General features: G+C 65.9%; 49 protein-coding genes (1 of these 49 only partly in view). 15 read left to right on the top strand and 34 right to left on the bottom strand.

Translation table 11 applies throughout. The features are described from left to right. The 8 genes from JMY28_RS16685 to JMY28_RS16650 all read right to left on the bottom strand — a co-directional run. Positions 1–146: FAD-dependent oxidoreductase (locus JMY28_RS16685; protein WP_201697014.1), on the bottom strand; the 146-nt coding region annotated here is incomplete at its 3' end. Positions 147–189: 43 nt separating this feature from the next. Continuing rightward, positions 190–1980, bottom strand: a complete 1791-nt coding sequence (locus JMY28_RS16680; RefSeq protein WP_201697013.1) for an acyl-CoA dehydrogenase — start codon at positions 1978–1980, stop codon at positions 190–192. A gap of 232 nt (positions 1981–2212) precedes the next feature. Continuing rightward, positions 2213–3217 (bottom strand): AraC family transcriptional regulator, encoded by a 1005-nt coding sequence (locus JMY28_RS16675; protein WP_201697012.1) that lies wholly within the window; start codon positions 3215–3217, stop codon positions 2213–2215. A gap of 121 nt (positions 3218–3338) precedes the next feature. Then, entirely contained in the window at positions 3339–5333 is a 1995-nt protein-coding gene (locus tag JMY28_RS16670) for an acetoacetate--CoA ligase (protein ID WP_201697011.1), read from the bottom strand. Between the two features lie 165 nt (positions 5334–5498). Beyond that, positions 5499–5753 (bottom strand): RNA-binding protein, encoded by a 255-nt coding sequence (locus JMY28_RS16665; protein ID WP_201697010.1) that lies wholly within the window; start codon positions 5751–5753, stop codon positions 5499–5501. 86 nt (positions 5754–5839) lie between these two features. Continuing rightward, positions 5840–6661 (bottom strand): polyphosphate kinase 2, encoded by an 822-nt coding sequence (gene ppk2 / locus JMY28_RS16660; RefSeq protein ID WP_201697009.1) that lies wholly within the window; start codon positions 6659–6661, stop codon positions 5840–5842. A 134-nt stretch (positions 6662–6795) separates the two neighbouring features. Further along, the gene (locus JMY28_RS16655) at positions 6796–7239 is read right to left on the bottom strand and encodes a PRC-barrel domain-containing protein (RefSeq protein ID WP_236596892.1); all 444 of its coding nucleotides are present in this window, start codon (positions 7237–7239) and stop codon (positions 6796–6798) included. A 604-nt stretch (positions 7240–7843) separates the two neighbouring features. Next, entirely contained in the window at positions 7844–8476 is a 633-nt protein-coding gene (locus JMY28_RS16650; protein ID WP_201697034.1) for a GNAT family N-acetyltransferase, read from the bottom strand. A 207-nt stretch (positions 8477–8683) separates the two neighbouring features. Here JMY28_RS16650 and JMY28_RS16645 point away from each other — a divergent pair, with 207 nt between their 5' ends. Further along, on the top strand, positions 8684–9127 hold the full coding sequence (locus tag JMY28_RS16645) for a thioesterase family protein (protein ID WP_201697008.1): 444 nt from the start codon (positions 8684–8686) through the stop codon (positions 9125–9127). A gap of 12 nt (positions 9128–9139) precedes the next feature. On the opposite strand, the gene JMY28_RS16640 is transcribed toward JMY28_RS16645, so the two are convergent. From JMY28_RS16640 to JMY28_RS16630, 3 genes are all read right to left on the bottom strand, one after another. Beyond that, on the bottom strand, positions 9140–9457 hold the full coding sequence (locus tag JMY28_RS16640; RefSeq protein ID WP_201697007.1) for a YnfA family protein: 318 nt from the start codon (positions 9455–9457) through the stop codon (positions 9140–9142). Between the two features lie 77 nt (positions 9458–9534). Next, on the bottom strand, positions 9535–10338 hold the full coding sequence (gene phnX, locus JMY28_RS16635; protein WP_201697006.1) for a phosphonoacetaldehyde hydrolase: 804 nt from the start codon (positions 10336–10338) through the stop codon (positions 9535–9537). Positions 10339–10391: 53 nt separating this feature from the next. After that, entirely contained in the window at positions 10392–11552 is a 1161-nt protein-coding gene (locus JMY28_RS16630; RefSeq protein WP_201697005.1) for a 2-aminoethylphosphonate--pyruvate transaminase, read from the bottom strand. A 133-nt stretch (positions 11553–11685) separates the two neighbouring features. On the opposite strand from JMY28_RS16630, the gene JMY28_RS16625 reads away from it, so the two are divergent. Further along, a complete protein-coding gene (locus JMY28_RS16625; protein ID WP_201697004.1) occupies positions 11686–12543 on the top strand; it encodes a LysR substrate-binding domain-containing protein in 858 nt (285 codons plus the stop codon). A 17-nt stretch (positions 12544–12560) separates the two neighbouring features. On the opposite strand, the gene JMY28_RS16620 is transcribed toward JMY28_RS16625, so the two are convergent. After that, a complete protein-coding gene (locus JMY28_RS16620; RefSeq protein ID WP_201697003.1) occupies positions 12561–12782 on the bottom strand; it encodes a hypothetical protein in 222 nt (73 codons plus the stop codon). Between the two features lie 259 nt (positions 12783–13041). On the opposite strand from JMY28_RS16620, the gene JMY28_RS16615 reads away from it, so the two are divergent. After that, a complete protein-coding gene (locus JMY28_RS16615; RefSeq protein WP_201697002.1) occupies positions 13042–13713 on the top strand; it encodes a phosphoribosyltransferase in 672 nt (223 codons plus the stop codon). Between the two features lie 38 nt (positions 13714–13751). Here JMY28_RS16615 and JMY28_RS16610 read toward each other — a convergent pair whose 3' ends face one another. Next, positions 13752–14048: a YciI-like protein gene (locus JMY28_RS16610; RefSeq protein WP_201697001.1), complete on the bottom strand. Its 297-nt coding sequence runs from the start codon at positions 14046–14048 to the stop codon at positions 13752–13754. Between the two features lie 212 nt (positions 14049–14260). Between JMY28_RS16610 and JMY28_RS16605 the strand changes: the two genes are divergently transcribed. From JMY28_RS16605 to JMY28_RS16595, 3 genes are all read left to right on the top strand, one after another. Next, on the top strand, positions 14261–14569 hold the full coding sequence (locus JMY28_RS16605; RefSeq protein ID WP_201697000.1) for a PsiF family protein: 309 nt from the start codon (positions 14261–14263) through the stop codon (positions 14567–14569). Positions 14570–14899: 330 nt separating this feature from the next. Next, positions 14900–15343, top strand: coding sequence for a hypothetical protein (locus tag JMY28_RS16600; protein WP_201696999.1), 444 nt, complete (start codon positions 14900–14902; stop codon positions 15341–15343). Positions 15344–15471: 128 nt separating this feature from the next. Further along, positions 15472–16059, top strand: coding sequence for a BPSL1445 family SYLF domain-containing lipoprotein (locus JMY28_RS16595; protein ID WP_201696998.1), 588 nt, complete (start codon positions 15472–15474; stop codon positions 16057–16059). Between the two features lie 23 nt (positions 16060–16082). On the opposite strand, the gene JMY28_RS16590 is transcribed toward JMY28_RS16595, so the two are convergent. The 10 genes from JMY28_RS16590 to mltG all read right to left on the bottom strand — a co-directional run bounded on the left by JMY28_RS16590 (position 16083) and on the right by mltG (position 26499). Continuing rightward, positions 16083–17150 carry a glycosyltransferase family 4 protein gene (locus JMY28_RS16590; protein WP_201696997.1) on the bottom strand — a complete coding sequence of 356 codons (1068 nt, stop codon included), beginning with the start codon at positions 17148–17150 and terminating at the stop codon, positions 16083–16085. 263 nt (positions 17151–17413) lie between these two features. After that, on the bottom strand, positions 17414–18580 hold the full coding sequence (locus JMY28_RS16585; RefSeq protein WP_201696996.1) for an AAA family ATPase: 1167 nt from the start codon (positions 18578–18580) through the stop codon (positions 17414–17416). Between the two features lie 112 nt (positions 18581–18692). Next, a complete protein-coding gene (gene otsA, locus JMY28_RS16580) occupies positions 18693–20099 on the bottom strand; it encodes an alpha,alpha-trehalose-phosphate synthase (UDP-forming) (RefSeq protein WP_201696995.1) in 1407 nt (468 codons plus the stop codon). 91 nt (positions 20100–20190) lie between these two features. Then, positions 20191–21477 carry a mechanosensitive ion channel family protein gene (locus tag JMY28_RS16575; protein ID WP_201696994.1) on the bottom strand — a complete coding sequence of 429 codons (1287 nt, stop codon included), beginning with the start codon at positions 21475–21477 and terminating at the stop codon, positions 20191–20193. A gap of 182 nt (positions 21478–21659) precedes the next feature. After that, positions 21660–22022 carry a Rap1a/Tai family immunity protein gene (locus JMY28_RS16570; protein ID WP_028207010.1) on the bottom strand — a complete coding sequence of 121 codons (363 nt, stop codon included), beginning with the start codon at positions 22020–22022 and terminating at the stop codon, positions 21660–21662. Positions 22023–22116: 94 nt separating this feature from the next. Further along, the gene (locus tag JMY28_RS16565) at positions 22117–22842 is read right to left on the bottom strand and encodes an ankyrin repeat domain-containing protein (protein WP_201696993.1); all 726 of its coding nucleotides are present in this window, start codon (positions 22840–22842) and stop codon (positions 22117–22119) included. 67 nt (positions 22843–22909) lie between these two features. After that, positions 22910–23695, bottom strand: a complete 786-nt coding sequence (locus JMY28_RS16560; RefSeq protein ID WP_201696992.1) for a TatD family hydrolase — start codon at positions 23693–23695, stop codon at positions 22910–22912. Between the two features lie 41 nt (positions 23696–23736). Then, positions 23737–24780 carry a DNA polymerase III subunit delta' gene (locus JMY28_RS16555; RefSeq protein ID WP_201696991.1) on the bottom strand — a complete coding sequence of 348 codons (1044 nt, stop codon included), beginning with the start codon at positions 24778–24780 and terminating at the stop codon, positions 23737–23739. 87 nt (positions 24781–24867) lie between these two features. Further along, on the bottom strand, positions 24868–25488 hold the full coding sequence (gene tmk / locus JMY28_RS16550; RefSeq protein WP_201696990.1) for a dTMP kinase: 621 nt from the start codon (positions 25486–25488) through the stop codon (positions 24868–24870). Further along, on the bottom strand, positions 25489–26499 hold the full coding sequence (gene mltG / locus JMY28_RS16545) for an endolytic transglycosylase MltG (protein ID WP_201696989.1): 1011 nt from the start codon (positions 26497–26499) through the stop codon (positions 25489–25491). 77 nt (positions 26500–26576) lie between these two features. Between mltG and ygfZ the strand changes: the two genes are divergently transcribed. After that, positions 26577–27620: a CAF17-like 4Fe-4S cluster assembly/insertion protein YgfZ gene (gene ygfZ / locus JMY28_RS16540; RefSeq protein WP_201696988.1), complete on the top strand. Its 1044-nt coding sequence runs from the start codon at positions 26577–26579 to the stop codon at positions 27618–27620. A 91-nt stretch (positions 27621–27711) separates the two neighbouring features. Further along, positions 27712–28566, top strand: a complete 855-nt coding sequence (locus JMY28_RS16535) for an NRDE family protein (RefSeq protein WP_201696987.1) — start codon at positions 27712–27714, stop codon at positions 28564–28566. A gap of 4 nt (positions 28567–28570) precedes the next feature. Here JMY28_RS16535 and JMY28_RS16530 read toward each other — a convergent pair whose 3' ends face one another. From JMY28_RS16530 to JMY28_RS16490, 9 genes are all read right to left on the bottom strand, one after another. Continuing rightward, positions 28571–29533: an alpha/beta hydrolase gene (locus tag JMY28_RS16530; RefSeq protein WP_201696986.1), complete on the bottom strand. Its 963-nt coding sequence runs from the start codon at positions 29531–29533 to the stop codon at positions 28571–28573. Positions 29534–29556: 23 nt separating this feature from the next. After that, positions 29557–30438 carry an SDR family oxidoreductase gene (locus tag JMY28_RS16525; RefSeq protein ID WP_201696985.1) on the bottom strand — a complete coding sequence of 294 codons (882 nt, stop codon included), beginning with the start codon at positions 30436–30438 and terminating at the stop codon, positions 29557–29559. Positions 30439–30526: 88 nt separating this feature from the next. Beyond that, positions 30527–31525, bottom strand: coding sequence for an NADP-dependent oxidoreductase (locus tag JMY28_RS16520; RefSeq protein ID WP_201697033.1), 999 nt, complete (start codon positions 31523–31525; stop codon positions 30527–30529). A gap of 111 nt (positions 31526–31636) precedes the next feature. Continuing rightward, a complete protein-coding gene (locus tag JMY28_RS16515; protein WP_236596899.1) occupies positions 31637–32083 on the bottom strand; it encodes a PaaI family thioesterase in 447 nt (148 codons plus the stop codon). A gap of 89 nt (positions 32084–32172) precedes the next feature. Then, positions 32173–32475: a Dabb family protein gene (locus tag JMY28_RS16510; RefSeq protein ID WP_201696983.1), complete on the bottom strand. Its 303-nt coding sequence runs from the start codon at positions 32473–32475 to the stop codon at positions 32173–32175. A gap of 154 nt (positions 32476–32629) precedes the next feature. Beyond that, positions 32630–33808: an acetyl-CoA C-acyltransferase gene (locus tag JMY28_RS16505; protein WP_201696982.1), complete on the bottom strand. Its 1179-nt coding sequence runs from the start codon at positions 33806–33808 to the stop codon at positions 32630–32632. A gap of 53 nt (positions 33809–33861) precedes the next feature. After that, complete coding sequence (gene pncA, locus JMY28_RS16500; RefSeq protein WP_201696981.1) at positions 33862–34497, bottom strand: bifunctional nicotinamidase/pyrazinamidase; 636 nt, start codon at positions 34495–34497, stop codon at positions 33862–33864. Between the two features lie 33 nt (positions 34498–34530). Next, complete coding sequence (locus tag JMY28_RS16495; protein ID WP_201696980.1) at positions 34531–36612, bottom strand: 3-hydroxyacyl-CoA dehydrogenase NAD-binding domain-containing protein; 2082 nt, start codon at positions 36610–36612, stop codon at positions 34531–34533. A gap of 226 nt (positions 36613–36838) precedes the next feature. Beyond that, positions 36839–38527, bottom strand: coding sequence for a 3-(methylthio)propionyl-CoA ligase (locus JMY28_RS16490; protein WP_201696979.1), 1689 nt, complete (start codon positions 38525–38527; stop codon positions 36839–36841). 154 nt (positions 38528–38681) lie between these two features. Here JMY28_RS16490 and JMY28_RS16485 point away from each other — a divergent pair, with 154 nt between their 5' ends. The 5 genes from JMY28_RS16485 to JMY28_RS16465 all read left to right on the top strand — a co-directional run bounded on the left by JMY28_RS16485 (position 38682) and on the right by JMY28_RS16465 (position 42553). After that, positions 38682–40280, top strand: a complete 1599-nt coding sequence (locus JMY28_RS16485) for a protein adenylyltransferase SelO (protein WP_456238746.1) — start codon at positions 38682–38684, stop codon at positions 40278–40280. 50 nt (positions 40281–40330) lie between these two features. Then, positions 40331–40750: a peptide-methionine (R)-S-oxide reductase MsrB gene (msrB, locus tag JMY28_RS16480; RefSeq protein WP_201696977.1), complete on the top strand. Its 420-nt coding sequence runs from the start codon at positions 40331–40333 to the stop codon at positions 40748–40750. A gap of 113 nt (positions 40751–40863) precedes the next feature. After that, positions 40864–41397, top strand: a complete 534-nt coding sequence (locus JMY28_RS16475; protein WP_201696976.1) for a septation protein A — start codon at positions 40864–40866, stop codon at positions 41395–41397. Beyond that, the gene (locus JMY28_RS16470; protein ID WP_201696975.1) at positions 41394–41702 is read left to right on the top strand and encodes a BolA family protein; all 309 of its coding nucleotides are present in this window, start codon (positions 41394–41396) and stop codon (positions 41700–41702) included. The genes JMY28_RS16475 and JMY28_RS16470 overlap by 4 nt, the downstream gene beginning before the upstream one ends. Positions 41703–41773: 71 nt before the next feature. Next, positions 41774–42553 (top strand): peptidylprolyl isomerase, encoded by a 780-nt coding sequence (locus JMY28_RS16465; protein WP_201696974.1) that lies wholly within the window; start codon positions 41774–41776, stop codon positions 42551–42553. 69 nt (positions 42554–42622) lie between these two features. Here the strand turns inward: JMY28_RS16465 and JMY28_RS16460 are convergent, their stop codons facing one another. Together JMY28_RS16460 and purL are read right to left on the bottom strand one after the other, a co-directional pair. Beyond that, complete coding sequence (locus JMY28_RS16460) at positions 42623–43738, bottom strand: Fic family protein (protein WP_201696973.1); 1116 nt, start codon at positions 43736–43738, stop codon at positions 42623–42625. A 207-nt stretch (positions 43739–43945) separates the two neighbouring features. Then, entirely contained in the window at positions 43946–48022 is a 4077-nt protein-coding gene (purL, locus tag JMY28_RS16455; RefSeq protein WP_201696972.1) for a phosphoribosylformylglycinamidine synthase, read from the bottom strand. A gap of 503 nt (positions 48023–48525) precedes the next feature. Here purL and JMY28_RS16450 point away from each other — a divergent pair. Together JMY28_RS16450 and JMY28_RS16445 are read left to right on the top strand one after the other, a co-directional pair. Then, positions 48526–49821, top strand: coding sequence for an FAD-dependent oxidoreductase (locus tag JMY28_RS16450; RefSeq protein ID WP_201696971.1), 1296 nt, complete (start codon positions 48526–48528; stop codon positions 49819–49821). Positions 49822–49946: 125 nt separating this feature from the next. Then, a protein-coding gene (locus JMY28_RS16445) for an NAD(P)H-hydrate dehydratase (RefSeq protein WP_201696970.1) crosses the window boundary here: on the top strand, positions 49947–50586 show its 5' portion. Its footprint extends 953 nt past the window's final position; 640 of the gene's 1593 nt are visible here — the first part of the coding sequence; its start codon is at positions 49947–49949; its stop codon lies off the right edge, out of view.

Below are 50586 nucleotides of genomic sequence, written 5' to 3'. Positions count from 1 at the left end.
ACGCCGATTTCAGCGCCTTTCTCCGCGGCCAGCTGCTTCAGGCGGATCGCGGCGGACAGCCCGGCGGGGCCACCACCCACGATCACCACGTCGTATTCCATCGACTCGCGTGGACCGTATTGCGCAATCAGATCACTCGACGACATATCCTCTTCCTTGCTTGCTAACTGAGCGCCCTAAGCCGCCCGATCAAAACTGCACTTCGCTCAGCGCGAGCACGCCAGCATCGCCCTTTGCGGCCAGGATCGACGTCTCGAGGCCGCTTGCCTGCGCGAGAATGTGCTCGGCATAGAACTGCGCGATCGCGATCTTTGCGCCGTGGAACTCGGCGTCGTTCGCGAGTTCGCGTTGCGAGACGAGCAGCGCGCGCGCCATTTGCCAGCCGCACAGCACGATGCCCGCGAGCTTGAGATACGGCACGCTGCCCGCGAACACCGCGTTCGGGTCGCTCTTGACGTTCGCGATCACGTACTCGACGACATTCGCCAGTGCGCGCGCGCCCTTCTCCAGTTGCTCGCGCATCGATGCCGCCGCCGCGCCGCCGGCCTGGCCGAGCTCCTCAGCAGTCCGAGCGATCTCGCCAAGCAGTGCCTTGGCAACCGCGCCACCGTCGCGCACCGTCTTGCGGCCGACCAGGTCGTTCGCCTGAATCGCCGTGGTGCCTTCGTAGATCGAGAGAATGCGCGCGTCGCGGTAGTACTGCGCTGCGCCGGTTTCCTCGATGAAACCCATGCCGCCATGCACCTGGACGCCGAGGCTCGTCACCTCGTTGACCATTTCCGTGCTCCAGCCCTTCACGACCGGCACGAGGTATTCGTAGATCGCGAGATTGCGCGCGCGCACTTCAGCGTCGGGATGGTAGTGAGCATTGTCGCTATAGGCGGCTGCGACATACGCGAGCGCACGGGCGCCTTCGGTCATGGCGCGCATCGAGCCGAGCATGCGTCGCACGTCCGGGTGATGGATGATGGTGGCCGACTCCTTGAGCGAGCCATCGACGGGGCGGCTCTGCACACGCTCCTTCGCGTACGCCACGGCTTTCTGGTAGGCGCTCTCGGCCACGCCGACGCCCTGCATGCCGACGCCAAAGCGCGCCGCGTTCATCATGATGAACATGTATTCGAGGCCGCGATTCTCCTCGCCCACGAGATAGCCAATTGCGCCGCCATGGTCGCCGTATTGCAGCACGGCCGTCGGGCTCGCCTTGATGCCGAGCTTGTGTTCGATCGACACGCAATGGACGTCGTTGCGCGCGCCGAGCGAGCCGTCTTCGTTCACGAAGAACTTCGGCACGACGAAGAGCGAGATGCCTTTCACGCCTTCGGGCGCGTTGGGCGTGCGCGCCAGCACGAGGTGAACGATGTTCTCCGCCATGTCGTGCTCGCCCCACGTGATGAAGATCTTCGTGCCGAAGACCTTGTACGTGCCGTCGCCCTGCGGTTCGGCGCGCGAGCGCACGAGTGCGAGGTCGGAGCCGGCTTGCGGCTCGGTGAGGTTCATCGTGCCGGTCCATTCGCCGGAGATGAGCTTCGGCACGTAACGCGCCTTCAGCTCGTCGCTGCCCGCGGTGAGCAGCGCCTCGATGGCGCCGTCGGTCAGCAGCGGGCACAGCGCGAACGAGAGGTTCGCCGCGTTGAGCATTTCGATGCAGGGCGTGGCGATCAGCTTGGGCAGCGCCTGGCCGCCGAACTCGGACGGATGTTGCAGACCCTGCCAGCCACCCTCGACATACTGGCGGAACGCCCCAGCGAAGCCCGGCGTTGCCGTGACCTCGCCGTCGCGCCAGCTGCTCGGCGTGCGGTCGCCTTCCACGTTCAGCGGCGCGATGACTTCGCCGGAGAGCTTCGCGCACTCGTCGAGCACGGCCTGCGCGGTGTCGAAACCAGCGTCTTCGAAACCCGGCAGGGTCGCGATGGCGTCGATGCCGGCGAGCTCTTTCAGCACGAACAGCATGTCCTTGACGGGGGCGTTGTAGCTCATGATCGGTCTTTCCAGTTACTCAGGGGTCGAATGGATGCGCCGCCGGGCCAGGGTTACCTCTGTGGCCACCTTGCGGCAGTACAGGACGAATCGTAGCGGCAATCGGTCGCCGTACCACTGTCCAAACCGGACCACATGGTGACAATTCTGGCCACGCTGTCGGCTGCTGTGCCCACCCATCATGGGTGGGCGTCCCCGCTTTGTGCCGGGCGACGCTCAGCCGCCCGGTCGCTCAGCCGCGACGGCGGTAGGTGCCGGGCGTGCTGCCCGTCCAGTGGCGAAAGGCACGATGAAAGGCGCTGGGATCGTCGAAACCCAGATCACCACCAATGGCCGCGATCGTGTCCTGGGTGTCAGTGAGGCGCTGGATCGCCACGTCGCGGCGCAGCTCGTCCTTGAGCGCCTGGAAAGTGGTCTCCTCCGCGGCGAGGCGCCGGCAGAGCGTACGCACCGAGCAGTGCAGGCTTTCGGCCGCCGCTTCGATGGTCGGCAGATCGGGCAGTTGCGCGGCGAGGTACTGACGCACGTTGTGGCTCACGAGCTGCTCGCTGAAGGTCTCGAAGATCCAGTCGCCGGGCGAGCGGGCGAGAAACGCGCGCAGGTTGCGCTTGCTCTGCCGGATCGGCATGTCGAGATAGGCCGCGCTAAAGCGCATCAGCGTAGCCTCGCAGCCAAAGCGCACGGGCCCATGGAAGAAGTAGCGGTGATCGAGCGCATGCGGTGGCTGCGCACAGGCGAAATCGACTTGCAGAAGCGGAATGCGCTGGCCGATCAGCCAGGAGCACACGCCGTGCGCGAGTTTGAGCGTCAGTTCCTGCCCGAGCGGCCCGATCGCGCCGTACGCTGAATTGGCACGTAATGCCACCTGGGCCACGAGCCCCTGGCGGCGCGATTCGAGCCGGAAATCGTCGAGCACGATATGGAAGAACTGGTCGAAGCGATGCAGCGCCGTTTCGAGGTTGCGCGCATCGAGCAGGCTCAGGCAGAGAAACTTGAGCGTGCCGCTGCGCAGCGGCCGGCTAAAGAAGCCGGGCATCTCGTCGTCGAGTTCGATGGCGAGCGTCTGGTAGAGCGTGGAGAACTGCTCTTCCGTCACACGGCCACCCGGCTTGGCGAGCAGTTCCAACGCGATGCCCGCCTCGTTGAGATAGCGGCGGATCACGGTGGGCTCGGCACCCGCGCCGGCGAGAAAGCCGTTGACGAGCGAGATGGGAACGGTGGCGCTAGGCGATGGCATGCGTTGACGATGGGAGGCCGCGGAAACGGACAGACATAGGTGTCAGCCCGCGCGCCATTCTAATTCGGCGCGGCTAAAACGGCGCTGCCGCGCCCCGAAGTCCTGGGCAGCCGGAAGCCGCTTACTGCACCCCGCCCCTCGCCCGCGCAAAAGCCGCAAACCACGCGAGACTTTCCGGGTTGACCATGGTGTCCGGATTGGCCACTTTCTCGAGCGGCTGCCCGAGCAGCAGCCGCTTGATCGGCACCTCCATCTTCTTGCCCGAGAGCGTACGCGGAACGGCCTCTACCTGATGAATCTCGTCGGGCACGTGACGCGCCGAGAGCGCCTCGCGCACGCGCGCGCGAATGCGCTGCGCGAGCGCGTCGGTCAGCTCGACGCCAGGGCGCAACACCACGAAGAGCGGCATCGACGAAGCGCGTCCCAGGTACTCCAGATCGACCACGAGGCTGTCCAGCACCTCGGGCACCGACTCCACCGCGCGATAGAGCTCGCTCGTGCCCATGCGAATGCCGTGGCGGTTGATGGTGGCGTCCGAGCGACCGTAGATGATCGCGCCGCCCCTGGGGGTGATGCACAGCCAGTCGCCGTGCCGCCAGATGCCGGGAAACATGTCGAAGTAGCTTTCGCGGTAGCGCCGGTTCGCTTCGTCGCGCCAGAAGTAAAGCGGCATCGAAGGCATGGGCGCGGTGCACACGAGCTCGCCGACTTCGTCGATGCGCGCGTGCCCCGCTTCATCGAACGCCTCGACTCGCGCGCCAAGGCATCGGCACTGCATTTCGCCGAGATAAACCGGCAAGGTCGGCACGCCGGCAAGGAAGCAGCCCGCGAAATCCGTGCCGCCCGAAATCGCGTCGATCCACACCGGTCCCACGTGCTCGAGTATCCATGCATACGCTTCGGGCGGCAGCGGCGAGCCGGTCGAGCCGACCGCGCGCAGACGCGAGAGATCCGCCGCCGCACGCGGCTCGACACCGGATTTGAGGCACCCCTGGAAATACGCCGCCCCTGCGCCGAAGAACGTGACGCCCGTCTCGCCCACAAAGCGCCAGAGCGCCTGCGCGTCGGGATAGGTGGGGTTGCCGTCGTAGAGGCAGAGCGTCGCGCCCGCGAGCAGGCCGCCCAGCTGGCAGTTCCACATGATCCAGTTCGTGCTGGCGTACCAATGGAAACGGTCGCCAGGGCTCAGGTCGAGGTGCAGCGCAGTGAGCTTCACGTGCTCCACCACGATGCCGCCGTGCGAATGCACGATGGCCTTGGGCATGCCCGTCGTGCCCGACGAATAGACGATCCATAACGGATGATCGAACGGCACGTTCTCGATTTGCAGCGGGACGTTTCCAGCGATTGCGTCGCGCCACGCCGTGGCGTGCGGGTACTCCTGCACGTTGGCGTCCGTGTCCAGCTGCGGGACGAACACGAGATGCGCCACGCTCGGCAACTCGCGCAGCAGATGGTGAATCAGCTCGCGCCGGTCGTGCGGCTTGCCGCCGTAGCGATAGCCGTCCACGGCGAACAGCACCTTGGGCTCGATCTGCCGGAAGCGGTCGAGCACCGCGAGCGGTCCCATGTCGGGCGAGCACACCGACCAGATCGCGCCCACGCTCGCCGTGGCGAGAAATGCCACAACGGTCTCGGGCGTGTTCGGCAGGAAGGCCGCCACACGGTCGCCCCGCGTGACGCCCATGCGCCGCAGCGTGGCCGCGCAGGCCGCCACCTGGCGGCGCAGTTCCGCCCAGCTCAATTCGCGCGTGCGCCCAGCCATCGGGCCGCTCTCGCTGCGCGAAACGATCGCGGGCCGCGCGTCGCTCGCAAGCTGAAAAGCCCGTTCGACGTAGTTCAACTCGACGCCGGGAAACCAGCGCGCGCCGGGCATTCCGGCATCGGCGAGCGCCGCGCCGCGCGGCTCGCGCGAGGGAATCTGCGCCCAGTCCCACAGCGCGCACCAGAAAGCGTCGACGTTCTCGACGGACCAGCGCCATAGCGCGTCGTAGTCGTCGAACGCGAGACCGCGCGTATCGCCGAGCCACTTCATGAACTGGGTGATGCGGGCCGCTTCGACCTGCTGCGTCGTCGGCGTCCAAGCGGGAGGGGATGCGGGGAGCGTTTCGTTCATCTCGTTGCGCGGGCGCTTGCGGGTTCGTCTGACCAAATGGTGCCGGAGCCGGTGCGCCTCGAACAATTCAGGGAAACCAGTGGAAGCTGTCCAACCGCGCTTGCTGACGACGATCTCTGCTAACGCGTTTGCCGCACAAATAGAGCGTTGTGTGTTTGTGCCCGCCTACTCCTCGCGTGCCGGCGGCATGACCTGAGCGCTGATGGTGTGCTCGCGCCAGAACAGGTTGTTAATGCGGCCCTGCAACCTGCGCAGGCCCTCTTCGCTCGCGGCGTGGAAGGTGAGCAGCGCGCTGGGACGCCCCGCGCCCTCGATCCGTTGAATCGCGTCGTACGGCGGAAAACCGTAGCGCTCCAGAAACTCGTTGATTTCGGCGTCCGTGACGTGTTCGTCGATATTTCCCAGCAGCAGATCGGCCATGGTCTACCCCTCGTGAGCGTTCAATCTGGATGATAGTGTGGTTTGATCCGACGTGACGAGAAGCCGCGCCGGATGGCGCGCGCCGCTCAGTACTTCTCCTGCACGTACCGGTAGGGATAGTCCGGGTCGCGGTAGCCTTGTGCCTTCTGACGCTCGGGCAGCGTGACCTTCTCGCGCGGCAGCGCCTTGTAGGGAATCGTGTTCAGAATATGGCTGATGACGTTCAGGCGCGCACGTTTCTTGTCATCGGATCGGACAACGAACCATGGGGATTCCGGCGTATCCGTCATGTCGAACATCTCGTCGCGCGCACGTGAATAGTCGTACCAGCGGCTATACGACAGGAGGTCCATCGGCGAAAGCTTCCAGATCTTGCGCGGATCGTTGATGCGCCCTTCGAGGCGCCGGGTCTGCTCTTTCTGGCTCACTTCGAGCCAGAACTTGATGAGGATCGTGCCCGAGTCGATGATGGCGCGCTCGATGAGCGGCACGCCGCGCAGGAATTCCGTCGCCTGTTCCTGGGTGCAAAAGCCCATTACGCGCTCGACGCCCGCACGGTTGTACCAGCTACGGTCGAACACCACGATTTCACCGGCAGCGGGCAGCATCGGCAGGTAACGCTGGAAGTACATCTGCGACTTCTCGCGCTCCGTGGGCGCAGGCAGCGCGAAAACGCGAAACACGCGCGGGCTCACCCGTTCGGTGAGCGCCTTGATCGTGCCGCCCTTGCCTGCGCCGTCGCGGCCTTCGAACAGGATGCATACCCTCAGGCGCTTCTGGACCACCCACTCCTGCAAGCGAACGAGTTCGCCATGCAAGCGCTCGAGTTCCTTTTGATAGGCTTTTTCGCTGAGCTTTTCCGCCGGCTCCGCTGCGCTCGCGCCCTTGCCTTCCTCTTTCTTCGCCATTGAATTCCTCCCGCTTCAGACGCCTCCCACGAGGCATCCATCCACTATGGTGTGTGGACGAGGGGCGCGCAATAGGACTTTGGACTAAGGCAATCGCCGTCTTGACCTTCGGCAATCACGCTCGCGCGAGAGCGTCAATCGTGCGCATAGTTGAACTCGGGCAAGGCCTTTAGCTGCGCCTTGTCGGTCTGCAGTACGATCTGTTTCCTGTCGATGCGCAGATCGTTGAACGGCACGGCCACGAGATGCTTGCCCATGCCGAGGAAGCCGCCCACCGAGAGAATCGCGAAGGCGCCTTCATTCGGCGACTCGAGCACGATGTCGTCGATCGCGCCGATCTTGCTGCCGCTACCGTCGTAGACATCGGAGCCCACGAGCTTCGAGGCGCGAAAGCCGGTGCCCGATTGCACTGTCGCCATGCGCTGCACGGCGATCGATTGCGGTGCGCCCTGCGCGAACGCGGCAGACGGCGCACCCAGAGCGCAACCTAACGTGCACCCAAACGCGACGACGAGCGCAGAGGCGCGGCGGCAAGCCAGGCCACGCATATTCAGCGGGCGATTCGATTGTGTCGTCATGGTATCCCTCTCCCTTGTGCGAATGCACGGTGAATACCGCGCAAATGCAAGCGCTGTGCCCGGCAACCTCACGCCTGCGTGAGCCAGTGCTCGATCAGCGGCCCACATTCGCCATAAAGAGGATCGCTCGCGGGGTGGTAACGCCTGCATGGCGCGCAATTCCGCCAAGCTCCTCCAGTACGAAAGGACGATGTGAGCCCGCGAGCGAGGCCGCAAAGTTCGACGTGAGATGACTGCAAAGGTCCTGCGCGGATAGCAGCAACCTGCGTACCGGGCGGCCGAGCGGCCCCGCGCGCGCTGCGCGGCACGGCGCTTGCGGTCCGCCGGGCAAATGGATACGCGCGAACGCGGTGCCGCAACGCATCGGGCTCACGCTTCGCGCATCCCGGAGAGGTCTATGCGTTCGAATTTCCTTCTCGCCGCCCGTTTTCTACGCGGTCCCGAGGCCCATCTGCCGACCGAGGAGCCCGAAAATCCGCGTCGTCCGCCGGCGCCTCCAGTGCCGGACGTCGAGCCGCCGCCGGTGCCCGAAGGCGATCCGCCGTCTGAAGCGCCACCCGAGCGGCTGCGGTAACGCCCCTGCGCCACGCTGGCGCGGCACTGTTCAGCCGGTGGTTTGCAACCGGCGCAACAGGCCAGCCTTCACGTCGGGCCACTCGTCCTCGATGATGCTAAAGCGCACGGAGTCGCGCTTGCGGCCGTCCGGCATGATGCGTTCGCGGCGCACCACGCCCTCTTCTTTCGCGCCCAGGCGCAGGATCGCGGCGCGCGACTTCGCGTTGAGCACGTCCGTCGTGAACTGCACGCGTACGCAGCCGAGCGTTTCGAAGGCGTAGCTGAGCATCAGAAACTTGGCTTCCGTGTTCACGATGGTGCGCTGCGCCGAGGCAGCGAGCCACGTGGAGCCGATTTCCAGCTTGCGGTTCTCACGGTCGACCTTCCAGAAACGCGTGCTCCCCACCACGCGATCACTTGCGCGCAGCCGGATCGTGAACGGAATCACCGTGCCGGCGCGTACGCCATCGAGCGCCGTGGCAATCGAGGCGTCGATGGTAGCGGGACCAGGCACCACCGTCACCTTGAGGTTCCAGAGTTCGCCATCCGCCGCCGCGGTGACGAGACGCGGCGCGTCTTGCGCGCAAAGCGGGTGCAGCGCGACCGTGCGTCCGTTCAGCGTGGGCAGCTGATTCGGCGCGGGAGTGGCTTCGACGGCGGTTCGGGGTGCAGGGCCGGGCATGTCGGTCATGGCGGGTATCGATGGAATGTGGCCAGAGCGTGAGGCAAGCTGGGGCGAAAGGCTCACGCATTCTAGCGCCGGGCTCGCGTCGGAGGCGACGCGCCAGCCGTTACAATCGCGCCTGCAATCGGGCCCGACGTCGGGCCCAGCGCCAACGCTGCGCAACCCCGGTGGCGCCGCCCGTCCCCAATTTTTTCGCATCGCATCATGGCCCGCATCGAGCTCCACTTTCCCGAAGACCAGTTCTATTACTCGACGCACCTCACGGTGCGCGTCACCGACATCAATTCGGCCAATCACCTCGCCAACGATTCGATGATCTCGATGATTTCCGAGGCGCGCGCGCGTTTTCTGTTCGACGCGGGCATCGAGGGCATGAAGGACGCGCACACGAGCATCATCGTGACCGATCTGGCCACGACCTATCGCGCCGAAGCCTACGCGCGCGACGCGCTCTGCTTCGAGGTGGGCATCATGGATTTCAACAAGTACGGCGGCGACATCATCTTTCGCATTACGCGGCCTGCCGATGGCGCGCTGATCGCCATGGCGAAATCCGGCTTCGTGTTCTTCGACTACGAGGCGAAAAAGGTCGTGCCGATGCCGCAGGCCTTCCGCGACAAGTTTGCGCAGGTCAATAGAGTCGGTTGAGGATTGCGCCGCTCAACGCGGCTGAAACATGATGAGCGCCATGCCGGCCAGCGTGAAGCCGATGCCGGCCCAGTCCCAGGGGCTCGGCCGGATCGCCTCGACGACCCAGAGCCACAGAATCGCCACGCAGACGTAAACGCCGCCGTAGGCCGCATAGGTGCGCCCGGCGGCCGTGGGATGCAGCGTAAGCAGCCAGGCGAAGAGCGCGAGCGCGGCAGCTGCTGGCAAGAGGAGCCACGCGCTCGCGCCTTCGCGCAGCCAGCGATAAGGCAGATAGCAGCCGATGATCTCGGCGAGCGCGGTCACAACGAAAAGCAGAAACGTCTTCATGGGCGGCGGCCAGTGGCAGGGGCGCCCATGGTAACGCAGGCGCCAAGGCCTCCTGCAAGAGCCGCGCGAAATGCGGCTTACGGCCGCTCTCCGCGGGCAAGCCGCGATTCGATCTCGTTCACCACGGGCAGCAGGTCGGCGACGCTGTCGATCACATAGTGCGCGCCCGCCGCGCGCAGACGCTCCACGGCCGCGGCGCGGCGGCGTGCGAATTCATCGGGTGCGAGCGCGTGGACTTCGTCCTCGGTCAGGCCGAAGGCGTTGCCGCTCACCGCAACCCCCACCGCCCACGTCCCACCGTTGATGCCCTCTTCGATGCCGACTTCGGTGTCGTCCACCTTGATCGCATCGCGCGCGAGCCACACGCCGAGTTGCGGCAGCGTGCGATAGATCATGTAGGGCGAAGGCCGGCCCTCGGGCGTGTCGCCGGTGCAGACAATGCTGTCCGGCTCGAAGCCCTGCGCCTTCGCGCCCGGCACGATCTGGTCGATGATCTCGCGCGTGTAGCCCGTGGTCGAGCCTATGCGTACGCCATCGGCGCGCAGCGCGGCGGTCACCGCCGCCACGCCTGGAATGACGTCGCTGTACTGCGCCGCCACGGCGACGTTCTTCGGCACGAAGACGTCGTACACGGCGTCGATATCGGCCTCGCCTGGCGCGTGGCCATAGCGCGCTTCCCACGCCGCCGCGACGCGCGGCAGCGCCATCAGCGCCGCGATGTGCGGACGCTTGGCCATGCCCATCGGCCCGCGCGCCTCGTCGATCGTGACCGGCACGCCGAATTGCTCAAAGGTCTCGACAAAGGCGCCCATTGGCGCGCGCGAGCCGTAGTCGACCACGGTGCCGGCCCAGTCGAAGATCACTGCCTTGACGTGTTTCATTGCATGCGTCCTGCTAAAAGTCGATGATCTGTAGTCTTAACGATATGTGCGTATCAAGCGGCAAGTGCCTCGCGTGCGCCGAGATCGACCGCCGCGGGCGCAGCACTCGCCACGCCGAGCGTGCGCAACGCTTCGCCGCATGCGGCCACGACGCGGCGCATGACGGTTTCGTCGAGCGCGCCGATGCAGCCGATGCGAAAGCTCTCCACACTCGTCAGCTTGCCCGGATAGATGATGAAACCCCGCGCCTTCATGAGTTCGTAGAAGCGCGTGAAGTCGAATGCGGGATCGGCCGGCGAAAAGAATGTGACGATGATGGGCGAGCGCCAGGCTTCGGTCAGGAGCGGCTCGAAACCGAGCCCGCTCATGCCCTCGACGAGCACGTCGCGGTTGCGCGCATAGCGCGCAAGGCGCCCCGGCTGACCGCCTTCGAGCGCGTGCAGGCGCAGCGCCTCGATAAACGCGGCCACCGCGTGCGTGGGCGGCGTGAAGCGCCACTGGCCGGTGCGGTTCATGACATCCCACTGGTCGTAGATGTCCAGCGCGAGCGAGTGGCTCACACCCTTTGCGTCGTTCAGGACTGCTTTTTTCGCGATCACGAAGCCGAAGCCCGGTACGCCCTCGATGCACTTGTTCGCCGACGAGACGAACGCGTCGCAAGGCAGCGTGCGCACGTCGAGCGGCACCGCGCCGAACGCGCTCATCGAGTCGATCAGGAGCCGCCGCCCCTGGCGCGCCGTCACGGCTGCGATCTCCTCGATCGGGTTCAGAATGCCCGAGCTGGTCTCGCAGTGCACGACGACGACATGCGTGATGTCCGGGTTCGCGACCAGCAGGCGCTCGACGTCTTCGGCGCGCGGCGGCAGGTAGTCGCCGGTATCGTGCACGGTGTGCTGGCGGCCCAGGTAGCGCAGCGTCGTGGCAATGCGCTTGCCATACGCGCCGTTGGCGAGCACGAGCGCGTGGCCATCGCGCGCCACGAAGCTGCCGAGCATCGCCTCGACGCAATAGCTGCCACTGCCCTGCAACGGCACGCAGTCATATTCACCCTGTTCGTCGCCCGCGATCTGCAGCAGTGCGGCGCGCAACTGCGCGGTCATGGCGCGGAAGTCGGCGTCCCACGAGCCCCAGTCGCGCTGCATCGCGGCCTTGGTCGATGCCGCGGTAGTGAGCGGTCCGGGGGTCAGGAGATACGGCTCGGCGGGGGTGGTCATGCGGGCTCCGGTGGGCGTCAGGGCTGTTCACTGTCAATGGCGACACGTTAGCGCAGCGCTCGCCATCGGTAAAATCGATATAATCGATGCCGATATAAGCCCAACTTATCCCCTGCAACCGGAGCGCTTCGACATGCAATACGCGCAGTTGCGTGCTTTTCACGCGGTCGCCGAACACGGCGGGTTCTCGCGCGCCGCGCAGGCGCTCTCGCTCACGCAGCCGGCCGTGTCGGACCACGTGAAACGGCTCGAACAGGATTTCGGGGTCAAACTCTTCGAGCGCGGGCCGCGCGGCGTGGAACTCACGGAACTCGGGCGGCGGCTATTTACGGTGACGCGTCAGATGGTGGGCTGCGAGCGCGACGCGCGTCGGCTGCTCGAAGCGGCAGGGGCGCTCGAATCGGGCGAACTCGCCCTCGCCGCCGACGCGCCGGACCTCGCGATCAAGCTGATCGGCGCGTTCAGGCAGCGCTATCCTGGCGTGGTGATCAAGCTTTCGATCGCGAACGCGACCGAATGCATGCGCCGTGTGCTGGCGAGCGAAGCCGACGCCGCGATCACGGCCGCGCGCCAGGTGCACAGTCGGCTGCAGGCGCGCGTGCTGCGCGAGGAACCGCTAGTCGCGGTGGTGCCCGCAGAGAGCCCGGCCGCGAAAAAGCGCCGCATGACCTACGAGGAACTCGTGCGCGAACCGATGGTGTTTCGCGAAACGCATTCGGTCACGCAGCAATTGCTCGAATCCGAGCTCGTGCGCAAAGGGTTGCAGGTCCAGCCCGTGCTCTACGTGGATGGCCGCGAGGCGCTGCAAACGGCCATCGCGCAAGGCGTGGGCGTGGGCGTGATCGCGCATGCGGAATTCGGCGAGTCGCGGCGCATTCGCATGCTGCCGCTCGTGGACTGCCAGGTGCGCATGGTCGAATCGCTTACGCGCCTCGCCGACACCTCCTCGTCGAATCTGCTCGACGCGCTCTTTGCCACGCCGTTCGATTGAGCGCGCAAACAGGGCCGTCAGGAAACCACGATAGCCGTGCCGACGGCATGGAGCAGATCGCGCAGCATCTCGGCCTGCTCCATGCGCGCGCCGTGGCGCAGGTGAATGCGCAGTGCTCTGCCCGCGATGCCGTCGACCGGGCGCGCGAGCCATAGCTCGACCGCGAGCCCGAGGCCGTCAGGCGCATCGGGCACGACCGGTTCGACGACGCGCGGATTGAAGGAGGCGGATTCGGACATGGCGAGACCTCGTCGGTGGCGGGATCGACTTCATCGTAGCGAGGCAGCACGCCCGCGCCAAACGAGAAATCCGCGTATGCAAATGAGCGCCGCCCGGCATTGGATCGCGCTGGCAGTGGCATGCACGCGCGCCCGCGCCGCGCGCGGCGTCATGGCTGCGTGCGTGGCGTTGCTTTACGAGCAGCGTGTGCCCGCGAGTGGCAAACTGAGCGCATCGTTGTGCGGCAATTTGCCTGCGACGAGACGGGAGAACCTACTCATGGAACGCCCCTTTACCGATCGCCGCGAGGCGGGCCGGGTGCTCGCCGGCCAGCTCTCGGCCTACGCGGGCAGACGCGACGTGATCGTGCTCGCGCTCCCGCGCGGCGGCGTGCCGGTAGGCTATGAAGTCGCCAAGGCGCTGCACGTGCCGCTCGATGTCTTGCCCGTGTGCAAGCTCGGCCTGCCCTGGCAGGCGGAACTCGCCATGGGCGCGCTGTCGTCGAACGGCGCGCAGTACGTGGACAGCTCGCTCGTGCGCACCGCCGGCGTGAGCGAAGCGCAGTTGCAGAGCGCCATGGCGCTCGCGCGCATCGAGCTTGGCCGCCGCGAGGCGCGCTATCGCGGCGAACGTGCCCCGCTTGCGGTGGCGGGCCGGGTGGCGCTTGTCGTCGACGACGGAATGGCCACAGGCGCGTCGCTCAAGGCAGCTGCGCTCGCGCTCGCCACGCTTGGTCCCGCGCGCATCGTCGCGGCGCTGCCGGTCGCGCCCGCGGGCTCGCAAGAGCGCCTGGGCGGCACCGTTGACGAATTCGTTTGCGCGCGCATGCCTGAGGCGTTCTACAGCGTCGGCCAGTTCTATCTCGACTTCGATCAGGTCAGCGACGACACCGTGCGCGACCTGCTGGCTCTTGCGGCGGCTGACGACACGAACGGCGAGACGCAAATCTGAGCGTTGCACGTTGTACCGTCGTTGTTTGCCCTCACGCCTTATCGCACCGGATTCGAAGCCGCTTCGCCCACCACCGTTTGCCAGGGCCGCACGCGCCAGTGCTTCACGAGCCCCGAGCGCACATATGGGTCGGCGCGCGCGAACGCTTCGGCGGCGGCCGGGCTGTCACCCTGGAAAAGCAGCAGCGCATTGTCGACGGGATCGGCAATCGCCCCCGCGAGCAGCAACTCGCCCCGTTCGACGGCAGCCCATGCGAGTGCCAGATGAGCGCTGCGGTGTTCGCCGCGGCGTTCGAGATAGTCGTCTGCGAGTTCGTACATCAAGAGGTAATGCATGCATGGTCTCCGTGCTGTTGCGGCCGCGTCGGACTAGGGTGACGGCCGATAGCGAACATTGTGCAGCAGCGCGCGCGTCAACCGAACACATCGCCGCGTCGTTTTAATGGCGGCTTTGCCATAATGGCGGCGCGCGCAAGGCGCTCCGGCCCTACACGGCCTGGCCGCACGGCTAGTCAGAACGTCCAAATCCAAATTCAAGGGAGTGAACGATGAAGATGCAATCCGTCATTGCTGCAATCGTGCTGGGCGGCGTGCTGGCCGCGCCGGCGTTCGCGCAAACCGCCGCGCCCGCGGCGAACAGCCAGCAGAACAAGATGAAGGCGTGCAACACCCAGGCCGGCGACAAGAAAGGCGATGATCGCAAGGCATTCATGAAGCAGTGCCTTTCGACCGCCGGCGCCCCGGCTCCGACGATGACCCAGCAGGAACGGATGAAGGCGTGCAACGCCCACGCCGGCGACAAGAAGGGCGACGACCGCAAGGCTTTCATGAAGACGTGCCTCTCGACGAAGAGCTGAGCCAGGCGAGTTCAGGCACGCTAGTGCAACTGCAGGATCCGCGCGCCGCAGCGTTTGCTGCGGCGCGTTTTTTCATGGGCCGGTTTTGTGCGTTGCAGCGTCTTCTCAATCTCCGCGCGCCTGCGTCTTCGGTTGTGCGAATCATCGTCGAAGCATGCAAAAGCACGTGAAAGTGCGCGGATTTGGGCAGGTTGGCGTATTCGCGCGCATTCGGCCTGGCCGTTTTTCTCCTATGATGGCTGGAGCGGCGGCCCCTCCCCGCGAAATCACACATTAGCCATCGGGCTGCCGCGTTGACGTTGATGCCAAAGGCATCGAACGGAGGCGCAGATGGCATGGAGACACAAGAACCGCTGGTTTCGCCGCTGGCTGATGGTGATCACCTTCTGGCTCGTACCGGTGATGATCGTCGTGGTGCGCGAGGTTCAGGACGAGATGGCGTACAACCGCGCGGATTTGCAGCGGGCGCTGACAAGCTGGACCTTCACCGACGCCGAGCGTGACGCCGGCGCCGCGCTACGCTGCCACGGCGCGCCCGAAACCGCGCGTGCGGCCGGTTGCCCCGCTGCGGTGCTCGCGGCGAACGCGCAGCGCCAGCAGGAAGCACGCGACGAATACGCAGTACGACGCGCGACGCTCGCGGGCTATTTGTGGCACGCATTCGTCGGTTACTGGGTCGTGCCCGCTGCCGTGCTGCTCGCGATCGGCATGCTGATCGGCGGCGTGAAGCGCGCCCTGCGGCGACCCACGGCCAAGCCAGTGCCGGAACACTAGCGTTTTTCGTGCATGCGCCACCGCGCAGCGTTTGTGCTGCGCAGCCTCAAAGTGCGGATCGGGACGTTCAGGTATAACAAAAGGTCGCCGCGACATCGCGGCGCCCGGAAACCAGAACGGAGAACAAGATGACCGCATCTCGCTTCTTTTTGAGGGCTTCTGTCGCGATCGCCATCGGCGCGGCAGCGCTCTCGGGCTGCACGACCACCGGCAGCCAGGCACCCAACGCCGCGACCGACGCGTCGCGCGCCCAGTCGATCAACGCCGACGTCGACGCTACGCTTTCACGCCTCTATCAGACGGTGCCAGGCTCGCGCGAGCTGGTCAGCAAAGCTCGCGGCATCCTCGTGTTTCCGCGCGTGATTCAGGCGGGCATCGGCGTGGGCGGCGAGCACGGCGACGGCGCGCTGCGCGTGGGCGGTAGCACGGTTGGCTTCTACAGCACGTCGTCGGCTTCGGTCGGCGCAACGCTCGGCGTGCAGTCGAAGTCCGTCATCTATCTCTTCATGACGGAAGACGCGCTCGCGAAATTCCGCAATTCGAGCGGCTGGTCGGCAGGCGGTGACGCATCGGTTGCGCTCGTGAAGGTCGGTGCGAACGGCACGATCGACACCACCACGGCCACCAAGCCCGTGCAGGTCTTCGTGCTCACCAACAGCGGGCTGATCGGCGACCTCTCGCTCGGCGGCACGAAGATCACGAAGCTCGACCTCTAAGCGCGCACCGGACGTCCGCGGGCTCAGCTCGCGGACGTATCGATCACCTTGAAGCGCGAGCGCTTGTTCGCGCGAATCACGGCCTCATACGCCTGCACGTACTCCTGCGCCATGCGGTGCGAGGTAAAACGCTCTTCGAAGTGGCGCCGCACACCCGCACGCGGAACGCGCGAGAGGCGGTTCACCGCCGCCACGGCGCCAATCTCGTCCTCGACGATAAAGCCCGTTACGCCCTCTTCCACCACCTCCGGCACCGAGCCGCGATTGAACGCGATCACGGGCGTGCCGCACGCCATCGCCTCGATCATCACGAGGCCGAACGGCTCCGGCCAGTCGATCGGGAACAGCAGCGCATGCGCGCCCGAGAGGAATTCGGCCTTCTGGCCGTCGTTGATCTCGCCCACATACTCGACGTGCGGCAGCGCGAGCAGCGGCTTGATGTCGCGCTCGAAATACTCGCGGTCGGCTTCGTCGACCTTGGCGGCAATGCGAATAGGCAACCCACAGCGCCCGGCAATGCGTATTGCCGTGTCGACGCGCTTTTCCGGCGAGATACGGCCGAGAAACGCAAGATAGCGCTGCTCCACGGGCTGCGGCGTGTAGAGCGTCTCGGGAAGGCCGTGATAGACCGTGCGCAGCCAACGCGCTTGTGGCAACGGCTGACGCTGCGCATTCGAAATCGAGATGACCGGCGCGGTGTTGAACGTATCGAAGACCGGCTGCTGCTCGGGCAAGTCGAGACGGCCATGCAGCGTCGTCACGAACGGCGTTTCCTGGCGCTTGAACACCGAAAACGAGTAGTAGTCCATATGGAAATGCAACACGTCGAACTGGTCGGCCTGGCGGCGCACCATTTCCATCAGGAGCATGTGCGGAGCAATACGGTCGCGAATGCCGGGGTCTAGCCGCAGCGCGCGCGGCCACACGGGCTCGAGCTTCGCGCTCGTGAGCGAATCGCCGCTCGCGAAAAGCGTGACGTCGTGCCCGAGTTCGACCAGCGCTTCGGTGATGTATGACACGGCGCGCTCGGTGCCGCCATAAAGCTTCGGCGGGACCGATTCGGTCAGCGGGGCGATCTGCGCAATTCTCATCGAGTGTCTCCAGGAAACGGGGCCGCATTGCCCGTTCTTGCGGTGCTGCTCATTCTAAGCCAGCCAGTGGCGGCGTCCGCGGCCCGTGCTCCCCTCGGGTTAGCACGGATTGTTGCGGGGTCGAGTCTGGCCACGCATCGGTGCCGCGGCGGTTGTCCCATCAGTTATCCCATTATTCGGCAAGCCGGCCGCGTGCGCCGTCAGTCTTTCAATTTCTATTCGGTGTTACACGCCGAAACAACTCGTGCGTTTGCCCACGCGGCCTACCTGGCGGGCCATTTCCACGCCGGCACGTCGAGCGTGTCCGGATCGGCGAATCCGGTTGCGCCGAGGCGCCGCTCGAGCACGACCGACTGGCTGCCCGCTTCGCGCTCCAGCGCCGCGACGAGCCGCGCCGCGTGCGAGACCACGATGACCTGCGAGTGCCGCGACGCCCGCGCGATGAGCCGTGCGAGCGACGGCAGGAGGTCCGGGTGCAAGCTCGTTTCGGGCTCGTCGAGCACCAGCAGGCCGGGCGGCCGCGGGCTCAGCAGCGCCGCCGCGATCAGCAGGTAGCGCAAGGTCCCGTCGGAGAGTTCCGCGCCGCGCAGCGGCCGCAATAGCCCCTCCTGGCGCAGCGCCACCTCGAAGCGGCCTTCGTGATTCACGATCTCCACGCGCGCGCCCGCAAAGGCGTCGCCGACGGCGGTATCGAGCGCCTCGCCATCGCCGATCTCGCGGATCGTCTGCAGCGCGGCGGCGAGGTTTGCGCCGTCGTCGGCGAGCACCGGCGAATGCGTGCCGATCTGCACCTGGCGGGCGCTCGCGTGCTCGTCGGTGCGGAAGTGGTCGTAGAAGCGCCACGAGCGTATCTGCTCGCGCACGGCGATCATTTCAGGCGCGCTGCGCGGGTCGGCGTACTCGGTCATCATGCTGTCGAAGCTGGCGACGGGCTGCGCGAGCGTCGTCCATTCGCCCGAGGCGTCACGGATGCGGATCATCGGCCCCTGGCGGTCCACGAGCAACGCCGAAGGTCGCAGGATCGGTCCGCTCCAGATGCACTCGCGCTTGATGACCGGGTCGAGCGAAAACTGCGAGGTGGACGAAGGCAGCGGCAAGCCCAGATCGATCGCGTAGCCGAACGCGTCGCCCGCGAAGCCAAGCCGAAGGCTCACCGCATCCTTGCGCACCGTGCCCTGCACTGCGTATTCACCCGCGGCGACCGCGCGCGAGAAACGCTCGGGGCCCGCCCAAAGCGTGGATTGCAGGCCGCCCTCGCGCGCCAGCGACGGAATCACGCCGCCGCGCGCCGTGAGCGCGAGCAGGCGCAGCGCGCGATAGAGATTCGACTTGCCGCTGCCGTTCGGGCCGGTCACGACGTTGAGCGCGCCAAGCGGCACGATGAGCTCGCGCAGCGAGCGGTAATTGGCGATGGCGAGCGTAGTCAGCATGAACGTGCGTGGCGAGTGCCTGGGGATGCCCGGGGGTGCCTTCGGGTGGCTTGATCAGCCACGCATCATACGCAATCGTGCAGGCGCGCGAACGGCCTGTGCCCTGCCTCGGTCAGCGCGGCTGGGGCACCGCCGCGAGATCGCGCAGGAAACTGTCTCGCCACACGCCCAGATCGTTGCGTCTGAGCGCCTCCATGTTGGTCTGATAACGCGCCTGGCGCTCTTCGAGCGGCATCGAGAGCGCGCGTTCCAGCGCTTCCGACATACCGCTCGCATCGTGAGGATTCACGAGCAATGCACCCGTGAGCTCAGCTGCCGCGCCAGCGAAGATCGAAAGCACGAGCACGCCCGGATCGTCGGGATTCTGTGCGGCCACATACTCCTTGGCGACGAGGTTCATGCCGTCGTGCAACGGCGTCACATAGCCGATTTGCGACTCGCGAAAGAGCGACATCAGCTTCCAGCGATCGTACTGCTGGCTCAGATAGCGGATCGGCGTGTAATCGAGGCCTGAGTAGCGGCCGTTGATGCGCCCCGCCTCGCGCTCCAGCTCCTCGCGTATGACCTTGTAGCTCGCGACGTCCGAGCGTGTGGGCGGCGCGATCTGCACGAGCGTGACCTTGCCGCGCCATTCGGGCGACGTTTCCAGCAACTGCTCGAACGCGTGGAAACGCTCGACAAGCCCCTTCGAGTAGTCGAGCCGGTCCACGCTCATGATGAGCTTGCGCCCTTCCAGACTCTGCTTGAGATCGAGCACGTGCTGGCGGCTTTCGTAACGCGCAGCCTGCTCGGCGATTTCGTCCGGAAACACACCGATGCGGTAGACACCCGTGCGCAGCTTGCGGCCATAGGCCTCGACCTCACCGTGCTCCGGATTCTCCGCGCGCGCTGCCACCTTGCCGTGCGCCTCGCGCACGATGTAGTCGTGAAACGCCTGCTGGTCGTTCTGCGTCTGGAAGCCCAAAAGGTCGTAACAGCACAGCGATCTGACGAGTTCATCGTGCGGCGGAATGGTCTGCAGCACCTGCGGCGAAGGAAACGGAATATGCAGGAAGAAGCCGATGCGGTTGCGCAAGCCTTCCGAGCGCAGCGCCTCGGCGAACGGGATCAGGTGATAGTCGTGGACCCAGATGTGGTCGTCCGGGTGGATCAGCTTCATGAGCTTGTGCGCGAGCCACGCGTTCACGCGGCGGTAGCCCGCGTATTCGTCGCGCTCGTAGCGCGCGAGGTCGTTGCGGTAGTGGAAGACCGGCCACAGCGTGGCGTTCGAGAACCCGCGGTAGTACTGATCGTAGTCCTTGCGCGTGAGCCCGACTGTCGCGAAGGTGACGTGGCCTTCTTCGACGAGCGTCGGTCCCGCATTCGCCACCGTCTCGCTCACCACGTCGCCGCTCCAGCCGAACCACACGCCGCCCGAGTCCTTCAGCGCGCCGAATACGCCAACCGCGAGCCCGCCCGCCGAGCCCTTGGTTTCGGTCGGCGTCGCCACGCGATTCGAGACGACTATCAGTCTGCCCATCTTGCTGTTCCTCCTCCTGTCTTCACACTGCTGCATCCACTGCGGTATGGATTGCACCGGCAGCGTGCCGCAGTTGTCGTTCGTTGCCGCTTTAGCCTGGCTCGCGGCGACTTTCAGTCGCTGGCTCGCGGGCGCTGGTGGCTTCGGCCGCGTTGGCGTCCGTCGCCGGGCGGGGCGCCTCCCGTTCCTCGTTATCTCCCGGCACGCGCGTGCCAGTCACGGGATCCGCCTCAGTATGTGCCGCCGTGCTCGCCGCAGCCTGCCGCGCCGGGCGTCGCACGAAAGACGGCACTTCGCCGGTGCTGCTTTCGAGTTCCGCCGAAACCTCTGCGCGCGCTCGCGGCAGGAACTGCGGATAGTGTTCGTTGACGAAATCGAGCAGCCCTTCGCGCACGCGGCAGCGCAAATCGAAGTTCAGGCCGGAATCGCTCGAACTTACCAGCACGCGTAGCTGCATGGCGCGCTCGTTGGCGTCGGTGACCTGTAAAACCTGCACGCGGCGGTCCCATTCGGGCGCACGGTCGACGATGCGCGCGAGCGCCTCGCGCAGCGGCGCGAGCGGCATGCGGTAATCGAGCCACAGAAACACCGTGCCGATGATCTGCGAGCTGCTGCGCGTCCAGTTCGCGAACGGATTCTCGATGAACCACTGCAGCGGCACGATGAGGCGCCGCTGGTCCCAGATCCGCACCGAAACGTAGGTGCCCGTGATTTCCTCGATGCGCCCCCACTCGCCCTGGATCACGACCACGTCGTCGAGCCGGATCGGCTGCGAGAGCGCGATCTGCAAACCGGCGATCAGATTCCCTAGCACGGGGCGTGCCGCGATACCGGCAACGAGACCGGCGACGCCAGCCGAAGCCAGCAGACTCGCACCGATCTGCCGCACGTTCGGGAAGGTCATGAGCGCCGCGCCCACACCCACGATGATGATGAGCACCATCACCGTGCGCGCGAGCACGCGGGCCTGGGTGTGAATGCGGCGGGCCTGGAGGTTGTCGGCGATGTCGAGCGGATGCGCGGCGATGATGGCCTCGCCGATAGCCGCCGCGCAGCGCACCGAAAACCACGTGATGGCACCGATCAGCGCGAACGCGCACAGCTCGCGCAGGCCGTCGATGTGCCTGAGCGTGTCGGGCGCCTGCCACCAGACGAATTCGAGAGCGAGGATGGCGAGCACGGCAAGCGCCGGCTTGCGGATATAGCGCAGGAACACGCTGACGCGCGGATACGGGCGTGCGACGCGCAGCAAGACGCGGCCACCGCCCCAATGCATGGCGAACGCGAAGACGAGCGCGAGTGCGCTCACGAGCAACGTGCCGAGCCAGTCGTGCAACGGTGCGTCGATGAAACGGGAGAGATCGTCGAGTGTCGGCATCTGCGGCCAGTTCCTCCTGAGCATCCTGAGCAATAAGGCGACTCTTGGAAACGGCACGGGCGCCAGGCCCGCGGACGGCCACGGCGATGGTTCAGCTGGCCTCGCAGCGGCCTCGATGATGATTGGCGCGGCTATGGAAAGCGCCGCGCCGTGCTACTCGTTACGTCTACAACCCGCCGGCTTCAACTGCCGTTGCCGGTCTTGCAGGGAAACGCCTTGCCAAGCCCGAGCGAAATGGCGGTGCTGGCGTTGTAGCCGGCCACGTTCGGGTTGTCGGCGATGTACTTGCGCACCGCGTCGGTAAGTTGCGCGGAGCGCGCGTCGGGCGGCAGGCAGAAGTATTGACCCACGCGCGGCCCGGTAGTGCCGCCGATGGCGTCGATGGTGTTGAAGATGCCGTCCGCGGCACCTTCGATGTAGGCAGCGCACGCACTGCGCGAAGCCACGTCGGTCTTCGTACAGAGCCGGTTGAGGTCGCTTGCCGTGAATGCGAAAGCGGAGAGCGGTAACGCCATCGCGCCCGCACAGATCAGAACCCGCAGCATGGTTCTCCTTGAATTGTCGTGGGGAGCGGCGCTTCGAGCACATCGAGCGCCGCCGGTCGGCCGCGTTGGTCCAGTGCGGCCGCCTTCATCCCCATTATTTTGCACTGTTTTGCGGCGCTGCCGGGCTCGCCGTGGAGAGGCCAGCCTGTGTCATGCGCGCCGTAAGGTCCTTGATCGCGTCCGGTGCCTTGTACTGGCGCGCGAAATCGAGCGCCGTCATGCCGATCTGGTTCTTGGCGCCAAGCGTCGCGCCGTGCTCGAGCAGCATCTGGATCGTCGTGAGATGGTCGCCGCGCGCGGCCATCATCAGCGGCGTCGTGCCGTTCGGGGACAGTGCGTTGACGTCGGCCGAATAGCCGATCAGGAGTTTCGCGACGTCGTCGTTGCCGTTCGCGGCGGCGTAGTGCAGCGGCGTCCAGCCCTTCTTGTTGACCTCGGCACCCTTGGTGATGAGGAGCTTCACGAAGTCCACGTCGCCATTGAGCGAGGCCAGCATCAGCGCGTTTTCGCCTGCGCGGTCCTCGGCGGCGATGTTCGTCTTCGGGTTGTCGAGCAGCACCGCCCCAACCTTGTCGGACTTCTCGCGCGCCGCAATCACGAGGAGCGGCATGCCCTGGTCGTCTGTGGCGTTCGGGTCCATACCGTCTGCGAGCGCTTTTTGCACGCCCTTGTCGTCGTCGAACTTGACGCTCTTGATGAGCGAGTCGATCGGAGCGGCATGTGCCGCGGCGCCAAACAGCGTGGCGGCGACGCCGAGCACGAGCGCGGCGGCAGTACGGCGGACAGGGTTTGCGGCGTGCGGAAGCGGTTTCGAATTCATGTCAAGCCTTAACGTTATCTGCTATCTCGTTGATATTTAACATCATTGACAGCACGCGGTTCGCGATTCAGGCCGGAGGCTGGATCTTGAAGAGCCGGAAAAAATTCTGCGTGGTGACAGCGCCAAGTTCGGCGTCCGGCAACCCGCGTTGCTGCGCAATGAATCTTCCGACATGGCTCACGTACGCAGGTTCATTAGGTTTGCCACGAAATGGCACTGGCGCAAGGTATGGCGAATCGGTTTCGATCAAAAGGCGCTCGATCGGCACGCGGCGCGCCACCTCCTGCACATCCGTCGCGCTCTTGAACGTCACAATGCCCGAAAGCGAGATGTAAAAATTCTGTGCGAGCGCGCGCTCGGCAATCGCCCACGGTTCCGTGAAGCAATGCATTACGCCGCCGGGCTCGCCCGCGCGCTCTTCTTCCATGATGCGCAGGGTGTCGTCCGATGCGGCGCGCGTGTGGACGATGAGCGGCTTGCCCGTGGCGTGCGCCGCGCGAATGTGGGTGCGAAAGCGCTCGCGCTGCCACTCCATGTCGGCGATCGTGCGCTCGCCCAGGCGAAAGTAATCGAGCCCCGTTTCGCCGATTGCGACAACTTTCGGATGCTCGGCCAACTCGACCAGTTCGGCCACGCTCGGCTCACGCATATGTTCGTGGTCGGGATGCACGCCCACCGACGCGTAGACGTTCTCGTAGCGGCTCGCGATGTCGAGCACCGAAGGCAGCGTTTCGAGGTCCACCGACACGCAGAGCGCGTGCGTGACGGCGTTCTCGCGCATGTTCTCGAGCACCTGCGGGAGGCGGTCGCCGAGGCCCTCGAAGTTGATGTGGCAATGTGAATCGACAAACATGGGTGGTCCTGCGATGAAAGATTCAGGCTTGAGCGTGAGCGTCAGGCGAACAGTTCACGATAGCCGAGAAAGAGTTCCTCGAACACGAGGCGCGCATTCAGCGGGTGGTTTTCGACGGCGCGCTGGCGCGTGACCGTTTTCAGATAGCGCGCCAGCGCCGCAGCGTCGAGCTTCGCGGCGCAGCGCGCGAGACCGCTAGCGGTCTGCGGGAAGTAGCGCGGGCGGCCTGCTGTGCGCTGCGCGAGCAGATCGTAGACCCAGCGCTGCAGCCAGCCGAGCACGAGCGGCACCGGCAGCTTTTGCAACGTCTCGCCACAGGCAAAGGCATCGCAAGCCGGGCCCGACGCGAGTTGGGCCAGCGTCCAGTCGCGCAGCGTGCGGTTTTCGTCGTGCGCGAGCGCGAGCGCCGCGAGCGGCGCGCCGCCGGCCTCGGCAAGCAGCGCCGGCGCGTCGTCCACGCCCTGCTGCGCGAGCCAGGTCGCGGCGGCTTCGGGCGCGGGCGTGCCCATGGGCCACTGGCGGCAACGGCTGATGATGGTCGGCAGCAGGCGGTCGATACGCGCCGATACCACGAGGAACACCACGCCCGCGGGTGGTTCTTCGAGCGTCTTCAGCAGCGCGTTCGCGGCGGCGACGTTGAGCGCCTCGGCCGGATAGAGCACGACCACTCGCAGGCCGCCGCGGTGCGAACCCACGCCCGTGAAGCCGAGCAGCGCGCGCACCTGCTCGATGCGGATTTCCTTGCTCGGCGCGCGGCCTTTCTTGCCTTCTTCGCCGTCGGCCTTGTCAGCCTTCTCGGCCTTGGCGTCATCGTCGCCGGCCTGGCCGATTTCGCCCGCCAGGGCCTCCGGCACGACGATGCGGTAATCCGGATGATTGCCCTGAACAAACCAGTTGCACGCCGCACAAGCGCCGCACGGCTCGCCGTTGGCCTGCGGCGCTTCGCAAAGCAGTCCCTTCGCCAGGTGCTGAGCGAACTGGAGCTTGCCGATGCCCGCCTGGCCGTGCAGCAGGAGCGCATGCGGCCAGTGGCTGCGCAGTTGTTGCAGGCGTTGCCAGTCGTCGGTTTGCCAAGGATAGATCATCTTCGAAATCAATCGGTTAAACGATTTTCATGAGATTTCGCATGAAATTCGTGCAGCCATATAAGAACGCCAAATATCGCCTTGAAATCAAAGCGTTGCGATCACGTGCTCGAGTTTTTTGCGAATCGCGTCGATGCCCTGCGATGAATCGACGATCGCGAAACGATACGGCGCCTCTTCCGCGCGGCGCAGGTACTCCGTGCGCGTGCGCTTGAAGAACGCATCGGATTCGCTTTCGAAGCGGTCGGGCTCGCGCGCCGCGCCGCGCCGCTCGCTCGCCGTATCGGGCGGCAGGTCGAACAGCACCGTCAGGTCCGGCTGGAAACCGCCCTGCACCCAGCGCTCCAGCGTTTCGAGCTTGTCGCGCGGCAGCCCGCGGCCGCCGCCCTGGTAGGCGAAGGTGGCGTCGCTGAAGCGGTCGGACAGCACCCAGTCGCCGCGCGCGAGCGCCGGTTCGATCACCTTGGCGAGGTGTTCGCGGCGCGCCGCGAACATCATGAGCGCCTCGGTTTCGAGGTCCATCGGCTGATGCAGCACGAGTTCCCGGATCGATTCGCCAAGCGGCGTGCCGCCGGGTTCGCGCGTCATGACGACCGTGCGGCCCGAGGGCGCGAGTTTCTCGGCGAGCTGATCGCGAAACCAGGCGAGATGCGTGGTCTTGCCCGCACCGTCGATGCCCTCGAACGTGATGAATCGGCCCCGCGCCATTTAATTACCCCGGATGTATTTGTCGACGGCCTTGTTGTGGTCGACAAGATTGTCAGAAAAGACGCTGCTGCCGTCGCCGCGCGCCACGAAGTACAGCGCAGCCGTCGATGCCGGATTGAGCGCCGCCTGGATCGCCGCGGCGCCGGGCAGCGCAATGGGCGTTGGCGGCAAACCCAGGCGCAGGTAGGTATTGTAAAGAGTGTCCGACTGCAGATCGCGCTTGCGCAAATGCCCCGCGTAGTTGTCGCCCAGACCGTAGATCACGGCCGGATCGGTCTGCAGCGGCATGCCCACTTTCAGACGGTTTGAAAACACCGCCGCCACGAGCGCGCGATCGGCGGCGCGGCCCGTCTCTTTTTCCACGAGCGAAGCGAGCGTCAGCGCCTCGTAGGGCGACTTGAGCGGCAAGCCGGGCGCGCGCGCGGTCCAGGCTTCGTCCAGACGCGTCTGCATCAGATGGTAGGCGCGGCGATAGACATCGAGATCGCTCGAACCCTTGTCGAAGAGATAGGTGTCGGGGAAAAACAACCCCTCGCCGCTGCCGTTCGGCGCGGGCGGCGCGCCGATCGCGGCAAGCACCTCGGCATCGCTCATGCCAGCCGTGTCGTGGCGCAGCGCGGGGTTCGCGTCGAGTTCGGCGCGCATGTGCTTGAAGGTCCAGCCTTCGATGATGGTGGCCACGGACTCGTTTACGTCGCCGAGTGCCATCTTCTGGAGCACCTCATACGGCGTGACCCCCGCCTTGAACTCGTAGTTGCCCGATTTGAGCTGGCTCTGCAGGCCAAGCACGCGTGTCATGAACACGAAAAGTTGCGTCTGCACGGGCACGCCGCCGCGCCGCAATTGCAGCGTGACGCTGCGTACGGTGCTATGCGGCTTGATGGTGACGTCGAGCTGGGGTGCGGCAAGTTCGAGCGGCGTGGTGGCCCAGCGCCATACGGCGCCCGCCGCGGCGGCGCCAATCACGACTAGCGCGGCGCCGGCAACAAGGCATTTCTTCAGGAGGGACATGGAAACACGACTCAGGGGGACCTCATATAATAACTGCTTGCCTTCGCTAAAGTCAGGATTGACTGTTCCCCGAATCCATGAACTCACCGCTCGATCCCACTTCCACGCTTTCCGCTCCTGAATTCGCCCCTGCATCTGCCTCAGCAGGCGCGGCAGACTTCGACGCCGTTCTGAAAGGCGGCGCCTACGCGATCCTGCCGCAGTTCGGCGTGATCGACGCCGTCGGCGACGCCGCCGCGACCTTCCTGCACAGCCAGCTCACCAACGACGTCCAGCATCTCGACGTGGCCGGCGCGCGCCTCGCGGGCTACTGCTCGCCCAAGGGCCGTCTGCTCGCCTCGTTCCTGACCTGGAAGACTGGCGACACGATCCGTCTGCTGATCTCGAAGGACGTGCAGCCAACGGTGCAAAAACGCCTGTCGATGTTCGTGCTACGCGCCAAGGCCAAGCTCACCGACGACACCGACAAGCTGCTCGTGGTGGGCCTGGCCGGCGACGTACGCGGCGCGCTCGCGAGCGTGTTCGATGCGCTGCCCGACGGCGTGCACGTGAAAGTGGACGATCCCGCGGGCACGCTCATCCGCGTGCCCGATGCGGCCGGCGTGCTGCGTTATCTGTGGGTCGGCCCGAAAGAAGCCGTGCAGGCGCGCCTCGCGAAGCTCGACGGCGCGCTCAAGCGCGTGTCGCCGGCGGTGTGGGACTGGCTCGACATTCGCGCGGGCGAGCCGCGCATCACGCAGGCCGTGAGCGAGCAATTCGTGCCGCAGATGGTCAACTACGACGTGCTGGGCGGCGTGAATTTCCGCAAGGGCTGCTATCCTGGCCAGGAAATCGTCGCGCGCAGCCAGTATCGCGGCACGATCAAGCGCCGAACCGCGCTCGCCAATGTGGCCGCGAGCCTGGATGTCGCGCACGCTGGCGTCGAACTCTTCCATTCGGACGACCCGAGCCAGCCGTGCGGCATGGTCGTGAACGCGGCAGCTGCGCCCGAGGGCGGCGTCGACCTGCTTGCTGAGATCAAGCTTGCCGCGCTCGAAACGGGTAGCGTGCACCTGGGCGCCGCGGACGGCCCCACGCTGCGCGTGTTGCCGCTGCCGTACGCGTTGCCGGCCGAAGTTTGACGCTGCACACTGCGTCCATCGCAAGTGAGGCGCGCTGCGTCTCACATTGCCTGGGCACGGCCCCACTCCCGACCCTGCAAGGGCCAACTCCATGTGCCTGATCGTGTTCGACTGGCGGCCGCGCGCGAGCGCCGGCGCGCTTTTCACGCTCGCGGCCAACCGCGACGAGTTCCTGCGCCGCACCGCCGATCCCCTGCACTGGTGGAGCGCCGCGGACGACGTCACGTCGCCGGGCAGTTCGGCAACGGGCGTGCTGGCGGGCCGCGATCTCGTGGGCGGCGGCACCTGGCTTGGCATGACGCGCAGCGGCCGCTTCGCCGCGCTCACGAACTATCGTGCGCCGAAAGACATGCGCCCCGACGCGCCCACGCGCGGCACGCTCGTCTCGCGCTGGCTCACCGGCGCGCAAGGCCTGCCCGATACGCCGCTCGGCTATCTCGACGAGATCGCGCGCTCGGGCGACCTGTACAACGGCTTCAATCTGATCGTCGGCGACTGGGCGAGGCGGGAGCTTGCGTGGTACTGCAATCGCGCGGACCGTGCGCCCGCCTTGCTGCCCGAAGGCACGCACGGCATTTCGAATGCCGTGCTCGATACGCCGTGGCCCAAGCTCGTGCGCAAGCGCGCCGAACTCGCGCAACTCGCAGGCGGCGACGCGCAAGTGCCGCTCGCGCGACTCGTAGAGATGATGCGCGACCCGCAAGTCGCGCCCGACCGCGACTTGCCCGCAACGGGTATTCCACTGGAACGCGAACGCGCGCTTTCCGCGGCATTCATCGAAACGCCCGACTACGGCACGCGCGGCACCACGGCGCTGCGTGTCACGCTGCGCGGCGCCCTTCTGGATGTGGAAGCGCTGGAACGCAGCGACGACGACGGCTCGCATCGCGTCGTCCGCCCGGGCGCGTACGAGCGCCACGAGACCTACACGATCGAAAGAGGCTAGCGCTTCAGTCGCCGGTTCTGAGCGCCACGCGCAGCGCGTGGGCGGCCTGCTGCTGCGCGCGCCGCGCCTCGTCGATGAACGCGCCCATCTTGATGAACTCGTGAATCACGCCGTCGAACCGCACGAGCGTGACCTCGTTGCCCGCATCGCGCAGCTTTTGGGCATAAGCCTCGCCTTCGTCCACGAGCGGATCGAATTCAGCGACACCGATCCACGCCGGCGCGACGCCGCGAAAGTCCGGCTCGCCGCGTGTGCCGTCGAGCGGCGCGAAGCGCCAGTCGTCGCGATCCGAGTCGTCGCGCACGTAGTGATCGAAGAACCACTGGATCGTCGGCGCGGTCAGCAAATGGCCATCTGCGAGACGCTTGTGCGATTCGGTCTGCTGATGCGCGCTCACCGCCGGATAGAACAGCAATTGCAGCACGGGCGCGATACCCGCGTCGCGCGCCAGCACCGCGCAGACCGTGGCGAGCGTGCCGCCCGCACTGTCTCCGCCCACGGCGAAGCGCGAGGTATCCAGCGCGTATTCGGCTGTGTGCGCGTGGAGCCACGTGTAGGCGTCGAAGGCGTCGTGCACCGCGCACGGGAAACGATGTTCGGGCGCGAGCCGGTAGTCCACCGAAAACACGGCGCAGCGCGCGTCGCGCGCGAACATGCGGCAGAGCGCATCGTGCGTGTTCACGCTGCCGATCGTGAAGCCGCCGCCGTGATAGTAGACGAGCACGGGCAGCGGTTCCCCCCAATGCGGCTCCACCGGGAGATAAAGACGCGCGCGGATCGTCGCACCGTCACGCATTGGCACCTGCAAGTCTTCCACGCTATGCATCGGCGCTGACGGGATTTCGAGCACCGTCGCGCTCTTTTCATACTCGGCGCGCGCCTCCTGCGCCGTCTGCTCGTGATAAGGCGCGCGGCCCGTGCGGGCCACCATGTCGAGCACGAGTGCGATCTTCGCGGTGAGAGGCATGGCACGGACCCCGTGCGCCGTTTTTATTGCGGCGCTTTCTTGACTTCAGGTTTGAGCGAGAGCGGGTCGGTCGGGTTGCGCAATGTTTCGATATCCTCATGACGCAGCTTCACCGAAGCGAGAATCTGCGGATGCGTGAGGATATAGAAGCGCCCTTCCCGCACGGCGTCGAACGTCGCCTTCGCGACGTCGTCGGGTGTGAGCTTGCCGGAACGCACCGCGCGCTGCAACTGCAGATCGGCGGCCTGCTGCGAGCGCGTGAGCGGCGCTTCGTTGCGCAGATCTTCGGGGCGGCTGCGCTCGGCGTTCGCAATGCCGGTCGAGACGAAGGCCGGGCACAAGAGCGAGCAACTCACGCTGTCGGTCACGTTCTTCAGGTCGTGATAGAGCGTTTCAGTGAGCGAGACCACGGCATGCTTCGACGCGTTATACACGCCCATGGCGGGCGGCGAAAGCAGCCCCGCCACCGAAGCCGTATTGACGATATGCGCGCGTTCGCCCTGCGCGAGCATGACCGGCGTGAAGCTGCGCACGCCGTTGGCCACGCCCATCACATTCACGCTGAATACCCAGTCCCAATCCTTCGCGCTGCTTTCCCACACGAAGCCGCCAGTGCCGACACCCGCGTTGTTGAAAAGCAGATGCACTTTGCCGTAGGCATCGAGGGCAGCCTTCGCGAGTGCGTCGACCTGCGCGGCGTCGCGCACGTCGGTACGCACGCCGATCGCCTGTGCGCCGCCTTCACGCAGTGTATTGACGGTGTCGTCGAGCAGCGCCTGATCGACATCGGCGAGCACGAGCTTCATGCCGAGCGCTGCGGCCTGCTGCGCGAACGCGCGGCCAAAGCCGCTTGCCGCGCCCGTGATGACGGCCACGCGGCCGTCGAACTCAAACGGTTCGGACATTGCGAATCCTGCGGTGAAGGTTGCGGTGAATACAGCGGACGGAAAAGCGAAGCGCCCTTTCCGGGCGCTTCGCTGAACAGTGAAACAGTTAGATCAGCTTGACGAGTTGCTTGCCGAAGTTCTGGCCTTTGAGCATACCGAGGAACGCGCCAGGCGCATTCTCGAGCCCTTCGGCCACGCTCTCGCGATATGCGAGCTGCTGCTTCGCGACCAGCGTACCCAGCTCCGTCAGCGCCTGCGGCCACACTTCCATGTGCTCGCTCACGATGAAGCCCTGCACGAGCAGGCGCTGCGTAAGCAGCAGTTGCGGATACTTGAGCGGCATCGGCTCACCGTCGTAGCCCGCGATCATTCCGCACAGCGCGATGCGTCCGAACGCGTTCATGCGCGAGAGCGTAGCGTCGAGCACCGCGCCGCCGACGTTCTCGAAGTAGCCGTCCACGCCGTCCGGCGTCGCGGCCTTGAGGTCTTGATAGAGGTTGCCAGCCTTGTAATCGACGCAGGCGTCGAAACCGAGCGTTTCGACGACATAGCGGCATTTTTCCGCGCCGCCCGCAATACCCACCGCCCGGCAGCCCGCGCGCTTCGCGAGTTGGCCGACCACGCTGCCCACCGCGCCGCTCGCCGCGCTCACGACAACGGTTTGCCCGGCCTTCGGCGCGATGATGCGATTCAGGCCGTACCACGCAGTGACGCCCGGCATGCCCACGGGCCCGAGGTACGCTGAAAGCGGCACGTGGGTCGTATCGACGACACGCAGGTCACTGCCGTTCGACGTGCCGAACTCCTGCCACCCGGACATGCCCACGACCTTGTCGCCGACCTTGAACTTCGCGTTGCGCGATTCGACCACCTCGCCCACCGTGCCGCCGATCATCACCGAGTCGAGCGGCTGCGGCGCCGCGTACGACTTGCTGTCGCTCATACGCCCGCGCATGTATGGGTCGAGCGAGAGGTAGTGGTTGCGCACGCGCACCTCGCCCTCTTCGAGCGGTGCGAGCGGCGTTTTGACGAGGCGGAAGTTATCGACGCTCGCGGCGCCTTCCGGGCGCGAAGCGAGCAGGATCTGGCGATTGGTCTGGGTCATGGCGTCCATGTTGCTTCGTTGGGCGCGGCGAGGCGTTGCACGCCTGCCGCGCAAGAGAACAGTAATCGGGTGCGCACGAGCAAAGCCCTCGCCCACGCCCGATTGCGCGTGTTAGCCGTCGCTCGGGCCCGGCCGCGCGCTGGGGTCGCTGCGCAAACGCTGACGCGTCACGTCGCGGCCCACCGCAAGCCGGCGCATGTACTTGAAGGTGCCGAGCGCCTTGGCGACGAAATGGCCTTCGCTGTCGCGAATCTCGCCTTCGCAATAGGCCATGGTGGTGGAACGGTGCAGCACGCGGCCGGTGGCGCGCAATTCGCCGCGCCCCGGCTGCATGAAGTTCACTTTCATTTCGACGGTGACGACGCCCACGCCGTCGGCGGCGACGCTGCGTGCCGCCATCGCAAGTGCAACGTCGGCGAGCGTCATCGTCACGCCGCCGTGCGCGACGTCCCACGTATTCAGATGCCGCTCGGCGAGCGGCAGCACGACTTCGCTCGCACCGTCGCGCGCGCTCACGAGCTGCGCACCGAGATGCTCGACGAAGGGGCTCTCGATGATCGTGAGCGACGTTTGCGGGTTTTGCTGCGCGTCGCCTGCTGGCGTGCCGCCGCCCTGGGATTGATCTGCGGTACCGATCATGATGCGCTTCAGACCACGTAATCCACACACTGGCGCGACTCGACCACGAGCTTCGCGAACTGCTTCACGACGAGATGCTCGGGGTGGTCCTGATAGCCGTCGAGCGCGGCCTGATCGGCGAAGTCGGAAACGAGCACGAGGTCGAACGTGGAAGCGAGACCCGGTCCGGCCACACCGACTTCGAGGTGCAGCGTGCCCGGCACGAGGTTGCGGCAGCCTTCGAGCAATGCCTTGAACTTCACGACATTCTCGGCACGCGTCGCGCCTTCGGCCGACTCTTTGAGCTTCCACATCACGATATGACGAATCACGAACTCACCTCTTCTGTCTGCATGGGAACAGGCGCCGCACCGTGCGCGCGCCGACAGCCGTCATGATACCCGCAGCGGCTCGAGCGCGAGAGCGGCCAGACAGGTGGTCTGGCCGAGACGGCTGCAGACTCTCGCGAATCCGCCGCGCCTTGCGTCAAACGACTTCGAAGAGGCCAGCAGCACCCTGTCCGCCGCCAATGCACATCGTCACCACGACGAACTTCGCGCCGCGGCGCTTGCCTTCGATGAGCGCGTGGCCCGTCAGGCGAGCGCCCGACACGCCATACGGGTGGCCGACGGCAATCGCGCCGCCGTTCACGTTCAGGCGGTCGGCGGGAATGCCGAGCTTGTCGCGGCAGTACAGCACCTGCACCGCGAACGCTTCGTTCAGCTCCCACAGGCCGATGTCCTCGACCTTCAGGCCCGCCTGCTTGAGGAGCTTCGGCACCGCGAACACGGGACCGATGCCCATCTCGTCTGGCTCGCAGCCCGCCACGGCGAAGCCGCGGAAGATGCCGAGCGGCTGCAGGCCTTCGCGCTCCGCGACCTTCGCGTTCATCACGACGCAGGCGCTCGCGCCGTCGGAGAACTGGCTCGCGTTGCCGGCGGTGACGACGCCGCCCGGCATCGCCGTGCGGATCTTCGATACGCCTTCGAGCGTGGTGTCGCCGCGGATGCCTTCGTCGGCGGCGATCGTCACTTCCTTCGTGACGAGTTGGCCCGTCGCCTTGTCGGCGACACCGGCGAGCACCGTCATCGGTACGATTTCGTCGTTGAAGAGGCCCGCCGCCTGTGCCGCCGCGGCACGCAACTGCGACTGCACGCCGTACTCGTCCTGGCGCTCCTTCGAGATTTCATAGCGCTTCGCGACGTTCTCGGCCGTTTGCAGCATGCTCCAGTAGATTTCGGGCTTGTGCTGGCTGAGCCAGCCTTCGGCCATCATGTGGCGGTTCATCTCGTTCTGCACGCACGAGATCGATTCCACGCCGCCCGCGACGAACACGTCGCCTTCGCCCGCAATCACGCGTTGCGCGGCGAGCGCGATCGTCTGGAGTCCAGACGAACAGAACCGGTTCACCGTCATGCCCGGCACGCTCACGGGCAGGCCCGCGCGCAGTGCGATCTGGCGCGCGATATTCGCGCCGGTCGCGCCTTCGGGGTTCGCGCAGCCCATGATCACGTCTTCCACGCGGGCGGGATCGATCTTCGCGCGCTCGACGGCGGCTTGCGTCACATGCCCGCCAAGCGTTGCGCCGTGCGTCATGTTGAAGGAGCCCTTCCAGGATTTGGCGAGGCCCGTGCGGGCGGTCGATACGATTACGGCGTCAGTCATGCGATGTCTCCCACTACGAATATTGAATCCAGAGGATGTCTTTGATTGAACGTTCAGGCGGACAATGCCAGCACCTCGGCCGACTGCGCGCGCTTCACGCCGGCGGCATGCAACTGCTCCCACGCGGCGGCAAGTGAGCCGTTCAGGTCGATAGCGCGCGAGGCGTCTTCGATCAGCACGGTTTCGAAGCCCGCGGCGCGTGCGTCGAGCGCGGACCACGCCACGCAATAGTCGGTCGCGAGGCCGCAGCAGTACACGCGCTTTACGCCTACGTCGCGCAGATAGCCCGCGAGGCCCGTGGGCGTCTTGCGGTCGGCTTCGAGAAACGCGGAGTAGCTGTCCACGTCGGCGTGATGGCCCTTGCGGATCACCGCGCGCGCATGCGGCACGTTCAGGTCGCGATGCAGCGCCGCGCCTTCGGTGCCCTGCACGCAATGCACGGGCCACAGCACCTGCTCACCGTAGGGCAGCGCCGTCGTCTCGAACGGCGCGCGTCCCGCGTGATTGGCTGCAAACGAAACGTGCTGCACCGGGTGCCAGTCCTGCGTGAGCACCACGTGGCTGAAGCCCTGCGCGAGCCGGTTCGCGACCCGCACAACTTCATCGCCATGCGCGACGGCAAGCGCGCCGCCCGGCATGAAGTCGTATTGCAGGTCGATCAGCAGGAGCACGTCGTCTGCGCTTCTCATGATGTTCGTCCGCCTGTTCACTTTCAGGAAAACTTAGTTGAACGTACCGCCCTTGGCAGCCAGTTCAACGATCGAGGGCGCGACTTCCCACGCCTCGCCATTGCGCTGCTGCGCATAGCGGCGAATGGCGCGCTCGACGTTGTAGAGGCCAACCGTGTCGGCGTACAGCATCGGGCCACCGCGCCACAGCGGGAAGCCGTAGCCCGTGAGATAGACCATGTCGACGTCAGACGCCTTCGAGGCGATGCCCTCTTCGAGAATCTTCGCGCCTTCGTTGACGAGCGAGAACACGAGACGCTCGACGATTTCCTCGTCGCTGATCTTGCGGCGCTCGACACCGGCTTCCTTCGAGTACGCCACGATCATTTCGTCCACGAGTTTCGACGGCAGCGCGTTACGCTCGCCCGCCTTGTAGTCGTACCAGCCCGCGCCGGTCTTCTGCCCGAAGCGGCCGGTTTCGCACAGGCGGTCGGCGATCTTCGAGTACTTCATGTCCGGATGTTCCTGATAACGGCGCTTGCGAATGGCCCAACCGATATCGTTGCCGGCCAGATCGCTCATGCGGAACGGGCCCATTGCGAAGCCGAACTTCTCGATCGCGCGGTCCACCTGCGCGGGCAGCGCGCCTTCTTCGAGCATATAGAGCGCCTGGCGCACGTACTGCTCGATCATGCGGTTGCCGATGAAGCCATCGCACACACCCGAAACCACGGCCGTCTTGCGGATTTTCTTCGCGACCTGCATGACGGTCGCGAGCGCGTCCTTGGCCGTTTCCTTGCCGCGCACGACTTCGAGCAGCTTCATGACGTTGGCAGGACTAAAGAAGTGCAGACCCACCACATCCTGCGGACGCTTCGTGAAAGCCGCGATCTTGTCGACGTCGAGCGTCGAGGTGTTCGAGGCGAGGATCGCGCCCGGCTTCGCGACTTCGTCGAGGCGCTTGAACACCTGCTCTTTCACGCCAAGTTCTTCGAACACGGCTTCGATGATGAGATCGGCTTGCTTGAGGTCGTCGTAGGAAAGTGTCGGGCTGATGAGCGCCATGCGCGCTTCCAGCTTCTCCTGCGTGAGCTTGCCCTTCTTGACCTGGGCTTCGTAGTTCTTGCGGATCGTGGCGAGGCCGCGATCGAGCGCTTCCTGCTTCGTTTCGAGCAGCGTGACCGGCACGCCCGCGTTGAGGAAGTTCATCGTGATGCCGCCGCCCATCGTGCCCGCACCGATCACGGCCACCTTCTGGATGTCGCGCGTGGGCGTGCTCGACGGCACATCGGGAATCTTGCTCGCGGCCCGTTCGCCGAAGAACGCGTGGCGCAGCGCGCGGCTTTCCGGCGTCTGAACGAGTTCGAGGAAGCATTCGCGCTCGAACGCGAGCCCCTTGTCGAAGCCCTGCTTCACGCCTGCCGCGATGGCATCGACGCACTTCACCGGCGCGGGATAGTTCTTCGACATCGCGCCGACGGTGTTGCGCGAGAACTGCAGGAAGCCTTCGGCGTTCGGATGCTCGATCTTGCGGTGGCGCACGAGCGGATGCGGGCCTTGCTTGTCGGCCGCCTTGCGCGCGAAAGCGACTGCCTCTTCGAGCAGATCGCCTTGCGCCAGGGCGTCGAACAGCCCCGAATTCGCGAGCTTTTCGCTCATCACCGGTGCGCCCGTCACGATCATGTTGAGGGCGGCTTCAAGGCCGATCGCACGCGGCAAGCGCTGCGTGCCGCCCGCGCCCGGCAGAATGCCGAGCTTCACTTCCGGCAGCGCGATCTGCGCGCCGGGCGCTGCGATACGGTAGTGCGCGCCGAGCGCCAGTTCGAGACCGCCGCCCATGGCCACGCTATGGATCGCGGCCACGACCGGCTTGGCGCTCTTCTCGACTTCCTTGATGACGGTGTGGAGCGTGGGCTCCTGCATCGCCTTGGGCGTATTGAATTCGGTGATGTCCGCGCCGCCCGAGAACGCCTTGCCGGCGCCTGTGATCACGATGGCCGCAACGGCCGGATCGCTCGCGGCGCGCGCGAGGCCCTCGACAATCCCTGCGCGGGTCGAATGCCCGAGGCCGTTGACGGGCGGATTATTGAGCGTGATGACGGCGACGCCGTCGCGAGTCGTGTAGTCCACTGCCATTTGCCTGCCTCCATGCTTGCGGGCCGCGATGTGCGTCGTCGGCTTCATTGTCCGACATTCCCGGTCAGCAGGCAGAATACCTAAAAAAGAACGTTCGTTCAATTTTTTGCTGCACTGCAGATGCCAGGGTTTGTACTGAGCGTACGAATCTGGCGGGTCGACGGGCAAAAGTCAGAAGAAAAAAACGCAGCCAGAGGCTGCGCCGGAGAACCTTGCGCGGGGTGATTTAGTGGTGCTTCGCGACGTCTTGCGCCGGATCGAACGGACACCCCTCTACCGCGAGCGCAGTCGACAGCACGTACGAACGGAACTGCTCGCGCAGTTTGAGCTTTTGCAGCTTGCCCGTTGCCGTGTGGGGTAATTCGTCGACGAACACGGCGTCGTCGGGCAGCCACCATTTCGCGACCTTGCCTTCGAAGAAGGCCAGCAGTTCCTCGCGCGTGATCGCGGCGCCGGGCTTCTTCACCGCGACGATGAGCGGCCGCTCGGTCCAGCGCGGATGCGCGCACGCAATGCACGCGGCTTCCGCGATGGCCGGATGCGCCACTGCGATGTTTTCGAGGTCGATCGAGCTGATCCACTCGCCGCCCGACTTGATCACGTCCTTGCTGCGGTCGGTGATGTGCAGGAAGCCATCGGGGTCGATCGTGGCGACGTCGCCGGTGGGGAACCAGCCTTCCACGAGCGGCGAGCCGCTTTCCTGCCGGAAGTAGCGGTCGATCACCCACGGCCCGCGCACATGCAGGTCGCCGAACGTCACGCCGTCCCACGGCAATTCCCGCCCGTCCTCGCCGACGATCTTCATATCGACGCCGAAAATCACGCGCCCCTGCTTTTCGAGCAGCGCGTGCTGAGCTTCGCGGGGCCGCTTCGACTGCTCCCAGTTGAGCCTGGAGAGCGTGCCGAGGGGCGACATCTCCGTCATGCCCCAAGCGTGGATCACCTGCACGCCATAGTCGTCCTCGAAGGTGCGCAGCATGGCGGGCGGGCACGCCGAGCCGCCGACCACCGTGCGGTTGAGTGTGGAAAAGCGCACGCCCGCGCCGCGCATATACGCGAGCAGACCGAGCCAGACAGTCGGCACGCCGGCCGAGGCCGTCACGCCTTCGGCCTCCATGAGTTCGTAGAGCGACTTGCCGTCGAGATCCTTGCCAGGCAGCACGAGCTTCGTGCCCGCGAGCGGCGCCGCGTGGGGAATGCCCCACGCATTCACATGGAACATCGGCACGACGGGCAGAATCGCGTCGAGGGCGGAGAATCCCATCGCATCGGGCAACGCGGCGGCGTAGGCGTGCAGCACCGAAGACCGGTGCGTGTAAAGCGCACCCTTCGGGTTGCCCGTGGTGCCGGACGTGTAGCAAAGGTTCGACGCGCTACGCTCGTCGAGCTCGGGCCACGTGTAGTTGCCGTCCTGCGCCACGAGCAGCGTTTCGTAGCAGAGCACTTCCGTGCGCATTTGCGGTCGATGCGACTCGTCGCACAGCGCGATCCAGCCGCGCACGTTCGGGCATTGCGGTGCGAGCGTGTCGACGAGCGCGGCGAACGTGATGTCGAACAGCACGTAGCGGTCGTCGGCGTGATTGACGATCCAGGCGATCTGCTCGGGAAAAAGCCGCGGATTGATGGTGTGGCACACGGCGCCGAAGCCGGTCACGCCGAAATAGGCTTCAAGATGCCGATAGCCATTCCAGGCCAACGTGCCGACGCGTTCGCCCGGCGCGACGCCTAGCGCGATGAGCGCCTGTGCGAGCTGCTTCGAGCGTGCCTCGCACTCGCGGTACGTGTAGCGATGAATATCGCCCTCGATGCGACGCGATACGATCTGCGCGCTGCCATGATGGCGCGCCGCATGCGCGATCAACGACGAGAGCGTGAGCGGCACATCCATCATCTGTCCCAGCAGCGGCGCACTCATCGGTAGCGGTCTCCTCACGTTGATCGGCGTTGTATGTCGTGGTCTTTCGCGTTTTACTTTCGCGTATCTAGTGGCGCGCCAGCAGGCTTCGAACGTGCCCCAGCACGCCGGCGGGTGCGGAATTACAATATCGACTAATCAACAGGCCCTCAATATGTCGTTTTCACCAGGCACTCCCGAATCCCAAGGCGGCTCGTCCGCTATGCACACGCCCGCTACCGGTCCGCTCGCCGACTTCGAACGCGCCTTGCTCGCGCCGCGCGACGACGCCTTCGCCGCGCTCGGCGCCCGCTTTTACACGCGGCTACCCGGCGCGCCGCTGCCCTCGCCCTACGTCGCCGGCTTTTCGAAGGGCATGGCCGCGCAACTCGGCCTCGATGCATCCGCTGCTGCCGATCCCGCGTTCGCCGAGCTCTTCTGCGGGAATTTCACGCGCGAGCGCTCGCCATCGACCATGTCGTACGCAACGGTCTATTCCGGCCACCAGTTCGGCGTATGGGCAGGCCAGCTCGGCGACGGCCGCGCGCTCACGCTCGGCGAAGTCGAGCACGCGGGCAAACGCAACGAAATCCAGCTCAAAGGCGCGGGCCGCACGCCCTACTCGCGCATGGGCGACGGCCGCGCGGTGCTGCGCTCGTCGATCCGCGAATTTTTGTGCTCGGAAGCCATGCATCATCTCGGCATTCCCACCACGCGCGCGCTCACGGTGATCGGCTCCGACCAGCCTGTGCGCCGCGAAGAGATGGAAACGGCCGCTGTCGTCACACGCGTGTCGCCCAGCTTCGTGCGCTTCGGCCACTTCGAGCACTTCTACTCGCACGACGACGTGGATGCGCTGCGCGCGCTCGCCGACCACGTGATCGCGCGCTTCTATCCGCAACTGCGCGAAGCCGACGACCCGTACCTCGCCCTGCTCGACGAAGCGGTGCGCAGCACGGCGGCGCTGATGGTCGAGTGGCAGGCAGTGGGCTTTTGCCACGGCGTGATGAATACCGACAACATGTCGATTCTCGGCCTCACGATCGACTACGGGCCGTTCGGCTTCATGGATGGTTTCGACGCGAACCACATCTGCAATCATTCGGATTCGCAGGGCCGATACGCGTACCGCATGCAGCCGCAGATCGGCTACTGGAATCTCTTTTGCCTCGCGCAAGCCCTCGTGCCGCTGTTCGGCGCGCACTACGACATCGCCGACGAAAAGAAGCGCGGCGAGCGCGTGGTGGCTGACGCGCAAGGCGTGCTCGAGCGCTTCAAGGGGCACTTCGCGCCCGCGCTCGAAGCACGCATGCGTGCGAAGCTGGGCCTCGAGAACGAGCGCGAAGGCGATGACGCGCTCGCGAACAAGCTCTTCGAAATCATGCATGCCAATCGTGCCGATTTCACGCTTACGTATCGCAATCTCGCGCGCGTGTCGAAGCATGACGCGAGCGGCGATACGTCCGTGCGCGATCTCTTTCTCGATCGCGCCGCCTTCGACGCCTGGGCCGCCGAATACCGCGCGCGCCTTGCGCACGACACACGCGATGACGCCGCGCGCGCCGAGGCGATGAATCGCACGAATCCGAAATACGTGCTGCGCAATCACCTCGCGCAAACGGCGATCGAGCGCGCCGCGCAAAAGGACTTCAGCGAAGTCGAACGGCTCGCGAAGGTGCTGGAGCGGCCATTCGACGAGCAGCCCGAGCACGCGTCGTACGCGGGGTTGCCGCCCGACTGGGCGAGTTCGCTCGAAGTCAGTTGCTCTTCGTGAGCGCGCCCCCATCTACGTGATCCTTGTTTCCCACCCGACAGGAACCCAACATGAGCCAGGACGACCATAACTCCACCGCCTACCCGGGCTACAAAGCCGACGAGCAATGGCGGGAGCAGCTCGACGACGCGCAATACCAGGTCACGCGCCACGCCGCGACCGAGCGCGCGTTCACGGGCAAGTACTGGGACCACTTCGACCGGGGTGTGTACGACTGCGTGTGCTGCGGCACGCCGCTCTTCGAGTCCGACACGAAATTCGACGCGGGCTGCGGCTGGCCGAGCTACTTCCGTCCGATCAACGGCGAAGTGATCGAGGAGAAAACCGACCGCACGCACGGCATGCTGCGCATCGAGGTGCGCTGCAAGAATTGCGGCGCGCATCTCGGCCACGTGTTCGAAGATGGTCCGGCCCCGACGGGCCTTCGGTATTGCATCAATTCGGCTGCGCTACAATTCGAGCCCAAGTGACCGCTGGCAAGGCAGCCCCGCGCCCCGCGCGGGGCTCCACTGTGTGAAACAGGGCCTTGAAAGCGTCGTGCCCTCTTTTGCCGGGGCTCATTTTGTAAACTCTCAGGCCGATAATGAAATTCCTGTTTGATCTGTTCCCGATCATCCTCTTTTTCGTCGCCTTCAAGCTGTGGGGCATCTTCACGGCGACGGCCGTAGCGATCGGCGCGACGCTCGTGCAGATCGCGTGGGTGGCGTTCCGCCACCGCAAGGTCGACCCGATGCTGTGGCTTTCGCTTGGCATCGTCGTCGTGTTCGGCGGCGCTACGCTGATGCTGCATGACGAAACCTTCATCAAGTGGAAGCCCACGGTGCTTTACTGGGCGTTCTCGGTCGTGCTGCTCGTTTCGCAAGTGGCATTCGGCAAGAACCTCATCGAAGCGATGATGGGCAAACAGATCACGCTGCCGCAGCGCATCTGGACGCAACTGAACTTCGTGTGGTCGATTTTCTTCGCGCTGCTCGGCATACTCAATCTCTTTGTGGCGTTCCACTTCTCCACCGACGCGTGGGTCGATTTCAAGCTCTTCGGCGCGACCGGCATCCTCGTAGTGTTTATCGTCGGCCAGAGCCTGTGGCTTTCGCGTTACATGAAGGAAGAAGAATGAGCGACGTCTTTCTCAACGCCAGCCCGGCTGAGCGCATGGCGCTCATCGAAACGCGCCTCACCGCGGCGCTCGCGCCCGTTTCCATCGACGTGCGCGACGACAGCGCGCAGCACGCCGGACACGCCGGCGCCGCTGCCGGCGGTCACTATCATGTCACGATCGTTGCGCTCGCATTCACGGGGAAAGCCCGCGTGGCAAGGCATCGCATGGTGTATGATGCGCTGGCCGAGGCCATGCAGCGCGGCATCCACGCACTCGCGATCACGGCGCTCACGCCCGAAGAAGCCGCGGCGCTGCCCCGGTAAGCCCCACGTTAGATTTCGACCTGCTTGATCCTTTTGTTCGCCATTTTGGTTCGCCCCGTTAGGACTTTCCGATGACCTTGAAGAAGACCCATCTCTGGGTGTTGCTGGCTGCGTGCGCGGCGGCTCCCGCCTTTGCGCAGAACATCGCCGTCGTGAACGGCACGCCGATTCCCAAAGCGCGCGCCGATGCGCTGATCGACCAGCTCGTGCATCAAGGCCAGCAGGATTCGCCGCAATTGCAAATGGCTGTGCGTGAAGAGCTCGTGAACCGCGAAATCCTCATGCAGGAAGCCATTCGCGAAGGCATTCCGAACAAGCCGGACGTGAAGGCGCAAATCGCCGTGGCACAGCAAACCGTCGTGCTGCGCGCGCTGATCGAAAACTTCGTGAAGAACAACCAGCCGAGCGACGCCGAAGTCAAGGCGCGCTACGACCAGCTCACGAAGGACGCGGGCGGCAGCGAATACCACCTGCACCACATCCTCGTGGACAACGAGCAGCAGGCCAAGGACCTGATCGCGAAGATCAAGGCTGGCGCCAGCTTCGAAGACCTCGCAAAGCAGTACTCGAAGGACCCGGGCTCGGCCAAAAACGGCGGCGACCTCGACTGGTCGGATCCGAAGGCTTATGTGCCGGAATTCGCTGCCGCGGCCACGCATCTGCAGAAAGGCCAGATCACCGATACGCCGGTGCACACACAGTTTGGCTGGCACATCATCCGCGTGGACGACATTCGCGCGGTCACGCCGCCGCCGCTCGAGCAGGTGCGTCCGCAGATCGTCCAGCAGATCCAGCAGGAAAAGCTCCAGGCGTTCGAAGAGAATCTGCGCAAGCAAGCGAAGATTCAGTAAGGCTGCATCGCAGCTCTGGCTGCTGTGAAAACCCCGCGACCTTCGTAGGCGCGGGGTTTTTGTTTGCGGCTACGCGTCGAACTCGTAGCTCGTGCTGCGCCCGCCTCCCTCCGCTTTGCGCAGCACGCCACGCGCCACCAGATCGTTGATGTCGCGTAACGCCGTATCGGACGAACACCGGGCGATGGCGGCCCACTTCCCGCTCGTGAGCTTGCCGTCGAAACCGTCGAGCAGACGGTTGAGCAGCTTGACTTGCCGCTCGTTGAACGGCGTCGTGGCCCAGTCGCGCCAGAAACGCGCCTTGGCGAGCACGGCGTCCAGCGTGATCTGCGCCTGATCGACCGCGCGATGCAGCGCGTCGAAGAACCAGGCGAGCCACAACGTGACATCCATCGAGCCGCGCTGCGTTCGCTCCAGAATGTCGTAATAGCCCTTGCGCTCCCGCTGAATCTGCGCGGATAGGCTGTAAAAACGCTGCGTACTGCCGTCCGCGCGCGCGAGCAGCAAGTCACCGATGGCTCTCGCCACCCGGCCATTGCCGTCGTCGAACGGGTGCAGTGTGACGAACCATAGATGGCCGAGGGCGGCCTTGATGAGCGGTGGCTCTTGTGCGGGGCCGTTGAGCCAGTCGAGAAAGCGCCGCGTTCCGGCTTCGAGCCGGTTCGCAGGCGGCGCCTCAAAATGCACGCGTTGACGGCCAATCGGGCCCGAGATTACCTGCATGGGGCCGCTCGCATCGTCGCGCCATGCACCGACGTTGATCCGCGAGAGACCCGCGTAACCCGTAGGAAACAGCGCGGCGTGCCAGCCGAACAGGCGCTCGCGCGTGACCGGCGCGCGGCTGTTGGTCGTCGCGTCGAGCACCATTTCCACCACGCCTTCCACGTGGCGGTCCACCGGCGCTAGCGCCCCGATGTCCACGCCCATTCGACGGGCGATGGACGAGCGCACGGAGGCGATATTGAGCTGCTCGCCCTCGATCTCGCTCGTCTTGAGCACGTCCTCTGTGAGGGCCGCGAGGCTCGCCTGATCGCGCAGCGCCATGCCGACATCGGCCAGCCGGCCCACCAGCAAGCCTTGGGCGCGGCTGACCTCGGCCATGGGCTCGGCAAGCGCCGTCAGATCGAAGCGCCACAGAGGCCAGTCATCGGCCTGCCAGATGTAGGTGTATTCGCCGCTATTCATGCGGCGATTATGAGACGTATTCGCCGCACACACAAGCTAATCGCCGCGAAAAATGCGGCGATTAGCGCCGATATTCGCCGCAAGCCCGCACCGGTCAGCGCCAAAAGGCAAAAACCCCGGCCCGCACTCGCAATGGAGGCATGGCCGGGGTTTTCCGCCGGGGCGTGCCCCTGGCGTCAAACGTCCGCGCGCGGTCCGGTCAGCGTGTCAGCCCACCCACTTGCGCGCGTTCTGGAACGCACGCATCCACGGGCTCGCTTCGCCCCAGGCTTCGGGGTGCCAGCTCATCGTCACCGTGCGCTGCACGCGCTCGGTGTGCGGCATCAGCACCGAGAAGCGGCCGTCGGGCGTCGTGACCGACGTGATGCCTTGCGGCGAGCCATTCGGGTTGAACGGGTAAGCTTCCGTGGCCTGGGCGCGATGGTCGACGTAGCGCATCGCCACGGCCACCTTCGAAATGTCGCCCTGCTGCGAGAAGTCCGCGAAACCTTCGCCGTGCGCAACCGCGACCGGAATGTGCGAGCCTTCCATGCCGTTGAAGAAGATCGACGGCGAGCTCTGCACTTCCACCAGCGAGAAACGCGCTTCGAACTGCTCCGACTTGTTGCGCGTGAACTTCGGCCAGGCTTCGGCGCCCGGGATCATCGAGGCGAGGCTCGACATCATCTGGCAGCCGTTGCAGATGCCGAGCGCGAACGTGTCCTGACGCGCGAAGAACGCCGCGAACATGTCCGCGAGCTTCGCGTTGAAGCGGATCGTTTTGGCCCAGCCTTCGCCCGCGCCCAGCACGTCGCCGTACGAGAACCCGCCGCAGGCCACCGCGCCCGCGAAGTCGGCGAGCGTGGCGCGGCCTTCGAGCAAGTCGCTCATGTGCACGTCGTGCGCGTCGAAGCCGGCGCGGTCGAACGCGTACGCGGTTTCAAGATGCGAGTTCACGCCCTGCTCGCGCAGGATCGCCACCCGCGGACGCGCACCCTTGCCGATGAACGGCGCGGCGATGTCCTCGGCCGGATCGAACGTCAGATGCGGCTGCATGCCCGGATCGGCGGCGTCGAGAAGCGCGTCGTATTCGGAATCGGCGCAGGCGGGGTTATCGCGCAGGCGCGCAATGCGCCAGCTCACTTCGCCCCACACACGCTGCAGTTCGGCGCGCGGCGCTTCGTAAATACGCTTGGCGTCACGGTAGATTTCGATTGAGTCGCGCGGGTTCAGCGTGCCGATCACGTGCGAGCAGACCGACAGACCGTGCGTGCGCAGCACCGCCATCACGGCATCGCGCTGCTGTGCCGGCACCTGGATCACGGCACCGAGTTCTTCGGAGAAGAGCGCGCGCAGCGTGCGGTCTTCGCGGCGGCCGCTCGTTTGCTTCGTCCAGTCCTTGGCGTCGCCGTAATCGGACTCGTGCTCGCTGTCGAGCGTGAGCATGTCCACATTCAGCGACACGCCCGTGTGGCCCGCGAAGGCCATTTCACAGACCGTTGCCCACAGCCCGCCGTCCGAGCGGTCGTGGTAAGCGAGCAGTTGCTCGTTCGCGTTCAGTTGCTGGATGGCCGTGAAGAACTGCTTGAGGTCCTCGGCGTCGTCCACGTCGGGCACCGCGTCGCCCACCTGCTGCGTGACCTGCGCGAAGATGCTGCCGCCCATGCGGTTCTTGCCGCGGCCCAGATCGATTGCGATCAGGACCGACTCGCCCACTTCGTCGGCGCGGCGCAGTTGCGGCGTGAGATGGCGGCGCACGTCGTCGACCGGTGCGAACGCCGAGATGATGAGCGAAACCGGCGCGACCACTTCCTTCGCCACGCCTTCCTCGTTCCACTTCGTGCGCATGGAGAGCGAATCCTTGCCCACCGGAATGCCGATGCCAAGCGCCGGGCACAGTTCCATGCCGATTGCCTTCACGGTGTCGTACAGCGCCGCGTCTTCGCCCGGTGCGCCGCACGCGGCCATCCAGTTCGCCGAGAGCTTGAGCTTGTCGAGCGACAGGATCGGTGCGCTCGCGATATTGGTGATCGCCTCGCCCACGGCCATACGACCCGATGCGGGCGCGTCGATCACGGCGAGCGGCGTGCGCTCGGCAATCGTCATCGCTTCGCCCTTGTAGCCGGCGTAATCGAGCGCGGTGATCGCGCAGTCGGCGACCGGCACCTGCCACGGGCCGACCATCTGGTCGCGCACGGTCGTGCCGCCCACCGAGCGGTCGCCGATGGTGATGAGGAACGACTTGCTGCCCACGGTCGGGTGACGCAGCACGCTCTTCGCGACTTCGTCGAGCGAAACGCCCGTGACTTCGACCGGCGCGAGCGGCACACCCGCGTGCTCGACGTTGCGATGCATGCGCGGCGGCTTGCCGAGCAGGATGTCCATCGGCATGTCGACCGGCTGGTGGCCGCCGTTGGCCGCGAGCGCGTGCTCGTCGGTGTCGATGAGCTTCAGGTCGCGCGCGTCGGTCGCGACGCCCACGACGGCGAACGGGCAGCGCTCACGCTCGCAGATCGCCTCGAACTCCGCCAGATCGGCGGGCGCGATCGCAAGAACATAGCGCTCCTGCGATTCGTTCGACCAGATTTCACGCGGCGAAAGCCCCGACTCTTCGAGCTGCACGTTGCGCAGTTCGAAGCGCGCGCCCTTGTCCGCGCCGTCGACGAGTTCCGGGAAGGCGTTCGAAAGACCGCCCGCGCCCACGTCGTGAATGCTCAGGATCGGATTGCGCTCGCCCAGTTGCCAGCACGAGTTGATGACTTCCTGCGCACGCCGCTCGATTTCGGGATTGCCGCGCTGAACCGAGTCGAAGTCGAGTTCGGCGGTGTTCGTGCCGGTCGCCATCGAGCTGGCCGCGCCGCCGCCCATGCCGATGCGCATGCCCGGGCCGCCGATCTGGATCAGCAGCGTGCCGGCCGGCAGGTCGTGCTTGTGGGTGTGCTGCGCACTGATGTTGCCGATGCCGCCCGCGATCATGATCGGCTTGTGATAGCCGCGCACGGTGCCCGCGACGTTCTGCTCGTAGGCGCGGAAGTAGCCGCCGAGGTTCGGACGGCCGAATTCGTTGTTGAACGCGGCGCCGCCGAGCGGGCCGTCGATCATGATCTGCAGCGGCGAAGCGATGCGGTCCGGGCGGCCATAGGCGCCCTGCGTGTCGGCGGGATTGCGCAGCGTGAGCGGCACGGCCGCGTCGCGAGCGTCTTCCCATGCTTCGCGCGCGTCGGGCAGATCGAGGTTCGAGACCGTGAAGCCCGTGAGACCCGCTTTGGGACGCGCACCACGGCCCGTCGCGCCTTCGTCGCGGATTTCGCCGCCCGAGCCGGTGGCCGCGCCGGCGAACGGCGAAATCGCCGTGGGGTGGTTGTGCGTCTCCACCTTCATCAGCGTGTGCGTGAGCTCAGTGTGGCGGCCATACTGCTCGCCCGGCTGACCGTCGGCGTTGTTCTTACGCGGGAACCAGCGCTCCGCGACCGCGCCTTCCATGATCGACGAGTTGTCCGAATACGCGACGATCGTACCCTGCGGGCTGATCTTCTCGGTGTTGCGGATCATCGCGAAGAGCGACATATCCTGGTCCTGACCGTCGATCGTCCAGCTCGCGTTGAAGATCTTGTGGCGGCAGTGCTCGCTGTTGGCCTGCGCGAACATCATCAACTCGACGTCGGTCGGGTTGCGCTCGAGTTTCGTGAAGTTCTCGACGAGGTAGTCGATTTCATCATCGGCGAGCGCGAGGCCCAGTTCGCCGTTGGCCGTTTCCAGAGCCGCACGGCCTTGGCCCAATACGTCGACCGTCTGCATGGGGCGGGCCGGCAGTTCGTCGAACAGGTGCAGCGCCGCGTCGCGCGAAGGCGCCACGCTTTCCGTCATGCGGTCGTGCAGCGCCGCGGCGACGGCCGCGTGTGCCTCTTCCGAGAGCGTCTTCTTGCCGCCGAGCAGGCCCGACTTGAGCACCACGGTGTACTCGACGCCGCGCTCGATGCGGCGCACTTGCTCGAGGCCGCAATGATGCGCGATGTCCGTGGCTTTGCTCGCCCACGGCGACACGGTGCCGAAACGCGGCACGACGAGGAACGTGAGCGCGCTGCCGCGCTCCTGCGGCGCCGCGAACGGCGCGCCGTAGTGCATCAGCGCATCGATCTTCGCGCTGTCGTCAGGGGTAAGCGGCGTGGCCGAGTTGACGAAATGCAGATACTGGCCGTGCACGCCGACGATGTTGGCGTCGATACGCTGAAGCGTCTCGAGCAGGCGGGTCTGACGGAAGTCGGAAAGGGCCGAAGCGCCGGGGAAACACGAGAAGTGGGCCATGGACTGGGGCGTTGCGTCGAGGTTGCGTCAGAGTTGCGTCGCGGCTTCGCCTCGCGCGAAACACGTCGCAAGGTGGCGATGCGTCGCGCGGGGATGGCGACGGTCAGGCGAAGGGAGAGCGCGATTATAACCCGGAAGGCCTGTCCTGACCGCCCTGGCGGCCGTGCCGCAGCCGGCTTTGCGCGCGCAATCCGCCGCTTTACGGGGATAGCCATGGGGGACGGCAACGCTAACAGTGTGCGAATGCCGCCGATTTCGCGATATGCCTTGCGCATCGGCGCGTGTTCCGGAGCGTGCCGAAGGCTTGACTCGCAAGACGCCGGCGGTCACGCGAAACACACTTGGCCGCCGGCCTCGTGCATGGCGATGCGGGCGCTTTCGCTGCTATGATTGCGCGTTTCGTCTGATCGGCGCACCCGGGCATGGCTTCGGCGCGCCGCACGCCCCACCTTCGCAGGACGCCCTTCACCTAAGCGCGTCACCTGCCTGCAGATCGTATCGTCATGGATGTCATCGTCATCGGCGGCGGAATCGCCGGCATCGCTACCGCCTGGCAGCTGCGCGCGGCCGGGCATCGCGTCTGCGTGATCGAACGCCACGCCACCGTTGCGCAAGGCGCGACCTACGGACACAGCGGCATCGCGCTGCCCACGCCGCTCGACGTCTGGTTCGGCCCAACCTTCCTGCGCAACGGCCGGCAATCGTCCGGCGGCGTGATCAGCAGGACGGGCTGGCGCGGCCAGGCGCATGGCTTCGTCAAGCGCCTCGCCACGCTGCACGGCTCCGAGGCGTTCGCCGAGCGCTATGCGCTCTTGCGCCCGCTCATCGAGTCCGCGCAAGCGGCGCTCGCCGACATCGACGCGCGCTTCCAGCTCGACTACGAGCAGCGCGACGGCCTGCTCTATCTCGTGCGCGGCAGCGATGAATGGTCGCTCACCCAACCGGCCCTCGAACTGCTGCGCCGCTTCGAGACGCCCCACCACGCGCTTTCGCCCGCGGAATGCGTGGCTTTCGACCATGTCATCCCCGCCGATCCGCCGTTTGCGGGCGGCGTGCATTTCGAGACTGGCCGGGTAGCCAACTGCCCGCTCTTCGTGAAGCTGCTCAAGCAGGTGCTCGACGCCCAGGGCGGCGTGCAGTTCGAAACGAGCCGCGAAGTCAGTGCGATCCGCCTGGAAGACCGGCGCGCGGCGGTGGAACTCGCGCCGCCTGCGCACGAAGCGGGCCGCTCGCGCGACGTCGAGGTGATCTCGGGCGACGCCGTCGTCGTCGCCGCTGGCGCGCAAACGCCACGGCTTCTCGCGCCGCTCGGCATCAAGATGCCGTTCTATCCGCTGCGTATGCACACGCTCAATTCGCCGGTGGCGCATGAGGAATGCGTGCCGCAAACGACAATCGTCGATGCAGGCAAGCGCATCGCCGTCGCGCGTATGAATCACCGGCTGCGCATATCGGGTGCCGCCGTGCTGCTGCGCGCGCAGGAAGTCGATGACGCACTGCCCGAGGCGCTCACCGAGGACGCACTCGCGCTGCTCGGCGAAGCGTCGCGCGACTGGGCGCCGGGCGCCGCTCGCATTTCGGCCGCGCTGGCGTGGGAAGGCATGAAGCTGCTTTCCGCCGACGGCCTGCCGGCGGTCGGCAGCGTGGGCCATCCGCGCCTCTTCGTCAACGCGGGCCACGGCCCGGCGGGCTGGGCGCTTTCGCTCGGCTCTGCGCGTCTCGTCGCCCAGCAGATCTCCAATATGGCGCCAGACCTGCCGGCCGATACCATCAAGGCACTCTGGCCGGGCCGCGATTGAGCGGTGCACGTGTGTGCGGTGTGGCGTTGCCTTGCCGCCGCGCCGGCCCGCCGCGCGCTTGAGGCGTGCCGTCTGAGGGCATGCTCGGGTATCGTTGCGATGTCGCTTCTCAGGACCGCATCGCCATGACGCACACTCCACACTCCTCTGGCGCCGGGCAACCGGTGCTCGTCAATCCGCACGATCGTGCGGTCCCGCTTCTTACCGTCGAAGCGCTGCGCGAGGCCGAAGTCGCCGCGCAGTCGGCTTTGCCTGCTCACACACTCATGGCGCGCGCAGGCGCCGCCGCCGCGCACTTCCTGCGCGAGCAACTCGCGCACGCGCCCTCGTGGGCGAGCGACAAGCCAGTCTGGTTCGCCGCCGGGCCCGGCAACAACGGTGGTGACGCGCTCGTCGTCGCCACCGAACTGCATCGCGCGGGCGTCGCGGTGGAAGTCTGCATGCCAGTCGAGGTCAAGCCCGACGACGCGCGCTGGGCGCTCGCCGAGGCGCGCGCGGCGGGTGTGCACATTGCCTCGTCCGTGCCGGCGTCGTTCGACGCTTACGGCTGGCTCGTCGACGGGATGTTCGGCATCGGTCTCGCGCGCGGACTCGAAGGCGTGTTCGCCGAACTCGCCGAAAGGCTGTCGGCGCGCGCGCGCAGCCATGGCCACGTGCTCTCGCTCGACGTGCCGAGCGGCCTCGACAGCGACACGGGCAACGTGGTCGGCAGCGGCCCCGCCGTGCGCGCGACACATACCGTGACCTTCATCGCCGCCAAGCCCG

The organism is Paraburkholderia hiiakae (genome assembly GCF_904848665.1).
Classification (GTDB): Bacteria; Pseudomonadota; Gammaproteobacteria; order Burkholderiales; family Burkholderiaceae; genus Paraburkholderia; species Paraburkholderia hiiakae.
Note: the sequence above shows the minus strand (reverse complement) of the source record. Positions and strands in the feature narration are given on the sequence as shown.

Excerpts from the sequence above, each read along its gene's own strand:
- JMY28_RS16680 (WP_201697013.1), bottom strand. The coding sequence starts at position 1,980 with ATGAGCTACAACGCCCCCGTCAAGGACATGCTGTTCGTGCTGAAAGAG.
- JMY28_RS16675 (WP_201697012.1), bottom strand. The coding sequence starts at position 3,217 with ATGCCATCGCCTAGCGCCACCGTTCCCATCTCGCTCGTCAACGGCTTT.
- JMY28_RS16670 (WP_201697011.1), bottom strand. The coding sequence starts at position 5,333 with ATGAACGAAACGCTCCCCGCATCCCCTCCCGCTTGGACGCCGACGACG.
- JMY28_RS16665 (WP_201697010.1), bottom strand. The coding sequence starts at position 5,753 with ATGGCCGATCTGCTGCTGGGAAATATCGACGAACACGTCACGGACGCC.
- ppk2 (WP_201697009.1), bottom strand. The coding sequence starts at position 6,661 with ATGGCGAAGAAAGAGGAAGGCAAGGGCGCGAGCGCAGCGGAGCCGGCG.
- JMY28_RS16655 (WP_236596892.1), bottom strand. The coding sequence starts at position 7,239 with ATGACGACACAATCGAATCGCCCGCTGAATATGCGTGGCCTGGCTTGC.
- JMY28_RS16650 (WP_201697034.1), bottom strand. The coding sequence starts at position 8,476 with ATGCCCGGCCCTGCACCCCGAACCGCCGTCGAAGCCACTCCCGCGCCG.
- JMY28_RS16645 (WP_201697008.1), top strand. The coding sequence starts at position 8,684 with ATGGCCCGCATCGAGCTCCACTTTCCCGAAGACCAGTTCTATTACTCG.
- JMY28_RS16640 (WP_201697007.1), bottom strand. The coding sequence starts at position 9,457 with ATGAAGACGTTTCTGCTTTTCGTTGTGACCGCGCTCGCCGAGATCATC.
- phnX (WP_201697006.1), bottom strand. The coding sequence starts at position 10,338 with ATGAAACACGTCAAGGCAGTGATCTTCGACTGGGCCGGCACCGTGGTC.
- JMY28_RS16630 (WP_201697005.1), bottom strand. The coding sequence starts at position 11,552 with ATGACCACCCCCGCCGAGCCGTATCTCCTGACCCCCGGACCGCTCACT.
- JMY28_RS16625 (WP_201697004.1), top strand. The coding sequence starts at position 11,686 with ATGCAATACGCGCAGTTGCGTGCTTTTCACGCGGTCGCCGAACACGGC.
- JMY28_RS16620 (WP_201697003.1), bottom strand. The coding sequence starts at position 12,782 with ATGTCCGAATCCGCCTCCTTCAATCCGCGCGTCGTCGAACCGGTCGTG.
- JMY28_RS16615 (WP_201697002.1), top strand. The coding sequence starts at position 13,042 with ATGGAACGCCCCTTTACCGATCGCCGCGAGGCGGGCCGGGTGCTCGCC.
- JMY28_RS16610 (WP_201697001.1), bottom strand. The coding sequence starts at position 14,048 with ATGCATTACCTCTTGATGTACGAACTCGCAGACGACTATCTCGAACGC.
- JMY28_RS16605 (WP_201697000.1), top strand. The coding sequence starts at position 14,261 with ATGAAGATGCAATCCGTCATTGCTGCAATCGTGCTGGGCGGCGTGCTG.
- JMY28_RS16600 (WP_201696999.1), top strand. The coding sequence starts at position 14,900 with ATGGCATGGAGACACAAGAACCGCTGGTTTCGCCGCTGGCTGATGGTG.
- JMY28_RS16595 (WP_201696998.1), top strand. The coding sequence starts at position 15,472 with ATGACCGCATCTCGCTTCTTTTTGAGGGCTTCTGTCGCGATCGCCATC.
- JMY28_RS16590 (WP_201696997.1), bottom strand. The coding sequence starts at position 17,150 with ATGAGAATTGCGCAGATCGCCCCGCTGACCGAATCGGTCCCGCCGAAG.
- JMY28_RS16585 (WP_201696996.1), bottom strand. The coding sequence starts at position 18,580 with ATGCTGACTACGCTCGCCATCGCCAATTACCGCTCGCTGCGCGAGCTC.
- otsA (WP_201696995.1), bottom strand. The coding sequence starts at position 20,099 with ATGGGCAGACTGATAGTCGTCTCGAATCGCGTGGCGACGCCGACCGAA.
- JMY28_RS16575 (WP_201696994.1), bottom strand. The coding sequence starts at position 21,477 with ATGCCGACACTCGACGATCTCTCCCGTTTCATCGACGCACCGTTGCAC.
- JMY28_RS16570 (WP_028207010.1), bottom strand. The coding sequence starts at position 22,022 with ATGCTGCGGGTTCTGATCTGTGCGGGCGCGATGGCGTTACCGCTCTCC.
- JMY28_RS16565 (WP_201696993.1), bottom strand. The coding sequence starts at position 22,842 with ATGAATTCGAAACCGCTTCCGCACGCCGCAAACCCTGTCCGCCGTACT.
- JMY28_RS16560 (WP_201696992.1), bottom strand. The coding sequence starts at position 23,695 with ATGTTTGTCGATTCACATTGCCACATCAACTTCGAGGGCCTCGGCGAC.
- JMY28_RS16555 (WP_201696991.1), bottom strand. The coding sequence starts at position 24,780 with ATGATCTATCCTTGGCAAACCGACGACTGGCAACGCCTGCAACAACTG.
- tmk (WP_201696990.1), bottom strand. The coding sequence starts at position 25,488 with ATGGCGCGGGGCCGATTCATCACGTTCGAGGGCATCGACGGTGCGGGC.
- mltG (WP_201696989.1), bottom strand. The coding sequence starts at position 26,499 with ATGTCCCTCCTGAAGAAATGCCTTGTTGCCGGCGCCGCGCTAGTCGTG.
- ygfZ (WP_201696988.1), top strand. The coding sequence starts at position 26,577 with ATGAACTCACCGCTCGATCCCACTTCCACGCTTTCCGCTCCTGAATTC.
- JMY28_RS16535 (WP_201696987.1), top strand. The coding sequence starts at position 27,712 with ATGTGCCTGATCGTGTTCGACTGGCGGCCGCGCGCGAGCGCCGGCGCG.
- JMY28_RS16530 (WP_201696986.1), bottom strand. The coding sequence starts at position 29,533 with ATGCCTCTCACCGCGAAGATCGCACTCGTGCTCGACATGGTGGCCCGC.
- JMY28_RS16525 (WP_201696985.1), bottom strand. The coding sequence starts at position 30,438 with ATGTCCGAACCGTTTGAGTTCGACGGCCGCGTGGCCGTCATCACGGGC.
- JMY28_RS16520 (WP_201697033.1), bottom strand. The coding sequence starts at position 31,525 with ATGACCCAGACCAATCGCCAGATCCTGCTCGCTTCGCGCCCGGAAGGC.
- JMY28_RS16505 (WP_201696982.1), bottom strand. The coding sequence starts at position 33,808 with ATGACTGACGCCGTAATCGTATCGACCGCCCGCACGGGCCTCGCCAAA.
- pncA (WP_201696981.1), bottom strand. The coding sequence starts at position 34,497 with ATGAGAAGCGCAGACGACGTGCTCCTGCTGATCGACCTGCAATACGAC.
- JMY28_RS16495 (WP_201696980.1), bottom strand. The coding sequence starts at position 36,612 with ATGGCAGTGGACTACACGACTCGCGACGGCGTCGCCGTCATCACGCTC.
- JMY28_RS16490 (WP_201696979.1), bottom strand. The coding sequence starts at position 38,527 with ATGAGTGCGCCGCTGCTGGGACAGATGATGGATGTGCCGCTCACGCTC.
- JMY28_RS16485 (WP_456238746.1), top strand. The coding sequence starts at position 38,682 with ATGTCGTTTTCACCAGGCACTCCCGAATCCCAAGGCGGCTCGTCCGCT.
- msrB (WP_201696977.1), top strand. The coding sequence starts at position 40,331 with ATGAGCCAGGACGACCATAACTCCACCGCCTACCCGGGCTACAAAGCC.
- JMY28_RS16475 (WP_201696976.1), top strand. The coding sequence starts at position 40,864 with ATGAAATTCCTGTTTGATCTGTTCCCGATCATCCTCTTTTTCGTCGCC.
- JMY28_RS16470 (WP_201696975.1), top strand. The coding sequence starts at position 41,394 with ATGAGCGACGTCTTTCTCAACGCCAGCCCGGCTGAGCGCATGGCGCTC.
- JMY28_RS16465 (WP_201696974.1), top strand. The coding sequence starts at position 41,774 with ATGACCTTGAAGAAGACCCATCTCTGGGTGTTGCTGGCTGCGTGCGCG.
- JMY28_RS16460 (WP_201696973.1), bottom strand. The coding sequence starts at position 43,738 with ATGAATAGCGGCGAATACACCTACATCTGGCAGGCCGATGACTGGCCT.
- purL (WP_201696972.1), bottom strand. The coding sequence starts at position 48,022 with ATGGCCCACTTCTCGTGTTTCCCCGGCGCTTCGGCCCTTTCCGACTTC.
- JMY28_RS16450 (WP_201696971.1), top strand. The coding sequence starts at position 48,526 with ATGGATGTCATCGTCATCGGCGGCGGAATCGCCGGCATCGCTACCGCC.